At 65.5% G+C, this 55,733-nt stretch carries 56 protein-coding genes and 1 tRNA gene (1 of these 57 running past the window's edge); 20 read left to right on the top strand and 37 right to left on the bottom strand.

Features of this window, described 5'->3' with window-relative positions; genetic code table 11:
* Positions 1 to 292: the 3' portion of a GNAT family N-acetyltransferase gene (locus tag O9281_RS03320; protein WP_298182700.1), read on the top strand. Its footprint begins 188 nt before the window's first position; 292 of the gene's 480 nt are visible here — the last part of the coding sequence; the start codon falls outside the window, past its left edge; it ends in the stop codon at positions 290 to 292.
* A 3-nt stretch (positions 293 to 295) separates the two neighbouring features.
* Here O9281_RS03320 and O9281_RS03315 read toward each other — a convergent pair whose 3' ends face one another.
* The 9 genes from O9281_RS03315 to trmD form a co-directional block, all read right to left on the bottom strand.
* Complete coding sequence (locus O9281_RS03315) at positions 296 to 2,107, bottom strand: M2 family metallopeptidase (RefSeq protein WP_298182698.1); 1,812 nt, start codon at positions 2,105 to 2,107, stop codon at positions 296 to 298.
* 94 nt (positions 2,108 to 2,201) lie between these two features.
* Entirely contained in the window at positions 2,202 to 2,954 is a 753-nt protein-coding gene (locus O9281_RS03310; protein ID WP_298183896.1) for an alpha/beta fold hydrolase, read from the bottom strand.
* Complete coding sequence (locus O9281_RS03305) at positions 2,954 to 3,565, bottom strand: DUF2238 domain-containing protein (protein ID WP_298182696.1); 612 nt, start codon at positions 3,563 to 3,565, stop codon at positions 2,954 to 2,956. The genes O9281_RS03310 and O9281_RS03305 overlap by 1 nt, the downstream gene beginning before the upstream one ends.
* Before the next feature lie 3 nt (positions 3,566 to 3,568).
* Positions 3,569 to 4,594: an aspartate-semialdehyde dehydrogenase gene (locus tag O9281_RS03300; RefSeq protein WP_298182694.1), complete on the bottom strand. Its 1,026-nt coding sequence runs from the start codon at positions 4,592 to 4,594 to the stop codon at positions 3,569 to 3,571.
* 29 nt (positions 4,595 to 4,623) lie between these two features.
* Complete coding sequence (locus O9281_RS03295; protein WP_298182692.1) at positions 4,624 to 5,988, bottom strand: putative 2OG-Fe(II) oxygenase; 1,365 nt, start codon at positions 5,986 to 5,988, stop codon at positions 4,624 to 4,626.
* Positions 5,985 to 8,249, bottom strand: a complete 2,265-nt coding sequence (locus O9281_RS03290) for a S9 family peptidase (RefSeq protein ID WP_298182691.1) — start codon at positions 8,247 to 8,249, stop codon at positions 5,985 to 5,987. The genes O9281_RS03295 and O9281_RS03290 overlap by 4 nt, the downstream gene beginning before the upstream one ends.
* A gap of 85 nt (positions 8,250 to 8,334) precedes the next feature.
* Entirely contained in the window at positions 8,335 to 9,675 is a 1,341-nt protein-coding gene (locus tag O9281_RS03285; RefSeq protein WP_298182689.1) for a DUF418 domain-containing protein, read from the bottom strand.
* Positions 9,676 to 9,810: 135 nt separating this feature from the next.
* Positions 9,811 to 10,179, bottom strand: coding sequence for a 50S ribosomal protein L19 (gene rplS, locus O9281_RS03280; protein ID WP_298182686.1), 369 nt, complete (start codon positions 10,177 to 10,179; stop codon positions 9,811 to 9,813).
* Between the two features lie 5 nt (positions 10,180 to 10,184).
* A complete protein-coding gene (gene trmD / locus O9281_RS03275; protein WP_298182684.1) occupies positions 10,185 to 10,922 on the bottom strand; it encodes a tRNA (guanosine(37)-N1)-methyltransferase TrmD in 738 nt (245 codons plus the stop codon).
* Positions 10,923 to 11,003: 81 nt separating this feature from the next.
* Here trmD and O9281_RS03270 point away from each other — a divergent pair, with 81 nt between their 5' ends.
* Positions 11,004 to 11,867 (top strand): hypothetical protein, encoded by an 864-nt coding sequence (locus O9281_RS03270; protein WP_298182682.1) that lies wholly within the window; start codon positions 11,004 to 11,006, stop codon positions 11,865 to 11,867.
* On the opposite strand, the gene rimM is transcribed toward O9281_RS03270, so the two are convergent.
* The 5 genes from rimM to O9281_RS03245 form a co-directional block, all read right to left on the bottom strand.
* Positions 11,842 to 12,333: a ribosome maturation factor RimM gene (rimM, locus tag O9281_RS03265; protein ID WP_298182681.1), complete on the bottom strand. Its 492-nt coding sequence runs from the start codon at positions 12,331 to 12,333 to the stop codon at positions 11,842 to 11,844. The two genes, O9281_RS03270 and rimM, sit on opposite strands and share 26 nt — an antisense overlap.
* A gap of 3 nt (positions 12,334 to 12,336) precedes the next feature.
* Positions 12,337 to 12,828, bottom strand: a complete 492-nt coding sequence (gene rpsP, locus O9281_RS03260) for a 30S ribosomal protein S16 (protein WP_298182680.1) — start codon at positions 12,826 to 12,828, stop codon at positions 12,337 to 12,339.
* A gap of 33 nt (positions 12,829 to 12,861) precedes the next feature.
* Positions 12,862 to 14,313, bottom strand: a complete 1,452-nt coding sequence (gene ffh, locus O9281_RS03255; RefSeq protein ID WP_298182678.1) for a signal recognition particle protein — start codon at positions 14,311 to 14,313, stop codon at positions 12,862 to 12,864.
* A 99-nt stretch (positions 14,314 to 14,412) separates the two neighbouring features.
* A tRNA-Ala gene (locus tag O9281_RS03250) sits at positions 14,413 to 14,488 on the bottom strand.
* A gap of 121 nt (positions 14,489 to 14,609) precedes the next feature.
* Entirely contained in the window at positions 14,610 to 14,927 is a 318-nt protein-coding gene (locus O9281_RS03245; RefSeq protein WP_298182676.1) for a TIGR02300 family protein, read from the bottom strand.
* A gap of 159 nt (positions 14,928 to 15,086) precedes the next feature.
* On the opposite strand from O9281_RS03245, the gene aroA reads away from it, so the two are divergent.
* The 7 genes from aroA to O9281_RS03210 all read left to right on the top strand — a co-directional run bounded on the left by aroA (position 15,087) and on the right by O9281_RS03210 (position 22,102).
* Positions 15,087 to 16,424, top strand: coding sequence for a 3-phosphoshikimate 1-carboxyvinyltransferase (gene aroA, locus O9281_RS03240; protein WP_298182674.1), 1,338 nt, complete (start codon positions 15,087 to 15,089; stop codon positions 16,422 to 16,424).
* 93 nt (positions 16,425 to 16,517) lie between these two features.
* The gene (locus O9281_RS03235) at positions 16,518 to 17,180 is read left to right on the top strand and encodes a hypothetical protein (RefSeq protein WP_298182673.1); all 663 of its coding nucleotides are present in this window, start codon (positions 16,518 to 16,520) and stop codon (positions 17,178 to 17,180) included.
* Positions 17,181 to 17,235: 55 nt separating this feature from the next.
* Positions 17,236 to 17,856 carry a d(CMP) kinase gene (locus tag O9281_RS03230; protein WP_298182671.1) on the top strand — a complete coding sequence of 207 codons (621 nt, stop codon included), beginning with the start codon at positions 17,236 to 17,238 and terminating at the stop codon, positions 17,854 to 17,856.
* Positions 17,857 to 17,911: 55 nt separating this feature from the next.
* A complete protein-coding gene (locus O9281_RS03225; RefSeq protein ID WP_298182670.1) occupies positions 17,912 to 18,298 on the top strand; it encodes a c-type cytochrome in 387 nt (128 codons plus the stop codon).
* Between the two features lie 252 nt (positions 18,299 to 18,550).
* Entirely contained in the window at positions 18,551 to 20,260 is a 1,710-nt protein-coding gene (rpsA, locus tag O9281_RS03220) for a 30S ribosomal protein S1 (RefSeq protein ID WP_298182668.1), read from the top strand.
* Between the two features lie 106 nt (positions 20,261 to 20,366).
* Positions 20,367 to 21,122 (top strand): hydroxyacylglutathione hydrolase, encoded by a 756-nt coding sequence (gloB, locus tag O9281_RS03215; protein ID WP_298182666.1) that lies wholly within the window; start codon positions 20,367 to 20,369, stop codon positions 21,120 to 21,122.
* Between the two features lie 5 nt (positions 21,123 to 21,127).
* Entirely contained in the window at positions 21,128 to 22,102 is a 975-nt protein-coding gene (locus O9281_RS03210) for an NADPH:quinone oxidoreductase family protein (protein WP_298182664.1), read from the top strand.
* Positions 22,103 to 22,163: 61 nt separating this feature from the next.
* On the opposite strand, the gene O9281_RS03205 is transcribed toward O9281_RS03210, so the two are convergent.
* From O9281_RS03205 to O9281_RS03170, 8 genes are all read right to left on the bottom strand, one after another.
* Positions 22,164 to 22,703 (bottom strand): hypothetical protein, encoded by a 540-nt coding sequence (locus tag O9281_RS03205; RefSeq protein ID WP_298182663.1) that lies wholly within the window; start codon positions 22,701 to 22,703, stop codon positions 22,164 to 22,166.
* Positions 22,696 to 23,187: an ATPase gene (locus O9281_RS03200; protein WP_298182662.1), complete on the bottom strand. Its 492-nt coding sequence runs from the start codon at positions 23,185 to 23,187 to the stop codon at positions 22,696 to 22,698. Before O9281_RS03200 ends, O9281_RS03205 begins: the two co-directional genes overlap by 8 nt.
* Before the next feature lie 77 nt (positions 23,188 to 23,264).
* A complete protein-coding gene (locus tag O9281_RS03195) occupies positions 23,265 to 23,492 on the bottom strand; it encodes a F0F1 ATP synthase subunit C (RefSeq protein ID WP_054122335.1) in 228 nt (75 codons plus the stop codon).
* A 42-nt stretch (positions 23,493 to 23,534) separates the two neighbouring features.
* Positions 23,535 to 24,320: a F0F1 ATP synthase subunit A gene (locus tag O9281_RS03190; protein WP_298182661.1), complete on the bottom strand. Its 786-nt coding sequence runs from the start codon at positions 24,318 to 24,320 to the stop codon at positions 23,535 to 23,537.
* A 65-nt stretch (positions 24,321 to 24,385) separates the two neighbouring features.
* Positions 24,386 to 24,706, bottom strand: coding sequence for an AtpZ/AtpI family protein (locus O9281_RS03185; RefSeq protein WP_298182659.1), 321 nt, complete (start codon positions 24,704 to 24,706; stop codon positions 24,386 to 24,388).
* A gap of 158 nt (positions 24,707 to 24,864) precedes the next feature.
* Positions 24,865 to 25,275: a YdbL family protein gene (locus O9281_RS03180; protein WP_298182658.1), complete on the bottom strand. Its 411-nt coding sequence runs from the start codon at positions 25,273 to 25,275 to the stop codon at positions 24,865 to 24,867.
* A gap of 12 nt (positions 25,276 to 25,287) precedes the next feature.
* The gene (locus tag O9281_RS03175) at positions 25,288 to 25,560 is read right to left on the bottom strand and encodes a YnbE family lipoprotein (protein ID WP_298182657.1); all 273 of its coding nucleotides are present in this window, start codon (positions 25,558 to 25,560) and stop codon (positions 25,288 to 25,290) included.
* Between the two features lie 11 nt (positions 25,561 to 25,571).
* Positions 25,572 to 28,763 carry a YdbH domain-containing protein gene (locus tag O9281_RS03170; RefSeq protein WP_298182656.1) on the bottom strand — a complete coding sequence of 1,064 codons (3,192 nt, stop codon included), beginning with the start codon at positions 28,761 to 28,763 and terminating at the stop codon, positions 25,572 to 25,574.
* Positions 28,764 to 28,823: 60 nt separating this feature from the next.
* Here O9281_RS03170 and radC point away from each other — a divergent pair, with 60 nt between their 5' ends.
* Genes radC through O9281_RS03155 form a run of 3 tightly spaced genes read left to right on the top strand, consistent with a single transcriptional unit; the run spans position 28,824 to position 31,431 of the window.
* Positions 28,824 to 29,519 carry a DNA repair protein RadC gene (gene radC, locus O9281_RS03165; protein ID WP_363321444.1) on the top strand — a complete coding sequence of 232 codons (696 nt, stop codon included), beginning with the start codon at positions 28,824 to 28,826 and terminating at the stop codon, positions 29,517 to 29,519.
* Positions 29,520 to 29,523: 4 nt separating this feature from the next.
* The gene (locus O9281_RS03160; RefSeq protein ID WP_298182654.1) at positions 29,524 to 30,705 is read left to right on the top strand and encodes a CoA transferase; all 1,182 of its coding nucleotides are present in this window, start codon (positions 29,524 to 29,526) and stop codon (positions 30,703 to 30,705) included.
* Between the two features lie 3 nt (positions 30,706 to 30,708).
* A complete protein-coding gene (locus tag O9281_RS03155) occupies positions 30,709 to 31,431 on the top strand; it encodes an NRDE family protein (protein ID WP_298182653.1) in 723 nt (240 codons plus the stop codon).
* Here O9281_RS03155 and O9281_RS03150 read toward each other — a convergent pair.
* Positions 31,428 to 32,648: an alpha/beta fold hydrolase gene (locus tag O9281_RS03150; RefSeq protein WP_298182652.1), complete on the bottom strand. Its 1,221-nt coding sequence runs from the start codon at positions 32,646 to 32,648 to the stop codon at positions 31,428 to 31,430. The two genes, O9281_RS03155 and O9281_RS03150, sit on opposite strands and share 4 nt — an antisense overlap.
* A complete protein-coding gene (locus O9281_RS03145) occupies positions 32,648 to 33,442 on the bottom strand; it encodes an enoyl-CoA hydratase-related protein (protein WP_298182650.1) in 795 nt (264 codons plus the stop codon). Before O9281_RS03145 ends, O9281_RS03150 begins: the two co-directional genes overlap by 1 nt.
* Positions 33,443 to 33,585: 143 nt before the next feature.
* On the opposite strand from O9281_RS03145, the gene O9281_RS03140 reads away from it, so the two are divergent.
* On the top strand, positions 33,586 to 34,362 hold the full coding sequence (locus tag O9281_RS03140; RefSeq protein WP_298182648.1) for an SDR family NAD(P)-dependent oxidoreductase: 777 nt from the start codon (positions 33,586 to 33,588) through the stop codon (positions 34,360 to 34,362).
* Here O9281_RS03140 and O9281_RS03135 read toward each other — a convergent pair.
* Genes O9281_RS03135 through cysD form a run of 3 tightly spaced genes read right to left on the bottom strand, consistent with a single transcriptional unit; the run spans position 34,359 to position 37,914 of the window.
* Positions 34,359 to 35,096, bottom strand: coding sequence for a 3'(2'),5'-bisphosphate nucleotidase CysQ (locus O9281_RS03135; RefSeq protein ID WP_298182646.1), 738 nt, complete (start codon positions 35,094 to 35,096; stop codon positions 34,359 to 34,361). The two genes, O9281_RS03140 and O9281_RS03135, sit on opposite strands and share 4 nt — an antisense overlap.
* Positions 35,093 to 37,000 carry a sulfate adenylyltransferase subunit CysN gene (gene cysN, locus O9281_RS03130; RefSeq protein ID WP_298182644.1) on the bottom strand — a complete coding sequence of 636 codons (1,908 nt, stop codon included), beginning with the start codon at positions 36,998 to 37,000 and terminating at the stop codon, positions 35,093 to 35,095. The genes O9281_RS03135 and cysN overlap by 4 nt, the downstream gene beginning before the upstream one ends.
* Positions 37,000 to 37,914 carry a sulfate adenylyltransferase subunit CysD gene (gene cysD, locus O9281_RS03125; protein WP_298182642.1) on the bottom strand — a complete coding sequence of 305 codons (915 nt, stop codon included), beginning with the start codon at positions 37,912 to 37,914 and terminating at the stop codon, positions 37,000 to 37,002. Before cysD ends, cysN begins: the two co-directional genes overlap by 1 nt.
* 139 nt (positions 37,915 to 38,053) lie before the next feature.
* Here cysD and O9281_RS03120 point away from each other — a divergent pair, with 139 nt between their 5' ends.
* Both O9281_RS03120 and O9281_RS03115 read left to right on the top strand, forming a co-directional pair.
* Positions 38,054 to 38,791 carry an SDR family NAD(P)-dependent oxidoreductase gene (locus tag O9281_RS03120; protein ID WP_298182640.1) on the top strand — a complete coding sequence of 246 codons (738 nt, stop codon included), beginning with the start codon at positions 38,054 to 38,056 and terminating at the stop codon, positions 38,789 to 38,791.
* A gap of 4 nt (positions 38,792 to 38,795) precedes the next feature.
* A complete protein-coding gene (locus tag O9281_RS03115) occupies positions 38,796 to 40,457 on the top strand; it encodes an MFS transporter (protein ID WP_298182638.1) in 1,662 nt (553 codons plus the stop codon).
* 77 nt (positions 40,458 to 40,534) lie between these two features.
* On the opposite strand, the gene O9281_RS03110 is transcribed toward O9281_RS03115, so the two are convergent.
* From O9281_RS03110 to acsA, 6 genes are all read right to left on the bottom strand, one after another.
* Positions 40,535 to 41,251, bottom strand: coding sequence for an IS6 family transposase (locus tag O9281_RS03110; RefSeq protein ID WP_298182636.1), 717 nt, complete (start codon positions 41,249 to 41,251; stop codon positions 40,535 to 40,537).
* Positions 41,252 to 41,330: 79 nt separating this feature from the next.
* Complete coding sequence (locus O9281_RS03105; RefSeq protein WP_298182633.1) at positions 41,331 to 41,594, bottom strand: acyl carrier protein; 264 nt, start codon at positions 41,592 to 41,594, stop codon at positions 41,331 to 41,333.
* Positions 41,591 to 42,757, bottom strand: coding sequence for a dihydrolipoamide acetyltransferase family protein (locus O9281_RS03100; protein ID WP_298182631.1), 1,167 nt, complete (start codon positions 42,755 to 42,757; stop codon positions 41,591 to 41,593). Before O9281_RS03100 ends, O9281_RS03105 begins: the two co-directional genes overlap by 4 nt.
* 19 nt (positions 42,758 to 42,776) lie before the next feature.
* Entirely contained in the window at positions 42,777 to 43,751 is a 975-nt protein-coding gene (locus O9281_RS03095) for an alpha-ketoacid dehydrogenase subunit beta (protein WP_298182630.1), read from the bottom strand.
* Positions 43,748 to 44,734 (bottom strand): pyruvate dehydrogenase (acetyl-transferring) E1 component subunit alpha, encoded by a 987-nt coding sequence (gene pdhA, locus O9281_RS03090; RefSeq protein ID WP_298182628.1) that lies wholly within the window; start codon positions 44,732 to 44,734, stop codon positions 43,748 to 43,750. Before pdhA ends, O9281_RS03095 begins: the two co-directional genes overlap by 4 nt.
* Positions 44,731 to 46,491, bottom strand: coding sequence for an acetate--CoA ligase (acsA, locus tag O9281_RS03085; RefSeq protein WP_298182626.1), 1,761 nt, complete (start codon positions 46,489 to 46,491; stop codon positions 44,731 to 44,733). Before acsA ends, pdhA begins: the two co-directional genes overlap by 4 nt.
* Before the next feature lie 233 nt (positions 46,492 to 46,724).
* On the opposite strand from acsA, the gene O9281_RS03080 reads away from it, so the two are divergent.
* Positions 46,725 to 47,324 (top strand): Crp/Fnr family transcriptional regulator, encoded by a 600-nt coding sequence (locus O9281_RS03080; RefSeq protein ID WP_298182624.1) that lies wholly within the window; start codon positions 46,725 to 46,727, stop codon positions 47,322 to 47,324.
* A gap of 133 nt (positions 47,325 to 47,457) precedes the next feature.
* Here the strand turns inward: O9281_RS03080 and O9281_RS03075 are convergent, their stop codons facing one another.
* The 3 genes from O9281_RS03075 to O9281_RS03065 form a co-directional block, all read right to left on the bottom strand.
* On the bottom strand, positions 47,458 to 48,174 hold the full coding sequence (locus O9281_RS03075) for an IS6 family transposase (RefSeq protein WP_298182622.1): 717 nt from the start codon (positions 48,172 to 48,174) through the stop codon (positions 47,458 to 47,460).
* A gap of 185 nt (positions 48,175 to 48,359) precedes the next feature.
* On the bottom strand, positions 48,360 to 49,262 hold the full coding sequence (locus O9281_RS03070; protein ID WP_298182620.1) for a PHB depolymerase family esterase: 903 nt from the start codon (positions 49,260 to 49,262) through the stop codon (positions 48,360 to 48,362).
* A complete protein-coding gene (locus O9281_RS03065) occupies positions 49,253 to 49,879 on the bottom strand; it encodes a TetR/AcrR family transcriptional regulator (protein ID WP_298182619.1) in 627 nt (208 codons plus the stop codon). The genes O9281_RS03070 and O9281_RS03065 overlap by 10 nt, the downstream gene beginning before the upstream one ends.
* 64 nt (positions 49,880 to 49,943) lie before the next feature.
* Here O9281_RS03065 and O9281_RS03060 point away from each other — a divergent pair, with 64 nt between their 5' ends.
* The 4 genes from O9281_RS03060 (at position 49,944) to O9281_RS03045 (ending at position 55,375) form a co-directional block, all read left to right on the top strand.
* A complete protein-coding gene (locus O9281_RS03060; RefSeq protein WP_298182617.1) occupies positions 49,944 to 50,987 on the top strand; it encodes an efflux RND transporter periplasmic adaptor subunit in 1,044 nt (347 codons plus the stop codon).
* Positions 50,984 to 54,037 (top strand): efflux RND transporter permease subunit, encoded by a 3,054-nt coding sequence (locus O9281_RS03055; protein WP_298182615.1) that lies wholly within the window; start codon positions 50,984 to 50,986, stop codon positions 54,035 to 54,037. The genes O9281_RS03060 and O9281_RS03055 overlap by 4 nt, the downstream gene beginning before the upstream one ends.
* 179 nt (positions 54,038 to 54,216) lie before the next feature.
* Positions 54,217 to 54,345 (top strand): hypothetical protein, encoded by a 129-nt coding sequence (locus tag O9281_RS03050; protein WP_298182613.1) that lies wholly within the window; start codon positions 54,217 to 54,219, stop codon positions 54,343 to 54,345.
* On the top strand, positions 54,305 to 55,375 hold the full coding sequence (locus tag O9281_RS03045; RefSeq protein WP_363321443.1) for an alpha/beta hydrolase-fold protein: 1,071 nt from the start codon (positions 54,305 to 54,307) through the stop codon (positions 55,373 to 55,375). The genes O9281_RS03050 and O9281_RS03045 overlap by 41 nt, the downstream gene beginning before the upstream one ends.
* A gap of 254 nt (positions 55,376 to 55,629) precedes the next feature.
* Here O9281_RS03045 and O9281_RS03040 read toward each other — a convergent pair.
* Positions 55,630 to 55,733 (bottom strand): integrase catalytic subunit (locus tag O9281_RS03040; RefSeq protein WP_298183894.1); only part of this gene is annotated, 104 nt, incomplete at its 5' end.

Below are 55,733 nucleotides of genomic sequence, written 5' to 3'. Positions count from 1 at the left end.
AGGCAGTTTCCACATCCGCGAAGTCTCGGTCGCTCTGGGCGCCCAAGGCCAGGGCTTGGGGCGGGCGTTGATTGAGACCGCGCTCTGCAGTGCACAGGAACGCGGCTTTGCGGCAGCGACACTAACCACCTTTCGAAATGTGCCGTGGAACGCGCCGTTCTATGCGCGGCTTGGCTTTCGTGCGCTTGAGCAAGCGGAACTCACGCCGGCGCTGGCCGCGATCCTTGCCGAAGAACTGGCGCACGGCATGCCCCAAGGCAGCCGATGCGCCATGTTCTACCCGCTTGGCTAAGGCTTACCAGCCCGACTTCATCCCCTTGTTCTGCTGGTCCAGCCACTTCTTGAGCGGCGCGAAATAGGCCATCATCGCCTTGCCGCTCATCTCGCGGCTGCCGGTGAAGGCTTCCAGCGCATCGGGCCAGGGCTTGGATGCACCCATTTCCAGCATGGCATTCAGGTTCTTGCCGACTTCCTTGTTGCCGTAGAACGAGCAGCGGTGCAGCGGCCCCTTCCAGCCGGCCTGCTTGCACGCAGCCTCGTAGAACTGGAACTGCAGGATCCGGGCGAGGAAGTAACGGGTATAGGGCACCACCGCCGGGATGTGATACTTGGCCCCGGCATCGAAGGCATCGGCCCCGCGCGGGCTGGGCGGCACAATGCCCTGATACTTCAGGCGCATGTCGGTCCAGGCCTGCTGATAGCCCTCGGGCTTCACCGCGCCGGAGAATACCTGCCAGCGGAACCGGTCGACCAGCAGGCCGAAGGGCAGGAAGGCCACCTTGTCCATTGCCTGGCGCAGCAGCAGCCCGGTATCCTTGTCGGCCGAAGGCACCTTGGCCCGATCGAGCAGGCCGATCTGCACCAGGTATTCCGGCGTCATCGACAGGGCGATGGCATCGCCAATGGCCTCGTGGAAGCCGTCATTCGCGCCGTCGAGATAGAGCGGCGACTGCTTGTTGTAGGCGCGCTGGTAATAGTTGTGGCCAAGCTCATGGTGGATGGTGACGAAATCGTCGCCGTTTACCTTGATGCACATCTTGATCCGCAGATCGTCGATATTGTCGACGTTCCAGGCCGAAGCGTGGCAGACCACTTCGCGGTCCTGAGGCTTCACGAACTGCGAGCGCTCCCAGAAGGTCCTGGGCAGCGGCTCGAAGCCTAGCGAGGAAAAGAAGCCCTCACCTGCCTTGACCATCTTCAGCGGGTCGTAGTTCTTTTCCTTGAGCAGTTCGGTCACATCGAAGCCCAGATCGCCAGATCCCAGCGGGGCCACCAGGTCATAGATGTTGCCCCATTCCTGCGCCCACATGTTGCCGAGCAGGTCGGCGCGGATCGGGCCAGTCTTGGCCTGCACCTTGTCGCCATACTTGGCGTTGAGCTTGCCGCGGACATAGGTGTGCAGGCTGTCGTAGAGCGGCTTCACTTCAAGCCACAGCTTTTCGGTCAGCGCGGCGAAGTCCTCGGGGCTCATGTCATAGTTGGAGCGCCACTGCGCGCCGAGGTCGGCAAAGCCCAGCTCCTGCGAACCCTGGTTGGCGAGGGTGACCAGCTTGGCGTAGTCGTCCTTCATCGGCTTGCCGACATTGTCATGCCAGGAGGTCCACATCTCCTTCAGCTCATCGGGATTGCGGCTGGTGCCCATCCGCTCCTCGATGTCGCTGCCGTTGATCGGCTGGCCACCAAGGGTGCCCTTGCCCTTGCCATAGACCCCCTGGATGCGGGCCTTGATCGTGGCGATTTCCTGCGCCGCGCCTTCGCGGGTTGGCGCGGGCAGGACGATCGCGGTGCGCATCCGGTCCAGCTTGCGGTCCGTATCGAAGGACAGGCCGGGCGTGGTGGAATGCTTGGCGGCTTCCAGCGCATTGCGGACCATCAGCGTGGTCAGAGCAGCCTCACCCCGAGCGGTCAGCGCTGCACTGTCCTGGTTGATATAGGTCTGATAGATCCATTCGGCCTGGCCGCTCTCGATTACCTTCTGGTTGAACTCCTGCTCCGCCTTGGCAACGAAGGCATCGGCCTTGGCCTGGGGCGTGGCGGCGTCCTCGGCCATTGCAGGCGTGGCAACCAGCGCCGTGGCGAGCGCGGCGAGCGAAACGATCCTCTTCATCAGTGCAACCTCATGGAAAGCGACAGGCCCAGCGGGCGATGGCCTTCGCTGGCAAGCACCTGCGCGAGGGTCAAGCCCGGATCGGCAAACGGCTTCAGGCGAGCAGGAAGTCGCGGATCGCCTGGCCGAGGTCGGGCTTGGTGACGCAGCTCATGTGCGTGCCCGGCACGGTCACCAGCGTTGCATCGGGCAGGGCCTCGGCCAGGAGGTCGGGCGAACCGTTGTCGCGATCCTGGTCACCATTGACCACCAGCGTCGGCATGGTGATCTTCGCCAGGTCGGCCGGGTCGGTATCGCTGAAGGTCTGGAGCAGCAGCCGGGTTGCCACGCGATCCACCTTCATCGTCTTCATGAAGGATACTGCGGCAAAGGCCGGATCGCCGTGCTTGACCTCGTCAAACCGATCAATCGCATCGATGAAGAAGGCGCCGCGCCCGGTCCAGCCGGCCAGCCCTTCCAGCCCCATGCCACCCAGCACAAGCCGCCGCGGCTTCAGCCCACGGATCACCGCCCGCACCGAAGTGCGCGCGCCCAGCGAAAAGCCGCACAGGTCAAACTCGGTCAGGCCCAGCGCCTCGACCAGCGCGATCGTATCTCGCGCCAGCACGTCGGCGGGATAGGCTGCGGGATCGTGCGGCTTGCCGCTTTCGCCATGGGCGCGCAGGTCCGGCATCAGGCATTCGAACCCGGCATCGGCCAGCAGCTGCGCCTGCCCCCAATTCACCCAGTTCATATGTGCGCTGGAAAACAGCCCGTGCAGAAGCAGCAACGGCCGCCCCGAACCAAGCCGGTGCAGCGCCAGCGGGGTGCCATCAAACGAAGGGATCAGTTCCGGGGCTTCGGCCATCATTGCGTCCTCTCAGGCGAAGTGCGCTGGGCAAAGGGCAAGGCCAGCAGGGCGCCCAGCGCCGCCAGCGCCATGTCCTTCTGCGCGTCGAATATGTCTCCCTGCTCGCCATTATAGGCCCCGGCATCGGCCGGGGCGAGGGTGAGCGTCAGGGTCCATTCGAAGATCTCGTAGAACCCGCCCATGGCGAGAACAAACAGCACTGCAAAGATCAGCGCCATCCGCCGCGTCAGCCGCCAGTAACGCGTGCCCAGTTCAACGATCGGATCGATCGCCAGGAGGCCGAACAGGAAATGGACCAGGCGGTCGAACATGTTGCGCTGGAACCCCAGGGTGCTGTCGATCCCGCCCAGCCAGGTGTCATAGGGCACGAAGCTGTAAGACCAGCGCGCCGCAAACAGGTGCAGCAGGACAAAGGCCGCGATACACCCGGCGGAACGGTTGCCGATCGGCCAGCGGCGCAGCGCAATTACCGCCATGGGCAAGAGCAGCGCCACCGGCCCAACCTGCAGCCAGGTGTTGGTGGGATAGATCGCCCCGATCGCGCTCAGCGGAATGCCCAGCGCGATCGCGCCCAGCATCCAGCGCTGCGAAATCGGGATGCCGGACAAACCTCAACCTTTCTTGAGGTGCCGGCGCCCGAGCAATTCGGCGATCTGTACCGCATTCAGCGCAGCCCCCTTGCGCAGGTTGTCGGACACGCACCACAGCGAGAGGCCGTTGTCGACAGTCGGGTCTTCGCGCACGCGAGAAACGAAGGTTGCCCCATCGCCCACGCATTCGACCGGCGTGATGTATCCTCCGTCCTCGCGCTTGTCGATCAGCATCACCCCGGGGGCTTCGCGCAGCAGGTCCTGGGCCTGCTCGGCGCTGATCTCGTCCTCGAACTCCAGGTTGATCGCCTCGCTGTGGCCGACGAACACCGGCACGCGCACGCAGGTGGCGGTCACCTTGATCTTGGGATCGAGGATCTTCTTGGTCTCCACCACCATCTTCCATTCTTCCTTGGTCGAGCCATCATCCAGGAAGCTGTCGATGTGCGGGATCACGTTGAAGGCGATCTGCTTGGTGAACTTCACCGGCTCATTGGCCTGGCCGACGAAAATGTTGCGGCTCTGCTCGAACAGCTCGTCCATCCCCTGCTTGCCCGCGCCTGAGACCGACTGATAAGTCGCCACGACCACCCGCTTGATCCTGGCCGCGTCGTGCAAAGGCTTGAGCGCAACGACCAGCTGCGCAGTCGAGCAGTTGGGGTTGGCGATGATCATCCTGGCCTTGTAGCCGTCGATCGCATCGGGGTTCACCTCGGGCACGATCAGCGGCACGTCGGGGTCCATGCGATAGAGGCTGGAATTGTCGATCACCACGCAGCCTGCTGCTGCCGCCCGCGGCGCATGGGCCTTCGAGACATCGGACCCTGCCGAAAACAGCGCAATGTCCCAGCCGGCAAAGTCGAAATGATCGACGTTGCGGACCTTGAGCATCCGCCCGGTCTCGCCAAATTCGATCTCGTCTCCGGTCGAGCGCGACGAGGCGACTGCCGCCAACTCGTCGATCGGAAATTCGCGCTCGGCCAGCACGTTCAGCATCTCGCGCCCGACATTGCCCGTCGCGCCGACCACTACCACCCGGTAACCCATGCCAATCTCCTGTTGAACGGTCGCAGCGGCTAGCCCTGCCCGCCGCCATTGTCCACCGGCAGCATGTCGAAGGCGACAGTGATGCGGGGCTGCTCGCTCTCGAAAGGGGTCGTGCCATGCCACAGGTAGGACGGGAACAGCACCAGCGTGCCCTCCTTGGGCTGCACCACGCGGCGCGGCGGCAGGTCGAGCTTGAGCGCGGCATCTGGCACGCCAAAAGCCAGCGCGCCCTGCCCACTGCCCGCGGCCACTTCGGGCGGCAGGCTGGCGTAATAGGCGCTGCTCATCCAGCCGACCTGGTGGATGTGGCTGACATGGAAGCCTTCGCTCCTGAGGCGGACCGACCACGAGGTGGGAAAACTGATCTCCCCGGTGTTGCGCGACAGGAAGGGATGCTTCGGATCATGCGGCAATTGGGCGATCCGCGACTGCGCCGCATTGCGCAGGGCTAAGGCCAGGGCCAGGATCACCGGATCAAGCGTTTCGAACAGGTTGCCGCGCGTCTGCGTGCCGCCGCGCAGCGACTGGTCGGCCGGCTGCGCGGAGACGGCATGGCGCCCTTCCAGCACCGCGCGGATATCCGGATCGGTGCCGATGTCGATCGGCATGACCAGGTTGTCATAGTCACACAACCAGTGTTCGCGCGGGTCGTCGAGCAGCCGCCAGGCAACCCCCAACAGCGACCAGGCGGCCTGGTCGGTCGGCACCAGCTGGGCCGCGCGCTCAGCGGCCAGGGCAGCGGCGGCGGGATCACCCTGTCGCAGCATGATGTGCGCCCGCGTGGTCAAGGCCCCGGAATAGTTCGGCTCGCGCGCCAGCAGCCCATCGACCACGGCCAGCGCCTCGGCATCGCGGTCCAGACCGCTCAGCGCGATGGCCTGATAGGTCTCGATCAGCGGGTCCTGGCCCCAGCGCGCTTCCGCCGCAGCGGTCCAGTCCAGCAGTTGCGCATAGTTCCCGTGACCGCGCGCCGTGACCATTGCCTGGGCCCAGATCGGCCCATTCTCCGGCACGCGGCGCAGCGCCTCGTGGAAGGTGTCCAGCGCCTCGTCCTTGCGCCCCAGCTGCGGCAGCAGGCTGGCGAGCACGACGTGCGGCTCGATCAGATCGGGCTTGATCCGCGTCGCCTCGCGATAGGCCTCGATCGCTTCGTCGAACCGCCCGGCATCGGCCAGCAGGTTGCCGCGCATGACCGCCGTTTCCGCATAGTGCAGGCCATCGGCCCAGGCGCGCTCGATCTCGACCAGCGCCTCTTCGCTGCGGCAGAGGTTGCGCAGCTCGACCGCCAGGTTGTGCCGCGAAATCCGGTCGCCCGGATTGGCCGCAAGCTGGCGATGGAGGGCATCGGCCTGCGCGGGCACGCCGACCGGGCCAATGCCCAGGGTGCGGTTCACGGCTTCACCCCGTTGCGTTCGAGGAAGGCAAAGATCGCCTCCCACATGTGCTTGCCCACCTTCGGCCCGCCAACCCGGTGCGTAAAGCCGGGATAGAGCATCATCTCGAAGGGCACGGCATTGGCCTGCAGCCGCGAAATCAGCGCCGATGAATGTTCGAACACCACGTTGTCGTCGGCCATGCCATGGATCAGCAACAACGGATCGCTGATCTTCGCGGCATCGGCCATGGCATTGGCCTTGTCATAGGCCGCCGCGTCCGGTCCCTTCATGTCCGGGCCGGGATCGCCCATGTAGCGTTCGGTATAGTGGGTATCGTAAAGCTCCCACTTGGTCACCGGCGCGCCAGCAATCCCGGCGGCATAGACCCCCGGGTTGGCCTGAAGCATCTTGAGCGTCATGTAGCCGCCATAGGACCAGCCATAGGTCGCGATCTTGTCCGCCGCGACATAGGGCAGCGTCTTGAGGAACTGCGCACCGGCCAGCTGGTCTTCCACTTCGACCCCGCCCATGGCGCGATAGAGCTGCTTCGCGAAATCGACGCCGCGATTGTCCGATCCGCGATTGTCGATTTCGAACCAGATATAGCCCTTGTCGACCACGGCCTGGGCCAGCGGGTTCATCCAGGCCTTCAGAACCTCCTGCGTGCTCGGCCCGCTATAGTGCGAAAAGAACACCGGATAGCGCTTGCCCGGCTCCAGCGGCGGAGTGATCATGTTCCAGTGCAGCACGGTGCCGTCTGACGCCTTGATGGTCCCGAACTCAGTCGGACGGTGGCTGGCAAGGTAGGGCGCATAGGGATGACTGGCATCCAGCTTGTTTTCTTCCACCCAGGCAATCCGCTTGCCGCTCTGATCGGCCAGGTAGACCTGCGGCGGCTGGTTCAGCGCCGAGCGCGTGATCAGCAGCGACTTGCCGGACTTGTCCATGCCCGCACTATGATGAAAGCCCGGATCGGTCAGGCGGGCGATTTTCCCCGGTGCCTTGAGGTCAAGCGCATAGACCTGGTGGGCCCGGACATCGTCCTTCGTCCCGGTGAAAAAGACCTTCCCGGCTTCCTGGTCCACCCCGACCAGCCCGGTGACGACCCATTCGCCCTTGGTCAGCTGCCGCCACTTGCCTTGGCGGAAGTGCCACAAGTGCCCGAACCCATCGCGCTGTGACCACCAGACCAGGCTGCCGTCCTTGAGGAAGCGGTAGCTGTTGGAAAGATCGATCCAGTGGCCCTCGGCCGCGGTCTCGGTGAACAGCACCCGGCTCTTGCCGGTGGCCGGATCGACCGCCAGCATGTCGAGCCGGGTCTGGGCGCGGTTCTGGCGCTGGACATAAAGCGTCTTGGCATCCGGTGCCCAATCGACCCGGGCAAGGTAGATGTCCTTGTCAGGCCCCAGGTCCACTTCCACCCGCCCGGTGCCATCGGGCTTCTGCACGAACAGGGCCACTTCGGCGTTTGGAGTGCCCGCCAGCGGATAGCGCTGGGCATAGGTCTTGGTCCCTTCGGCCCCGATCGCGGCGCGGGTGACCACGGCCACCTTCGCTTCATCGAAGCGTTGCACCGCGATCCGGCTGTCATCGGGTGCCCACCAATACCCGGTGATGCGGCTCATTTCCTCCTGCGCAACGAATTCGGCTTCGCCCCAGCTGACCGTCTCTGACGCTTCCTCAGGCGTGACTGCGCTGGCCGTTCCGCCGACCGTCCCGGTCCACAGCCGCCGCCCGCGCACGAAGGAGACATAGCCGCCCTTGGGGCTGAGTGCCGGGTTCAGCTCGTCCTCGGGTGTGTCGGACAGGCGCTGCACCGGGCCATCCAGCCGGGCGAGGTAGAGGTCGCCATCCAGCGGCACCAGGATCGCCTTGCTGTCGGCGGCCCATTCATAGGTGACGATACCCTTGAGGTCGCCGATCCGCAGCCGTTCGCGCTGCATCTTTTCGGCTTCGGACAGTTCGCGCCCCGAACCCAGCTTCAGCGAATCGACCAGCATGGTCCACTGGCCGGTGCTGCGATCAAAGCCCCACAGGTCGAATCGTTCGCGATCGTCCGGCCGGTTGCGCAGCAGGGTCAGCCAGCGGCCATCGGGCGACAGCTTGACCCCGCGCGGGACGGAACCCGACAGGCTGGGGCTGGCAAAGACGCGTTCAATGGTCAGCGACTGGGCGGCAGCGGGCACGGCGCTCTCCGAAGTGGTCTGGGCAAGGGCGGGGATGGCAGGAACCAGGGCAGCAAGCGCACTGGCGGCAAGCAGGCGGGAAATCGGCGACATCGGGACTCACGCGAAGAAAGGGGCGCCCCGGTGATGCGGGACGCCCCTCTCTAACCAGCTTTGCGGCCAGCGCCAGTGGGCTGGTTCACCCTGTCGCAGCAAGTGCGCGACGACGGAACGGTTGCATCCGGCAGTAGGTCAGGCTGCGCCAGACCCACTCGAGCGGGCCGCTGGCAAACCAGCGCATCCACAGATTGGCGAAGACGAGCAGGCCGATCACGATCATTCCGGCAAGCGCCGAGGTGTAAGCCCAGCCTTGGCCGCCCGGCAGTCGCAGTCCGATCGGTGAATACATCACGTAGATGCCGATGAACTGTTGCAGGAAGTAGAGCGAGAAAGCCATTTGCCCGGCCGCGATCAGCGGCTTCAGCGCGGCCCGGCCGGGGGCAAAGCGCATCAGCAGGTTGATCAGCGCGATATGGCCCAGCGATACCGCAATGCGGGCATATTCGTGCGTCATCCACAGCGTCTTGGGGATCGGCTGGAACGTCATTCGCTCAAGCCCGCCGACATAGCGCGCGGTGAGGCCAAACCCGTAAGCCAGCACCAGCACGACCAAATAGTCCCGGGTTGAGCGCTGCCCCTGGATGAAGCCCAGTTTCCAAAGTGCGATCCCGATCAGCATCACGCTGAATGCCTCGAAAATCCCGCCAATCAGCGAACCCTTTTTGACGAGCGTGACATAAGTGGAGGTCAAGAATTCGGCATAGTCCCCGAACGAGCCGGCGCGGGCCTTTACCTCGTCCCTGGCAAGCTTCTGGATCTCCGGTTCCTGGCCGGTCGCCCGGGCAATGATCTTGTCCCATTCCTTGATCGCGTCGGCTTCTTCGGTGGTCAGCTTCTGGCCATTCTGTTGCTTTTCGACCGCGACCTTGTGGGTTTGCTGCAGCTCGCCGCGGCTGACATACTCGATACCGCCGATCACCGACATGAATGTCGCAAGAGCGAGGCCCAGAATCAGCAGCGAGCGGACCTTCAGCTTGCGGAACGGAAACAGCGCAAGCGCACACAAAGCGTAGATGTGCAGGATATCGCCCAGCCACAGCAGCCCGAAGATATTGATCAGCCCGAACAGCAGCAACCACAGGTTGCGCCGGATGTAGAGATCGGCCACGCTCACCGGACCATCGGGTTCCATTGCCTTGGCAGCGGTGATCATCAGCCCGGCACCGAACAGCATTTCGAGCATGCCGCGCTGGCTGCCTTCCAGGAAGGTTTCGAGGAACAGCCAGATCTGCTGGTCGGCCCGGCTCCAGCCCAGCGTGCGAAAGTCGGCAAACATGGCCGTAAGCGGGCCTGACATGGCCGGAAGGTTGATGAAGAAGATCCCCAAAATCGCGAAGCCGCGCAATACGTCGAGCACGGCGATGCGGTCCTTGCCGCGCACGGGCGCTAGGCCCGTTGCGAGGCCCTGTTGCCCTGTCATACAAACTCTCCCCATCCAAAAGGAAGAGGTATACTAGCATAGTGTATTACTACAGCAACTCACATTCCGATACCGGTACAGAAAGGGCCCCAACCAGCGGTTGGAGCCCTTTCGAATTCAGCGCTGATCGGGCGATCAGGCGTCGTTGCGCACATCGCGGCGCTCGGCGATGCGAGCGCGCTTGCCGGTGCGGCCACGCAGGTAATAGAGCTTGGCCCGACGCACCACGCCCTTGCGGACGAGGGTAATGCTGTCGATGTTGGGCGAGTAGAGCGGGAACACACGCTCCACGCCTTCGCCGAAGCTCATCTTGCGGACGGTGAAGTTGCTGCCGATGCCCTTGTTGGCCCGGGCGATGCACACGCCTTCGAAAGCCTGCACGCGGGCACGATCGCCTTCGATCACCTTCACGCCGACGCGCACGGTGTCACCGGGGCGAAACTCCGGAATATCCTTGGCGGCCTTGGCAATTTCCTCGGCCTCGATCTGCTGGATCAGGTTCATGATCCTCAGTCCTTCTTTTCACGCCGCGCGCCAGAGGCAGACTGGACCCGAGCGCCCTCATGACGCTCCCAAAGATCCGGCCTGCGTGACCGTGTATCGACCTCGGACTGGGCTTTGCGCCAAGCCGCGATCTTCGCATGATCCCCCGATCGCAGCACTTCAGGGATCGTGCGCCCTTCCCATTCCTGGGGTCGGGTATAGTGAGGATATTCCAACAAACCGTTCTCGAACGATTCTTCGGACCCACTCGAAGGCGCGCCCATTACGCCGGGAAGCAGCCGAATGCAAGCGTCGAGCAGCATCAGTGCCGCCGGCTCTCCGCCCGACAGCACGATGTCGCCGATCGAGACTTCCTCGACCTGGCGTCCCTCGAAGATCCGCTCGTCGAATCCCTCGAATCGGCCGCACAGGATCGTGACGCCAGGCCCCGCTGCCAGCGCGCGCACGCGGGCCTGAGTCAACGGACGCCCACGCGGGGTCATGGCAATCACCGGGCAGTCTGGATGGGCTGCGCGGGCATGGTCAATCGCGGCAGCCAGCACATCGACCCGCAGTACCATCCCCGCACCCCCGCCGGCCGGCGTGTCATCGACGGTCTTGTGCTTGTCGATCGCGAAATCGCGGATTTGGACAGTATCGAGCGACCACTTCCCCTCGTCCCGCGCCCGCCCGGCCAGCGAGATGCCAAGCGGCCCCGGGAACATCTCGGGGTAAAGGGTCAGGACAGTGGCGGCAAAGGTCATGGGGCAGGCCTTTCCCAGATTGGCTGCCCCGGTGCAATTGAACTCTTGCACCGCCCCACGCACCGGGGAACAGTGCGGGACATGAAGCACCTCTCCCTGCTGCCCCTGCTCCTTGCCATTGCTGCGCCCGCGGCTGCCGAGGAAATCGGCGAATGCCGGTTCAGCCGCGAGACGCTGACCTTTGCTGGGAGCCGGGTGGAACAGGCCACCTGCCTGCTACGCAAGATCGAGCCGCTGGCCGTGCGCAAGCCCCAGCCGCTGCCCCCGGTGATCCGCACCCTGATGGAAGGCGAAGGCGCGCCCACCGCCGCGCAGAAGGCGGCGGCCATCGCCGCCTTTCCCGAACCCTATCGCGCCTATGCTGCGCAGTGGGCCGATGCGCCGATTTCCCGCACCGAAGAGGGACTGCCGGCGCTTTACTTCGTGATCCACGACACCTCGACGCCGTTTTATGCCAATGAGCCGTTCCCCAAGCGCCTGAACCAGGACTGGAAAGTCAACGACTTCACCCCCTACATGGATGGCACTTTCGCCAAGGCGCCGGTGGCGCACATCTTCCTGAACCGGGTGGGGCAGATCTGGGCTGGCCACGATTTTCAGGAAGCGTGGCGGGCAACCAAGCTGGAGAGCCGCGTTGTCGGCCCGCGCGCCCGGGGCCGGATGGTGCACATCGAGACGGTCCAGCCGCGCCGCTTCATGCCGGGCGCGACAACGCGGGCCCGCACCTATGGCCCGAAGCCCGGCTTTACCAAAGACCAGTACCGGATGCTGGCCGCGCTTTACGTCTATGCCAGTGCGCGGGCCGGGAACTGGCTGATCCCCGCGCAGCACAACACGGTCGACGCCGGGATCCCCGATGCGCACGACGATCCGCAGAACTTTGAATTGAAACAGTTCGCTAAAGAATTGGAAAAGCTGGTCAATCCGCCGCGTAAGGGGCGCTGACCAGCAGCCGGGAATCATCCCATTCGGGCACGGCTTCGGGCCGCATCGGCACCATGAAGCGCTTGCCGGTGGGGCGCACGATCTCAATCACGTCGCCCGCGCCGAAGTTTTCGACCGCGACCACTTCGCCTAGCGCCTCGCCCTCGGTCGAGACGGCGGGCAGGCCGATCAGGTCGGCATGATAGTATTCACCCTCGGCCAGGGGCGGCAGGGCCGAGCGCGGCACGGTGAGCAGGGTCCCGCGCAGCGCTTCGGCGGCAGTGCGGTCGGTCACTTCGGCAAAGCGGGCGGTGGCCCCGCCCTTGCCGTCGTCGCGCAGCTTGGCCAGGGTCAGGCCCGAAGCGTTGAAGGCGCGGAACCGCCGGAGCGATTCCACGCCTTCACCAAACAGCTTCAAGCGTACCTCACCAGTCACACCATGCGCACCAACGATGGCGGCAAGGGTGACTGGACGGTCCTGCACCAAGGCTTAGCCTTCAGCCTGTTCTTCGGTGGCTTCGGCAGCCGGAGCTTCTTCAACAGCAGCCTCTTCAGCCGGGGCTTCCGGAGCGGCTTCCTCAACCACTTCCTCAACCGCCGGAGCAGCAGCGGCAGCCGCGGCGGCGGCGGCAGCTTCTTCAGCCTCGCGGGCCTTCTCGGCCTTTTCCTCGGCGCGCTCCTTGGCCTTCTTGCCGGGTTCGGCCTTCTGCGGGTTCACGGTCGGCGCGCGCTCCTTGATGCCGGCCTTGTCGAGCAGGCGGGCAACGCGGTCGGTCGGCTGGGCGCCAACGCCGATCCAGTACTTCACGCGGTCTTCGACCAGGCGCACGCGGTTGGCGTCGTCCTTGGCGAGCAGCGGGTTGTAGGTGCCGACCTGCTCGAGGAACTTGCCGTCACGCGGGGCGCGGCTGTTGGCAACGACGATCTTGTAATACGGGCGCTTCTTCGAGCCACCACGCGAAAGACGAAGGGAAACAGACATTTGAACTACCTTTCGAACAAATCAGATTAAACGTTATTTCTTCAGCAAATCGTTGAGGTTGGAGGGCAGACCGCCCCCGCCCAGCCCCGGCAGGCCGCCGCCCGCGCCCGGTCCGCCCAGCCCCGGCATGGCGGCCCCCAGGCCACCCTTGCCGAACAGCTTGCCCAGACCCGCTAGGCCGCCCATCTTCTTGATCTGCTTCATCGCGCGCTCCATTTCCTGGTGCATCTTGAGCAGCTTGTTGACGTCCTGGACCTGCATGCCCGCCCCCTTGGCAATGCGGATCTTGCGCTTGGCGTTAAGCAGGTCGGGCCGGGCGCGTTCCTTGGGGGTCATCGAGCCGATGATGGCATCCATGCGGAGCAGGACGCGATCATCCATACCGCTGTTCTCCATCGCCTGCTTGGCCTTCTTCATGCCCGGCATCATGCCGGCCAGAGCGCCGAGGCCACCCATCTTCTGCATCTGGCGCAGCTGGCTGCGCAGGTCGTTCATGTCGAATTGACCCTTGGCCATCCGCGCGGCCATCCGCTCGGCCTCTTCCTCCTCGATCGCGGCGGCGGCGCGCTCGACGATCGAGACGACATCGCCCATGCCGAGGATGCGACCAGCCACGCGGCTCGGCTGGAACACTTCCAGCGCGTCGAGCTTTTCACCGGTCCCGGCAAACTTGATCGGCTTGCCGGTGACCGCGCGCATGGAAAGCGCCGCACCGCCGCGGGCATCGCCGTCCATCCGGGTCAGCACGACGCCGGTCAGCGGCACCTGGGCGGTGAAGCTCTGCGCAACGTTGACCGCGTCCTGACCGGTCAGCGAATCGACGACCAGCAGCACTTCTTTGGGGGCCGAGATCGCGGCGACCGCCTGCATCTCGTCCATGAGCTGCTGATCGACGTGGAGCCGGCCCGCGGTGTCGAGCAGCAGCACGTCGATCGCCTGCAGCTTTGCCGCCTGCAGCGCGCGGGTGGCGATATCGACCGGCTGCTGCCCCGGAATGATCGGCAGGGTCAGCACGTCGACCTGCTCGCCCAGTACCTTCAGCTGGTCCTGCGCGGCCGGACGGTTGACGTCGAGCGAGGCCATCATGGCCTTCTTGCCGTGCTTTTCCTTGAGCAGCTTGGCCAGCTTGGCCGTGGTCGTGGTCTTGCCCGAACCCTGCAGGCCGACCATCATGATCACGACCGGCGGCGTGGCGGCGAGGTCCAGGCCTGGCACATCGGTGCCGCCCAGCATCTCGACCAGGGCGTCGTTGACGATCTTGACGACCTGCTGGCCCGGCGTGACCGACTTCAGCACCGACTGGCCCACGGCCTGCTCTGTCACCGAATCGATGAAGCGGCGGACGACCGGCAGGGCAACGTCGGCTTCGAGCAGGGCGATTCGCACTTCGCGCATCGCCTCGCGCACGTCTGCCTCATTCAGCGCACCGCGCCCGCGCAGCTTGTCAAAGACGCTGCCAAGCCGGTCTGAAAGAGTGTCAAACATTCGCTCGTTCACCTCGAAACGCGAAAAAAGCCGGTGGGCGAAACCTCGCCGACCAGCTTGCCGCTCAAATACTCAAACTTCGGAATGATGCCAGAATGTTGGTGGAGCCTAGCGGGATCGAACCGCTGACCTCCTGCATGCCATGCAGGCGCTCTCCCAGCTGAGCTAAGGCCCCGTAACCAACATCGTACCATCATCCGGTGAACCCCGGGAGGCTCACCTTCCCGCCCGACCAGCGAGCGAGGCCGCCCCTCTAGTGGCGGCTCCCGCACTTGGCAAGAGCGTTTTTACGACTCTTAATTCTCGTCGCCGTCGTCGTCGCCAACGCCCACGCCGAGGTCATCGTCGCCGCCCAGATCGACGTCGTTGTCGGGCGAATCGCCGTCCTCGTCGATGTCCAGATCGGCATCGGCCAGATCGACATCCTCGACGACCTCGACCTTCTCCTTCTGGATTTCCTCATAGGGAATCGGCTGCTTCGACTTCAGCACCGGCTCGGGATGCCAGGCATAGCCGCATTCGATGCAGGTCACCGGGTCATCCTTGCCCAGATCGTAAAAGCGGGTGCCGCACTTCGGGCAGCCGTGCTTCGTGCCCCATTCAGCCTTGGCCATGTCAATTCCTCGATGCTGCCCTTCGCTGCGGCGAAGGGCGGAAAACTCTTCATACGTATTGGAGAGGAGCTACGCCTGCTCCAGCGCGGCGCGCGCCTTGCCATAGGGAGCGCCCGCTGTCAAAGCGCGGCTGTCCCAGACCTGCCGAAAGCCTGCGAAGTGTCCCACGCCGACCCGTCATCCGCCACGCCGCGCCGCTTCCTGCCCGCCGGGCCGCTGAAGGGCACGATCCGCGTGCCGGGGGACAAGTCGATCAGCCATCGCTCGATCATGCTGGGCGCGCTGGCCGTGGGTGAAACCCGCGTCACCGGGCTGCTGGAAGGCGAAGACGTGCTGTCCTCTGCGGCCGCGATGCGGGCCATGGGCGCCAGCGTCCAGCGGGTCGGCGATGGCGAATGGTCGGTCCACGGCGTCGGCGTCGGCGCGCTGCTCCAGCCTGAAACCCCGCTCGACATGGGCAATTCCGGCACGTCCACCCGCCTGCTGATGGGTCTGGTCGCCAGCCATCCGATTGCCGCGACCTTCGTGGGCGATGCCAGCCTGTCCAAGCGGCCGATGGGCCGGGTGATCGAACCGCTGAGCCGGATGGGCGCGGCGTTCGAGGCATCGGAAGGGGGCCGCCTGCCCCTGACCGTGCGCGGCGCCCTGCCCGCGGTGCCGATCGAATACCGCCTGCCGGTGGCGAGTGCCCAGGTGAAGAGCGCGGTGCTGCTGGCCGGGCTCAACACGCCGGGAATCACCACCGTGATCGAACCGGTGCCGACCCGCGACCACTCCGAGCGGATGCTGCGCGGCTTTGGCGCGGACCTGTCGGTCGAGGTGGAGGCCGATGGCACCCGGGTGATTCGCCTGGTGGGCGAGGCCGAACTGCAGCCCCAGACGATCGAGGTGCCGGGTGACCCAAGCTCCGCCGCCTTCTTCATCGTCGCCGCGCTGATTGTGCCGGGCAGCGAAGTGACGATCCAGAATGTTGGCCTCAACCCGACCCGCGCGGGGATTATCGAAGTGCTGCGCCAGATGGGCGGCAGCATCGACGAAGTGAACCGCCGCGAGGTTGGCGGCGAGCCGGTGGCCGACCTGGTGGTGCGCCACTCCGCGCTGAAGGGCATTGAAGTTGATCCGGCCATTGCGCCGAGCATGATCGACGAGTTTCCTGCCCTGTTCGTCGCCGCCGCCCTGGCGGAAGGTACCACGGTCACATCGGGTCTTGAGGAACTTCGCGTCAAGGAATCGGACCGGATCACCGTCATGGCCACGGCCCTGACCGCCGCCGGCGCGCGGGTGCGCGAGACCGGGGACGGGCTGGTGATCGAGGGCACCGGGGGCGAGCCCCTGCCCGGGACTGCTGGCGCCATTGCCACGCACCTCGATCACCGCATCGCCATGAGCATGGCCGTGGCCGGGCTGGCCAGCCGCGCCGGGGTGGAAGTGGACGATACCCGCCCGATCGCCACCAGCTTTCCGGCCTTCGAGGCCTTGCTTGACGGGCTGGTCTGACTCGGCACTGCGAAGTACCGGGATCGCAGGGGTGATTGACGGGCGGACCGCGCGGGCAGCACTGACTGGCGCTCAACCAGCGGAGCGCGTTCCTTGGCATATACCTCTCGGCTTGCACTGGCCCTGTGCGGCCTGACCATCGGCCTGGCCGGCTGCAATGTCTATCAGCCCGAGGCCAAGCCGACTGAAACCGAAGCGGCGGGCGCTCCGGCCCCGGCCGAACAGCCTGCAGTCACCGTCGACACCCGAACCGCGCCAGCTGCGCCGGAAGCAAGCGAGACCGCAATTGCCACGCCGATCAGGCTGGCCGATCCGTTCCGCCGCGCCGATGCCAGCTTCTCGCGCTTTGCGCTGAACTCGTCCAGCGTCCGCCCGCAGGCCATCGGGCGGCTGGTCAATGGCGACATCTGTGACGATGACATGATCGAATGTTCCTGGGCCGACGCCAACGGCGTTGCCCATACCTTTGGCGGCAAGGTGCTGGCGATCAAGTCGATCAAACTGGAGCCCGGCGATCGCCGCGCAATTGGCGCGCTCGACATCGGCACCGCCCGCCAGCCGCCCGAAGTGCTGAAGCGGGTGCGGGCCTTCCTGCCGGAGGTTGCGATCAAGTGCGTTCGGGGACCAGACGCAGGTGAAGGCGGCCGGACGGCGTGCCAGGGCAGTTTTCGCAATGGCGGCTGGCTGAAGCTGCTGTTCAGCGCTGAGACCGGCCAGTTGGAAGAAGCCCGGATCGACGCGTTCCAGATCAACTGACCCATCTCGACAAATAGGGTTGGCCACGCCCATAGCGAGGCGATAAGCGGCAGGCATGATTATCGCTGTCGACGGACCCACCGCTTCGGGCAAGGGCACGATTGCCAAGGCGCTGGCCGCCCATTTCGGCTTGCCGCACCTTGATACCGGGCTGCTTTATCGCGCGGTCGGGCGGCAGGTGGCGCTGAACGGCGGCAATCCGGATGATCCCGCCGATGCCCTCGCCGCCTGCACCTTCCCCGACAGCCTGCTCGACGATCCCGAACTGCGCAGCGAGGCGACCGGCGGCATGGCCAGCCGGGTTTCGGTCCATCCGGCGGTGCGTCAGGCGCTGTTCGATCGGCAGCGCGCCTTTGCCCTGCAGCCGGGCGGCGCAGTGCTCGACGGGCGCGATATCGGCACGGTGATCGCGCCCGAGGCGGAAGTGAAGCTGTTCGTTGTCGCCTCGGTCCCGGCCCGGGCCGAGCGGCGCTTCAGGGAAATGCAGGCCCAGGGCCGCGCCGTGGTTCTGGCGGATATCGCTGCCGATCTCGCGGCGCGCGACGAGCGCGACCGGACCCGCGCCGAAGCTCCGCTGGTGGCGGCGGCCGACGCGGTGTTGCTCGACACCAGCGATCTGGGGCGCGACGAGGCGATTGCCGCCGCCATCGCCATTGCCGAACGACATCGCGGCTGATCGACCTGTCGCAAGCCGATTGCGCGGGGCGGCGTGGCGGTGTTAGCCTGTCGCCATGCCCCGCTTCACCACGCCTCGCTTTGCCCTCATCGCAGTTGCCCTGCTCGCCGCCGGTTCGGCCGCCGCCGTCTCCTCCGCGACCTCGCGGCCTCAGGAGCCAAAGCTGTCCGTCAGCGCCAAGCGCGGGCTGGCCGTGGCCCAGGCGCGCTGCGCCGTCTGTCATGCGGTGACGCCCAATGCCCCCTCGCCCAATCCCGAAGCGCCCAGCTTTGACGATATCGCCAACCGCGAAGGGCTGACCGCCGCCACCCTGCGCGGCTATCTGCGCGATGCGCACAACTATCCCGATGCGATGAATTTCCGGATCCAGCGCCAGCAGGTGCGCGATCTTTCGGCCTATATCGTCACGATGAAGTATCCGGGCCACAAGCCCGCGATCTGATCGCCCCTAAGGCAGCGGTAAAACCGGCGAAAAACCTTGCTTTTGCGGGATCGCGCGCCTAAGCGCCGCCGGTCCCAAGGGGTTTCGGCCCGGCGGGATGCTGCGTTCGGCATGGGGCCAGCGTGGCGGCTCGGCCCTTTTGGCCCGCTGAAAACTCTCCCACACCGGGAGGGCGGCAATGGTGCCGCGGCGGAGAAAAGACCAGCGGATCCAACCGCTTGGCCGGAAACATCAGTGTAGGAACACTCTATCATGGCATCCACTGCCAACCCGACCCGCGACGATTTCGCGGCTCTCCTTGATGAATCGCTCGGCGGCGCCGCCGACGGCGGCTTTGAAGGCCGCGTGGTCAAGGGCACCATCACTGCCATCGAAGGCGACAAGGCTGTCATCGACGTCGGCCTGAAGAGCGAAGGCCGCGTGCCGCTGCGCGAATTCGCCATGCCCGGCCAGCCCCACGGGCTGAGCGTCGGTGACGAAGTCGAAGTCTTCGTCGACCGCGTCGAAAACGCCGATGGCGAAGCCATGCTCAGCCGCGACCGCGCCCGCCGCGAAGCCGCCTGGGACAAGCTCGAAGACGAATTCGGCGAAGGCAAGCGCGTTGAAGGCGTGATCTTCGGCCGCGTGAAGGGCGGCTTCACCGTCGACCTGAACGGCGCCGTGGCCTTCCTGCCCGGCTCGCAGGTCGATATCCGCCCGGTCCGCGACGTGCAGCCGCTGATGGACGTGCCGCAGCCGTTCCAGATCCTGAAGATGGACCGCCGCCGCGGCAACATCGTCGTCTCGCGCCGCGCCGTGCTGGAAGAAACCCGCGCCGAACAGCGTTCGGGCCTGATCCAGAACCTCGCCGAAGGCCAGATCATCGACGGCGTTGTGAAGAACATCACCGACTATGGCGCCTTCGTCGACCTGGGCGGCATCGACGGCCTGCTCCACGTCACCGACATGAGCTACAAGCGGGTCAACCACCCGAACGAAGTCATCAATATCGGTGACACCGTGAAGGTCCAGATCATCCGCATCAACCAGGACACCCAGCGCATCAGCCTGGGCATGAAGCAGCTGGAAAGCGATCCGTGGGAAGGCGTTGCCGCCAAGTACCCGGTTGGCGCCAAGCTGCGCGGCACCGTCACCAACATCACCGAATACGGGGCCTTCGTGGAGCTGGAAGCCGGGATCGAGGGCCTGGTCCACGTTTCGGAAATGTCCTGGACCAAGAAGAACGTACACCCCGGCAAGATCGTCTCGACCTCGCAGGAAGTCGACGTGCTGGTGCTGGAAGTCGATTCGGACAAGCGCCGCATCTCGCTCGGCCTCAAGCAGGCCCAGCAGAACCCCTGGGAAGCCTTCGCCGAAAAGCACCCGGTCGGTTCGACCGTGGAAGGCGAAGTCAAGAACGCCACCGAGTTCGGCCTGTTCATCGGCCTCGATGGCGACGTCGACGGCATGGTCCACATGTCGGACATCGCCTGGGGCATCTCGGGCGAAGACGCGCTGGCGCTGCATCGCAAGGGCGAGCAGGTTTCGGCCGTCGTGCTTGACGTCGATGTCGAGAAGGAGCGCATCTCGCTCGGCATGAAGCAGCTTGAAAAGGGTGCTCCGGCCGCTGGCGTTGCCGCTGCCTCGTCGGGCCTCAAGAAGAACGAAGTCGTCACCGTCACCGTGCTCGAAGTGCGCGACGGCGGCCTCGAAGTGCAGGCTGGCGATGATGGGGCCACCGGCTTCATCAAGCGTTCGGACCTGGGCCGGGACCGCGACGAACAGCGTCCCGACCGCTTCCAGGTCGGCCAGAAGCTGGACGCCATGGTCATCGGCTTCGATCGTTCGAAGAAGCCGAACTTCTCGGTCAAGGCCCGCCAGCTGGCCGAAGAGAAGGAAGCCGTGGAACAGTACGGTTCGTCGGATGCCGGCGCTTCGCTGGGCGACATCCTCGGCGCCGCCCTGAAGGCCAAGAAGGACTAAGCCCCCTTCGCAAGCCTCAGGCTAACCAACAAAGGCCCGTCCGGAGCGATCCGGGCGGGCTTTTGCTTTGGCAGGAACCGGCTAAGGTGCGGGCAGGAGAGTCCCCATGCTTGAAATCCACCAGTTCCCCTGCCTGTCCGACAATTACGGCTACCTCGTCCACGATCCCGAAAGCGGCGAGACCGTGTGCATCGATACGCCCGATGCCGAAGCCTACCTGCGCGAGGCGGGGCACCGGGAATGGCAGATCACCCAGATCTGGAACACGCACTGGCACCCCGATCATGCCGGCGGTAACGCCGCGATCAAGGACGCGACCCATTGCACCGATACCGCCCCGGCCGAGGTTGAGCGGATCGCCGTGCCGGACCGGGTGGTGGCCCATGGCGATACGGTCAGGCTGGGCGGCTACACGGCGCAGGTGATTGACGTTTCGGGGCACACCAATGGCCATGTCGCCTTCTTCCTGCCCGAAGCGGGCGTGGCCTTTGTCGGCGATGCGGTCTTCGCGCTGGGCTGCGGACGGATGTTCGAAGGCCAGCCGGACCAGTTCTGGGCCAGCCTGCAGCGGGTCAAGGCCCTGCCTCCCGAAACGCTGCTCTATTGCGCGCACGAATACACGGCATCCAATGCCCGTTTCGCGCTGCATGCCGATCCCGACAATGCCGCCCTGGCCGACTATGCCGAACATATCGCCAAGGCCCGCGCCGAAGGGCGGCCCACGGTGCCGACGCCGCTGTCGCGCGAGCTGGCTACCAATCCCTTCCTGCGCGCTGACGATCCGGCCCTGCAGGCGCGCTGGGGTGGTGCCACCCCGGCCGAGACCTTCGCCGCGCTGCGCGCCGCCAAGGACACGTTCTGACAGCCATGCGGGCGCTCCAGGTCCAGACCCTCTCGCCCGACCTGTCCGGCTGCGCGCTGGTCGATCTGCCGATCCCGCCGCGCGGCGCGGGCGAAGTGCTGGTGCGGGTGCGCGCCGCCTCGCTCAACTTCCCCGACCTGCTGATGACGCGGGGCGAATACCAGTTCAAGCCGGAGCTGCCCTTCGTGGCCGGGCTGGAGTTCGCCGGCGAAGTGGTGGAGGCCGATGCCGACAGCGGCTTTGCCCTCGGCGATCCGGTCTATGGCGGCAACAAGACCGGCGGCTTTGCCGAATATGCCGTGGTCCCGGCCCGCGCGCTGAGCCACATGCCCCACGGGATCGGCTTTCCCGCCGCCGCCGCGCTGGGGGCGGCCTATGGCACGGCCTATACCGCGCTGGTCGAGATTGGTGGCCTCAAGGCCGGGCAATGGGTGCTGATCCACGGTGCCAGCGGCGGCGTGGGCCTGGCGGCGGTGGAACTGGCCAAGCGGCTGGGCGCCCACGTGATCGCCACCACCGGATCGCCCGACAAGATCGAGCGGCTGAAAGCGGCGAGCGATGCCGATGCCGTGATCCTGGCCGAGGGCCGGTTCCGCGAGGCGGTAGCAGAACTGACCCACGGCGCGCTCTGCGATCTGGTCTACGATCCCGTCGGCGGCGACGTGTTCGATGAAAGCACGCGCTGCGTGGCCTTTGGCGGCAAGCTGCTGGTGATCGGTTTCGCCGGGGGCCGGATCGCCGACATCTCGACCAACATTCCGCTGATCAAGGGCTTCTCGGTGGTGGGCGTGCGCGCCGGCGAATATGCCCGCCGCTTCCCCGAACGCGGCAAGGCAATCCGCGAGGCCGTGGCGACCCTGGCCGCCGATGGCCGGCTCAACCCCCATATCGACCGCGTGGTGCCGCTGGCCAACTGGCGCGAGGCCTACGTGGCCATGGCGGCACGCGGGATCGTGGGCAAGGTCGTGCTGGAGCCCTGACCCAAACGAAAAGGGCGACCACCTGGGTCGCCCTTTGCAGTTCCATTCCGGCAAACCGGGATCAGATGCTGGAGATCGCCTCGTCCACCAGGCCCTTGTCGGCCTTGGCGTTGTGGTTGGCGGCGATCAGCTGGCGGGCGGCCTGGGTCGCCGCATTGGCGGCCTTAGCGCGCAGTTCGGCCACGGCACCGCGTTCGGCGGCGGCGATCTTGTCTTCCGCCATCTTCTCGCGGCGCTTGATCAGGGCCTTGGTATCGGCTTCGGCCTTGGCGACGATCGCTTCGGCTTCATGCTGGGCATGCTCGATCATGGCCGCCGCGTCCTTTTCGGCCCCGGCGATCTTGTCGGCATATTCCTGGCGCAGGGCTTCGGCTTCGGCGCGCAGCGCCTTGGCTTCATCCAGCTGCTTGCGGATTTCGGCGATCTGCGAATCGAGCCCACCGGCGATCATGCCGGGGACCTTCTTCCAGATCGCGATCAGCAGCAGCGTGGTCATGGCCAGGGCCACCCAGGTGACCGGGCCCATGCCAAGCGCTTCTGGCGCGGCGTGAGCGGCGCCGTGTTCACCCGCTTCGGCGGCAAGCAGCATCAGGTTAGCCATTGAGCGCTTCCTTCACCGCGGCATTGGCGGCCTTGGCATCGACCGAGAGACCGGCGACGCGGGTCACGATGTCACCGGCGGCTTCGGCGGCAACCTTTTCGATTTCCTTCAGCGCGCCGCTGCGCGCTTCGGCAATCTTCGCCTCGGCCTCGGCCAGCTTGGCCTCGATCTTGGCGTTCGCCTTGGCGAGGCGGGTTTCGCTGGCCTTGGCCGCTTCGGCCTTGGCCTTGGCGACCACGGCCTGGGCTTCGGCCCGCTGGCGGTTCGATTCGACCCGCCAGGCCTCTTCCTCGGCATTGGCCGCAGCCCGCGCCGCTTCCGCAGCAGCCAGGTCCTTGGCGATCTGCTGATCGCGCGCTTCAACGGTCGCCATGACCTTGGGCACCATGCCCCGGCCGATAACGAAGAAGATGAAACCGAAGAACACCAGCATCCAGAAGATCTGGCTGGACCAGGTTTCGGCAAGTTGCGCGATTTGAGGCATCGGGGCTTCCGCAATTTTTCCGGCCGGCCCCGCCCGCAAGGGCAGGAACCAGCCGGTCAGTCAGTCAATCGTAAGTCTTAGGCGACGAAGATCAGGATCATCGCGACGACGAACGAGAGCAGGCCGAGAAGTTCCGCGGCGGCGAAGCCGATGAACAGGCGGCCCTGCTGGCCGTCAGCCGCGCCCGGGTTGCGCAGCGCGCTTTCCAGGAACGAACCGAAGACGTTGCCCACGCCGATGGCGGCCATGCCGGCGCCGATGGCAGCGAGACCAGCACCGATCAGCTTGGCGCTTGCAGGTTCCATGTCGATAACTCCTTTGGTCGAAAATTCGGGTTGATGGGGTACTTAGTGCAGGTTTTCAGCGTCGTTGAGATACAGCGAAGTCAACAGCGCAAAGACGTAGGCCTGGATCCCGGCAACCAGGAGTTCCAGCGCACAGATCGCGATCATCAGCACGAAGCTGAGCACCGAGACCACCGGGCCGATGCCGAGGCCGGCATTGATCCCGTTGATGACAAAGCCCGACAGCACTTCCAGCAGGACGTGCCCGGCCATCATGGCCACGAACAGTCGCAGGCCAAGGCTGAACGGTCGGACAAGGAAGGACACCAGCTCGATCGCGAAGATAAGCGGGATCATCACCAGCGGCGTGCCGTGCGGCACGAACAGCGAGAAGAAGTGCAGCTTGTGCTTCCAGAAGCCGACGATCAGCACGATCGCGAAGCTCATCACCGCCAGCACGCCGGTGGCGGTGAAGTGGCTGGTGAAGGTGAAGGGATGCGCGCCGACCAGGCCCAGCGGCACCAGGCCGAGGAGGTTGGCGAAGAGGATGAACATGAACAGCGAGAAGATGTAGGGCACATACTTCTTGCCGGCCGGGCCGATATTGGCGGCCAGCAGGTTGTCGATGAAGCCGGTGAAGCCTTCGACCGCCATCTGCCAGCGACCGGGCACCAGTTCGCGCTTCATGCCGCCGGCGACGAAGACCAGCAGGGCGACGGCAGCAATGGCCATCCACAGCGACGAGTTGGTGAAGGCGATGTTATAGCCCGCGATCTGCCAGTGTTCGGTCCCGAACATCGGCTGGATCGTGAACTGGTGCATCGGATCGACTTTCGCCGCTTCGGCCACGCCAGGTACCCTTCTTGCTCAATTCATGTGCGACCGGCCCCCAAACGCCTTCCCGTGGGGAATGACTATTCAGGAGGCCGGGACGAAATCCGGATGATGTTTCTGAAGGCAACGACGATCCCGAGGGCCATCACCGCCAACAGGCCCCAGGGAGCGGTTCCGGCAAACTGGTCAATGACCCAGCCGATAAACGCGCCACCGCCGATTCCCCCGATGAGCTCGGCCAGGACGCGGTTGCCAAGGCGGTAATTCGCATCGGCTTCCGTCCCCAGCACCGGCTTGCTGCGCTGTTCTTCCCGCTCGCGTGCGGCCTTGAGCCGCGCTTCGAGCGCGTCAATCCGCGCATCGTCACCAATGGGGTCTCGGGCAGGCGGCTCGTCGTTCATGCCAGTCTCCTTTCGGGGAGCTTTGGACACGGGCAACGGCTGCCCGCCGAGGGCGCCGCCCCCTTAGGTTGGGGCCGGTCCAGAGTCAACCGCCGCCGGAAGCGGTTTGAACGGCTCCGGCGGCGATGAATGTCAGCGGACGCGGCGGTCCGGACGGATCAGGGGCAGCGGGGATCGCGCTGGGGGGCGCCAGCCCCGCGGGTGAGCCACGAGCGGCCATCGGGCGCCTGGTACTTTTCCCCCGGCGCGGTGCGGCTGATCGCCTCGCACCCGGCGGTGAAGGCATATTCCTCGATCGTCACACCATTGGCCTCGGCCCGCTGGGCGTAGACATCGCGGCGCTTGATGTTGATATCGTCGGCCAGGCGGCGAACTTCGCTGCTGGGCGACACCGGGAAGCCGAGATAGCCATCGACCTTTTCCCCCACGGCCCCGCTGGAGCGCGCGGCAGCATAGGCCGGATCGCGCTGCTGGGCCGAAGCCGGGGCGACCAGCACCAGCGCGGCGAGCGCAGCCCAGCCGACGTTGGCGAGGCTGCTGCGTTCGAAGCGGGTAGCGAAGTGGGTCATCGTTCAGGTCCTTCAGAAAATGTCCGGATTGTCCTCGATCGTGTTCCCGGCATCGGCCGCGAGACGATAGACAACCTCCTGCTTGATGTTGATGTTCAGCTCGATGACGATCGGCTTGTCGGGCGCATTGATCGAAATGCATCCGGCCAGCATCATCGTTCCGCCAATCAGCATCACACCTTTCATCAAGGCGGCTCGGCCCTTGCCGATCCGCCGCAACCTCCGGTTCCCTGGCGCACTCCCCTGCATGGGCAGGCTTGTTGCAGCCGGGGCGCGGTTGGTCAATTGCTGGGCTGTCATGGCACCTTCCTGCTGTCTGGAGGCTGAATATCGGGGGGCAGCGGCGCGGGCGGCGCCGGCTGCTGGATCGGGCGGCCCTGGGCATCGATCAGCCCCAGCGCGCGCGGATCGCGCACCGCGCCGGGATCGTAGAGCGAGCGGAACGAGTTCAGCATGCGCTGGAACGGCGCACGAATGTTGATGTTGAAGCGGATCGGCAAGCGACCGACCTGGCGGGTGATGAAATTGCGCCTGGCCCCTTCACCCTGGGTCACCCCGTCGATCCGCACCTGGGTAAAGATGTCGCCATCCAGTTCGCCGCCCAGGCCGATTTCCATCCGCTTGAAATCAAGCGAGCGGAGCGACTGGAAAGCGAAATTGGCCATGGCTCCCATGTCCTTGTAAGTCAGCGCGCCAATGTAGGAGACATTGCCGCCCGGCGCGCGCGAGGTAAGCAGGCCGTTCTCGATCCGCCCGCCATTCTCGTCGAACACCAGCGGCAGTTCGCCATCGAACACCCCCTTGGCGGCGATGTTCGACATGTCGAGCTGCTGGACGAACTGCGCGGCATCGGCGCCCACCACCTTCAGCGTGAAGCGCCGCTCATCGACCGCACCCAGCTTCATCCGGGTGGGCAGCAAGAACAGCTCGCCATCGACAAAGGGCCATTCCGCGCCATTGACTACCAGCACGCCATCGGGCTCCATTTGGAAGCTGAGCTGGCCGTCAAAGACCTCGATCCCCGGATTGATCGAGGCGATCTTCAACCGCTGGTCTGGCGCGGTGACCAGACCAATGAGGTCGGTGAACGCGACCGTGCCGCTCACCCCTTCGACCGGGCCGAACTCGGCCGCGAAATCGAACTTGTCGGTGGTGAAGTTGCCGGTCGAGGTGACCTGGTCCGGCGTCCAGTCGACCCGTCCCCCGCCACGCAACGTCCCTTCCGCATTGGCGATCACACCCAGGGCCAAATAGGTCAGCGTATCGGGCTGCAGCTGCTGGTCGAACCGCAGGTCGCGCACCGGCAGGTCGGCATGGCCGCGCCCGCTGCCAAGATCGTGGACGATACTCGCTTCGGTAATCACCCGGTCGGAGCGCGGTTCACGCAGCGCGGCGAGGGCGGCGATGCGGTTGTCGACCAGGGTCAGCGTGGCATCGCGGGCCACCAGCGGTCGGAACCGGTCATCGAGCTGGCGGTCCTCCAGCCGGAATGCCCCCTCGCCGAGCGCCAGCTGACCATTGGCGAAGCGCCAGGTGCCGCCAGCATTGAGGATGTCGAGCGGCACGGCCGCAAGTTTTGCATCGGCTCCGGTGAACGTACCGACTGCCTCGCGGCCCAGCTTCGCATCCAGCGCGGCAATCGTGAAGCGGTTGGGATCGGTCCGATCGCCCAGCTCTACCGCGATCTGCCGCGCCACCAGACTGCCCGGCCATGCCAGACCCACCGCGCCGCTGGTCAGCCGGATCGGCGTATCACCCAGTCGCCCCGAGAGCGCCAGTGCCGGTACCCCGGCGGCGACACGCAGGCCGCCCCGGTCCGTCGAGACGATTGCCCCGCCGCGCGCCGGGCACAGCCGCAGGCTGCGCGCATCGAGCGAGAGACTGGCCAGGGTCAGCGCCTGGAACCGCGCTTCGGTGCATTGCCGCCACAGCGCGAGGCCGCGCCGCGCCGACCAGGTGCCATCGAGCGGCACGGCCAGATCGCTGACCCGCCCGCCCGGGAATGCGCCCGAGAGCCGGGCCTTGCCGGACAGGCCGATCGCGCCATCGGCGCGGCGTACGATCACCAGCTGCGGCAGGGCCACGGCCGCATCCCGCGCCCGGTATTCGGGCATGAACAGCCGCGCCTCGATCGCCCCGCCGGGACGGCGCTCGACCTGGCCGGACAGGCGTGGCAGCCCCGCCCCGCCAGTGCGGACATTGCCCGAAAGGCGCAGGCCCGCCTGCCCGCCCAGCGCCAGTTGCCCGCGCGAGAGAACCAGCAGGCTCTGCCCGCTGCTGCCGGTCAGTTCGGCGGTGGGCACGATCAGGCTGGTCAACTCGCCGCTGCGGCGCAGGGTGTAGCTGGCTTCAAGTTTGCTGTTCGCGCCTTCGCGCTGCAGCCTGGCGCGCAACTGGGCCAGCAAGGGCGCGCCCAGAGTGTCTGCGGCGGCGCGCTCCAGCCCGGCGAGCGTGCGATCCAGCGCGGCTCCTGGCCGGATGGCCTGCCCGGTAAGCGTCCCTTCGCCTTCCAGCCGGGCGAGGCCCGCGCCGCCGCGCGCCACGCCCTCGATCGTCAGATCGCGCGCGGCGACCTCGCCAGTCAAGCCATTGGCCGTCAGGCGATAGCGCGCGATCAGCCCCGCCTGGCGCCAGGTCAGGTCGAGATCGCCGCCAAGGCGCGCGGCCTTCTGCGCGGAGAAGTCCAGCGGCCCGCCCGCCAGCTTGCCGGTACCGCGCGCGCTGGCGAATGCGGCATCGGCGGTCAGATCGACGGTCAGTGTGCTCGCGCCAAGCGTCAGGCCGGGACAGGCCAGGGCGGCGAGGCGCAAGGGGCCCTTGAAGCTGGGCTTGCCATCGGCCGAGGTCACCGCGCCAAAGGCACTGGCTCCGTCGATCCGGCACTCACCCAGGCGCAGCTGCGGCCCGGCCACTGCCAGTTGCCCGACAAAGCCATCGCGTAGGTTGCCGCGCCCGGTCGCCTTCAGGCCCAGCGGCCCAAGGTCCGTGTCGATCCGCGCGCGCCCGTCATCCAGTCGCAGGTCGAGGTCCGGCAGGCCGGGCGGTGCCGCGCCGGGCGCGAAGATTGCCTTGTCGAGGGTGCCGAAGGTCAGCCTGCCTTCGCGGAACGAGCCATAGAGCCGGGGCCGGACCAACCGGACCGAGCCGATCGTCGGCAGGCCGAAGGTGGGCTTGATCGTGATTTCCACCCGCTCGGCGGTAAGATCGGGCTTGGCCGGATCGCCCAGCACCACGTTGGTCAAGACCTGGGTCAGCGGGCCAACTTGTTCGAGCTTGTAGGTGGCTGGCAGCTGGTATTGCTCCAGCTGGCCGCCAATCACCCGGTGGGCCAGCTTCTCGCGCTGCCACCAGACCAGCGTCAGCGCCATGCCGAGCAGCACCAGCACCACGGCCACGCCCCGCCGCCAGCGCCGCCGCCGCGGTGCCGGGGCAGCTTCCGCCGCGCTTTCGGATGGTTCGACCTCTGCTTCGGCCATGGTTCCTGCCATGGTTCTTGCTTGCGCGCTCGCGCCGCGAAAGGCAATGCAGCATTGGCGAAGGGAGCAAGCGTGGCCGACGAAACGCCTAAAGATCAACATCATGGTACCGGTCACCGCGCGCGGCTGCGCAACCGGTTGCTGGGCGGCGGGACCGAGGCGCTGGCCGATCACGAGGTGATCGAGTACCTGCTGATGACCGCGATCCCGCGCAAGGACGTGAAGCCGCTGGCCAAGAGCCTGCTGGCCCGGTTCGGTGGTCTGGCGGGCGTATTCAACGCCGATTGGCGGGCGCTGGCGCTGCATCCCGGCATGGGCGAAACCAGTGCGGCGGCGCTGAAGATCGTGGCGCTTTCCGCCCGCCGCCTCGCCCGGGCCGAAGTGGCGGAACAGCCGGTCCTGGCCAGCTGGCAGGCGCTGATCGATTACCTGACGATCGACATGGCGCACCTCACTCACGAGCGGGTGCGGGTACTTTATCTCGATACGCGCAACCGGCTGATCCTCGATCACCTGGAAAGCGAAGGCGCGCTGGACGAAGCGGCGATCCATCCCCGCAACGTGGTCAAGCGGGCGCTCGATATCGGGGCGGCGGCGCTGATCCTGGTCCACAACCACCCCTCCGGCTCACCCGAGCCGAGCCGCGCAGATATTCAAATTACCAATCGCATCGCCGAAGCGGGGCGGCTACTTGGCATCGTGGTTCACGACCACGTGATCATCGGCCGTCATGGCCATACCAGTCTGCGCGCCAAGGGACTTGTCTGAGACGATGAGCGAGAACACGCCGGCCCCGCCCATGCTGCAGGGCATCAAGGTGGTGGACCTGACCACCGTGGTCTTCGGCCCCTATTGCACCCAGATTCTCGCCGATCTGGGGGCCGAGGTGATCAAGGTGGAAACGCCGGGCACGGGCGATGCCCTGCGCTGGGCCGCCAAGGCACCGGTCACGCCCGGCATGTCGCCGGCCTTCTTCGGCTTCAACCACGGCAAGCGCTCGATCGCGCTGGACCTGAAGGGTGAAGCCGATGCCGCCGTGATGCGCGCCCTGCTGGCCGAAGCGGACCTGTTCGTGGTCAACGTGCGGGGCAAGGCGCTGGACCGGCTGGGGCTGGATTACGAAGCGGTGCGGGCGATCCGGCCCGACATCGTCTATGTCCATTGCGTCGGGTTCGGGCAGGATGGCCCCTATGCCGATCTGCAGGCCTATGATGACGTGATCCAGGCCGCCAGCGGCGCGGCCAGCCTGTTGCCGCGCGTCGATGGCAACCCGCGCCCGCGCTATCTTCCCTCGCTGATCGCCGACAAGGTCGCGGGGCTCCATGCCGCCTATGCATCGCTGGCGGCCCTGTTCCACCGCCAGCGCACCGGTGAAGGCCAGCGGGTCGAGGTACCGATGCTGGAAGCCTTTTCCAGCTTCATGCTGAACGAGCACCTCGGCGGGCAGACCTTCGATCCGCCGGTCGGCCCGGTCGGCTACCAGCGCCAGCTCGATCCCGATCGCCAGCCCTTTCCCACGGCGGACGGCCACGTCTCGATCGTCGCCTATACCTATGATTCGTGGGACCGGATCTTTGCGCTGCTGGACGATCCCGATTTCCTGAACGACCCGCGCTTCGAAGGCGGGGGAGCGCGCGTGGCTAACATGGCGGCGATGTATCACCGCATCGCCGAACTGACCCCGCAGCTGACCACGGCCGAACTGATCGCACGCTGCCAGGCAGCCCAGATTCCAGCCCAGCCGGTGCGCGATATCGGGGCCATGCTGGACGATCCGCACCTGGCCGCCACCGGCTTTTTCCGCCGCCGTGAGCATCCCAGCGAGGGCACCTATCACGAGATCGGCGCGCCGGTGCGCTTTGGCGCCTTGCCCACGGCCGAGCGCAGCCCCCCGCCGCTGCTCGACCAGGATGGCGCCGCGATCCGGGCCGAACTGGCCGGGAAGCAGGACTAGGTCATGTGCGTTGCGGCCATCGCGTGGAAAGCGCACCCGCGCTGGCGGCTGGTGGTCGTGGCCAACCGCGACGAGTTCCATGAACGACCCACTGCGCCCCTCGCCCGCTGGGACAACGGCACGATCGCTGGGCGCGATCTGGAAGCTGGCGGCACCTGGCTGGGGCTGAACGCGGTGGGCCGATTTGCCCTCGTCACCAATTTCCGCCTGCCGGGCTTTCCGCGCCCGGGCCTGGCCTCACGCGGGGGGCTGGTGGTGGACTGGCTGGCCGGCGCGAAAGATCCGCAAGGCGCTGCGATGAACCCCTTTCACCTGCTGCGCGTCAGCCCGGACGGTGCCAGCCATCTGACCAACCAGCCCGAACCGCTGGTCCAGTCGCTGGCACCCGGTTTCCACGGTGTCTCGAACGGCCATTTCGACCAGCCCTGGCCCAAGACCCAGCGGCTCAGCGCCGCGCTGGCCGCCTGGATCGAAGGGGGCGAACCGAACGATCCGGCAGACTTGTTCGCCGCGTTGGCGGACGAAACCCTGCTACCGGCAGAGCCCGATAGCGAAGGGCCCGACGCGCCGTTCAGCCCCGTGTTCATCCGCAACCCGGCCTATGGCACGCGCTGTTCCACCGTTGTGCTGGTGGATGCCCAAGGCGCAGGCACGATCATCGAACGCCGCTTCGGCCCCGATGGTGAGGCGACCGGGGAAACGGCGATCGGGTTCACCTGGCCCTAGGCGAAGTGCAGGCGGCGGTATTTGCCCCGGAAGTACAGCAGCGGATCGCGGCGCGGTTCGAACTGGGCGCGGACCACTTCTCCCACCAGGATGAAGTGATCCCCGCCATCGTGAACCGCGTGGCGCTTGCATTCGAAAGCGCCCAGCGCCCCGTCGATCAGCGGCATGCCGGTTTCGCCCGGCGTCCAGGCGGTGGCGGCAAAGCGATCCTCGCCCTTGCCGGCAAAGCGGTTGGACGTGGCCTGCTGGCTGACCTGGAGCATGTTGACCGCAAAATGCTCCGCCTCGCGCAGGACCGGGGCGGACCCGGCGCTGTTGGCCACGCAGACCAGCAGCAGCGGCGGATCGAGCGAGAGCGAGGTAAAGCTGTTAGCGGTGAGGCCGATCGGCGTGCCATTGGCATCGCGCGAGGTGATGATGGTGATGCCGGTGGCAAAGCAGCCCATGGCATCACGCAGGGTGCGCGCATCCGACCCGGCGCGGAATTCATGCGCGGCGCGCGGCTGCTTGCGCTCCAGGAAATCGAGCAGGTGGGCCAGGAACGCCTCGGTCCGGTCGGTCACGACCAGGAGGTCGGCATCGGCCACATCGACGCTTTCAACATTGGGCAGCGCGGCATCGAAGGCGGCGCTGGCGGGCGAGCGCTCGATCCATGACAGGCCGCCCCGCACCACCAGGGTCGGGAGGTTGAGCTTCGGGGCGGATTCAGCCAACCGCGCTTCCAGATCATCAAGGTCGATCTGGCCCAGCACGCGTTCGTCCCACAGCTTCTGATCATGGCCGCGCAGCGCGGCAAGGCGCTCGGCAATCGCCTTGGCGAGGCCCGGATCGCGGCGCGCCGGCATGTCGACCAGCACCAGCCCGGCCGCCAGGTTGGCCGCATCGGTCGCCAGCGCAACGGTCGCGATCCAGCCGCTGCTGGTCGAGGTGACGACGACCGGCCGGGTGCCCAGCTGGGCCAGGACGGCGCGCAAGTCCTCGATATGGGCTTCAAGATCATAGCGCCCGCTTTCGGGCCACTCGCTGCCGCCGTGCCCCCGCAGGTCCAGTGAGACCACGCGCCGCCCGGCCTGGACCAGGGCTTCGGCCACGGTCTGCCATTCCCCGCGGGTCTGCCCCGCCCCATGGACCAGCAGGATGGTGGGATCGTGCTCGTCACCCAAAGCCTCGGCCTCAAGGCGGACGCCGCCGAAACCCTTGAAAGTAAGAACGGTCATTACTGGTCCTCATCGGGATTGGAGCGGCCCTGCCAGCGCGGCGGGCGCTTTTCGGCGAAGGCGCGCGGGCCTTCGCTGGCATCGGCGCTGGTGCGCCAGGCGGCAAAGGCGGGGTAATCGGCCTGGGCGGCCATGGCGGCGGCGAGGCCCGGTTCCTCCAGCCCGCGCACGACCGTCTCCTTGGAAGCGCGGATCGCCATGGGCGAGCAGCGCAGGATCTCGGCGCACCAGCGCTGGGTGGTGGCGGCGAGATCGGCATCGGGCACGACCTCGTTGATGAAGCCCAGGCGCAGGCCCTCGGCGGCCGACACACGCTTGCCGGTCAGGATCAGGCCCAGCGCCTCCTTCATGCCGATCTGGCGCGGCAGGCGGTGCAGCCCGCCGCCCAGCGCCACGGCCCCGACCAGGGGTTCGGGCAAGGCAAAGCTGGCGCTCTCCGCGGCGATGATGATGTCGCAGGCGAGCGCCAGCTCGAAGCCGCCGCCCATCGCCACGCCATTGACCGCCGCGATGAACGGCTTGGGGCAATCGAACCGTTCGATCAGGCCGGCATAGCCGTGGGCAGGATAGGGCCGGTGTCCGCCTGCGGCCACGGCCTTGAGGTCAGACCCGGCGCAGAACCCCCGCCCTTCGCCCGTGATGACGCAGATCTCCTGCGCCGGATCGGTGGCAAAGGCGTTGAAGGCGGCCTCCAGCTCGTCATGCATATCGGGCGTGATGGCGTTGAGCGAAGCCGGGCGCGCCAGGGTGACCGTGGTCACGCCGCCCGCAATGTCGATCCGAATGTTTTCCATATCCGCTCCGATGCCGCACCAGCGCCCGACGGGCAAGGCGATGCGTCTCATTATCGTCTGTCCAGCGTTGGACATATGCCCGCAATGATCGACAAGAGCAATCGCCTGTGGCTATCCCTGCGGCAACAAGAGGAGCTTCAGCAATGACCGCAGTCCCCCAGTTCGACCTGACCGGCCGCGTCGCCCTGGTAACCGGAGCCTCATCGGGCTTTGGCGCGCATTTCTCGCGCCTGCTGGCCGCCGCCGGGGCTGCCGTGGTGATGGGCGCGCGCCGCGCCGACCGGCTCGCCGCGCTGGAAGCCGAGATCCGGGCCGCGGGCGGCAAGGCGCTGGCCGTCTCGCTCGACGTGGCCGACGAGGCGGCGACGATCGCGGCTTATGATGCGGCCGAGGCAGCCTTTGGCACGGTCGATACGATCGTGGCCAATGCCGGGATCGCCGATGACCAGCTGGCCATCAAGGTGGACATGGATTCGTTCGACCGGGTGATCGCCACAAACCTGCGCGGGCCCTTCCTGACCGTGCGCGAAGGGGCCCGGCGGCTGATGGCGGCGGGCAGCGCGGAACGGGAGAATGGCCGGGTGGTGATCATCGGCTCGATCACCTCGAAAAAGGCCTTCACGGGTTCCACCCCCTATTCGGCGACCAAGGCCGGGGTCACGCACATGGCCCGGCTGATGGCCCGCGAATGGGCGCGCAAGGGGATCAACGTAAACGTGATCGAACCGGGTTACTTCCCGACCGAGATCACCGGCGAGCTGATCGAGAGCGACATGGGCGATGCATTGCTGCGCACCTTCCCCCGCCGCCGCTGGTGCGAGATTCCGGCGATGGACGTGCCGCTGCTGTACCTGTGCAGCGATCATTCGCGCTATGTGACGGGCAGCACGATCACCGTCGACGACGGCCAGCTGCTCTAGATTTTCGCCAGAGCCGCGAAGACCGGCTGGGCCCATTCCTGCCGACAAATCAGCAGGTCGGGCAGATAGGGATCAGCCCGGTTATAGACCAGCGGGCTGCCATCCAGCCGCGAGACGTGCAGGCCATGCGCGGCGGCGACGGCGGCGGGGGCGCAATTGTCCCACTCATACTGCCCGCCGCTGTGCAGATAGATTTCGGCCTGACCCAGCACCACGGCCATGGCCTTGGCCCCGGCGCTGCCCATCGGCACCAGTTCGGCGCCCAGCATCTCGGCTACTTTCACGGCTTCGTGGGCTGGCCGCGTGCGGCTGACCAGCAGGCGCGGCGGGTTGCGCCCTTCGGCCAGGGCGATCGGCGCGCCGCTGGACAGGGTAACGCACTGCCCCGGCAGCGCCACTGCGCCAACGCTGGCCACGCCATCGATGGAGAGGCCGACATGGACCGCCCAGTCGCCCCGGTTCTCGCCAAATTCGCGGGTGCCATCGAGCGGATCGACGATCCAGACGCGCGAATGGGCCAGCCGCTCGGCGTTGTCCTTTTCCTCCTCGGACAGCAGGGCATCGTCTGGCCGCTCGCGCCGCAGCGCCTCGACCAGCAGGGTATTGGCCAGCCGGTCCCCCTCGGCCCCGATCTTCAGGCCCAGCTCGGCCCGGTCGAGGCCCAGCAGTAGCTGCCCGGCCTGGGTCGCAAGCAGGGTGGCAAGTTCGGCATCGGTCATGGTCGGGCTGGTCATTTCAGGGGCAGGATCGCGCGGATGATCGCATCGGCCGCCTCATCGACGGTCATTTCCACCGTGTTCACGCGGATCTCCGGATGTTCGGGCGCCTCATAGGGGCTGTCGACCCCGGTGAAGTTCTTGAGTGCCCCGCTGCGGGCCTTCTTGTATAGCCCCTTCACGTCGCGCGCCTCGGCCACTTCGAGCGGCGTGTCGACGAAGATCTCGATGAACTCGCCCTCCGGCAGCATGGCGCGGACCATGTCGCGTTCGGCGCGGAACGGGCTGATGAAGGCGGTCAGCACGATCAGCCCGGCATCGGCCATCAGCCTGGCCACTTCACCCACGCGACGGATGTTCTCGATCCGGTCGGCCTCGGTAAAGCCGAGGTCCTTGTTGAGGCCATGGCGAACGTTGTCACCATCCAGCAGGAAGGTGTGGCGGTTCATCAGGTTGAGCCGCTTTTCGACCGCGTTGGCGATGGTCGACTTGCCCGAACCCGACAGGCCGGTGAACCACAGCACGCGCGGCTTCTGGTTCTTCAGCGCGGCATGATCCTCACGCGTGATGTCGGTCGGCTGCCAATGAACGTTCTGCGCTCGGCGCAGGCTGAAATTGAGCATCCCCGCCGCAACCGTGCGGTTGGTCAGCTTGTCGATCAGGATGAACCCGCCCAGCGCCTTGCTCTGGGCATAGGGTTCGAACACAATCGGCTTGTCGGTCGACAGTTCGGCCACGCCGATGGCGTTGAGGTCGAGCGTCTTGGCCGCCAGCCGATCGAGCGTGTTGACATTGATCGCATATTTGGGCGGCTGGACCGTGGCCGAAACACTCTGCGTCCCCAGCTTCAGCCAGTAACCGCGCCCCGGGATCAGCGGCTGGTCATCCATCCAGACCAGCGTCGCCTCGAACTGGTCGGCCACTTCGGGCGGCGCATCGGCCGCCGCGATCACGTCGCCGCGCGAACAGTCGATCTCGTCGGCAAAGGTCAGAGTGACGGATTCGCCCGCCACGGCCTGTTCGAGATCGCCGCCCAGCGTCACCACTCGGCTGACCGTGGTGGTGCGGCCCGAAGGCAGCACCCGCACTGCATCGCCCGGCTTGACCGTGCCACTGGCGATCTGCCCGGCGAAACCCCGGAAATCGAGGTTCGGGCGGTTGACCCATTGCACCGGCAACCGCAGCGGCGCGGCCTGTTGCTCCGCCCGGTCAAGCGAGACGGTTTCAAGGTGATCGATCAGGACCGGCCCCGCGTACCACGGCGTATTGGCCGAGAGCGCGGTGATATTGTCGCCCTTGAAGCCCGAAATCGGGATCGCGGTGAAGTCGGCAATGCCGATCGAGCGGGCAAACTCGGCATAGTCGGCCACGATCTCGTCAAACCGGTCCTGGCTGTAATCGACCAGGTCCAGCTTGTTCACCGCCAGCACGAAGTGGCGGATGCCGAGCAGGTGGCAGAGGTAGGAGTGGCGCCGGGTCTGGACCAGCACGCCCTTGCGCGCATCGATCAGGATCACGGCCAGGTCCGCCGTGCTTGCGCCGGTCACCATGTTGCGGGTGTACTGCTCATGCCCGGGGCAATCGGCGACGATGAACTTGCGCTTCTCGGTGGTGAAAAAGCGATAGGCAACATCGATGGTGATGCCCTGCTCGCGCTCGGCGGCCAGGCCATCGACCAGCAGGGCAAAGTCGATCTCCTGCCCCTGCGTGCCGACCCGCTTGGAATCCGCTTCGAGCGCGGAAAGCTGGTCGTCGAAGATCATCTTCGAATCGTAGAGCAGCCGGCCGATCAGGGTGGACTTGCCATCATCGACCGAACCGCAGGTGATGAACCGCAGGAGGTCCTTGTCGCGGTGGCTGGCGAGATAGCCTTCGATATCCTCGGCGATCTGGGCTTCGGGGGTATAGGCCGGACGGGTCATCAGAAATACCCCTCCTGCTTCTTCTTCTCCATCGAAGCATCGCCCGCGTCCTTGTCGATCACCCGGCCCTGCCGTTCGGAGGTGGTGGTGAGCAGCGTTTCGCGGATCACGTCGGTCAGGGTGGCCGCTTCGCTTTCGACCGCCCCGGTCAGCGGGAAGCAGCCAAGCGTGCGGAAGCGGATCGAGCGCTTCGTGGTTTCGAGTTTGCGGCCCAGCACGCGTTCCAGCCGCTCAAGGTCATCGGCCATGAACAGCTGCCCGTCCCATACATAGGTCGGGCGCGGTGCGGCGAAATAGAGCGGGACGATCTCGATCTCCTCCTGCTGGATGTATTGCCAGATATCGAGCTCGGTCCAGTTGGAGATCGGAAAGACGCGAATCCCTTCACCCTTATGCTTGCGGGCGTTGTAGAGGTTCCACAGCTCGGGCCGCTGGTTCTTGGGGTCCCAGCCGTGGCTGGCGCTGCGGAAGGAGAAGATCCGTTCCTTGGCCCGGCTCTTTTCCTCGTCGCGCCGCGCCCCACCAAAGGCCGCGTCGAAGCCATAGTGATCGAGCGCCTGCTTCAGGCCCTCGGTCTTCCACATGTCGGTGTGCAGCGGGCCATGGTCGAAGGGGTTGATCCCGCGCTCTTTCGCCTCTGGATTCTGCCAGACGTGCAGTTCCATACCGGCTTCGTCGGCCGCCTTCTGGCGCAGCGCGTACATGTCCTGGAACTTCCAGGTGGTATCGACATGGAGCAGCGGGAACGGCGGCGGCGCGGGATAGAAGGCCTTCTTCGCGAGATGGAGCATCACCGCGGAATCCTTGCCGATCGAATAGAGCATCACCGGTCGCTCGGCCTCGGCCACGACTTCGCGCATGATGTGGATCGCCTCGGCCTCAAGCCGGTCGAGGTGGGTCAGGGTCCTGGTCATGCCTGCTCCCCTGTCAGAGCCGCTGGCGGCGGGCAACGAAGTTCGTCTTTGCCCCCGCCTAACGCCATTTGCCAGCCTGGTTGCATGGCGCTCCACAACCGGGCAGGCTGCGGCCAAACAGACCAATCGGGGGAGAGCGATGGATCCGCTGTTCGATTTCACGGGCAAGGTGGTGCTGGTCACCGGGGGCAGCCGGGGCCTGGGCTACCGCATGGTCAAGGCCTTTGCGGAGCGCGGGGCCGATGTCATCGTGGCCAGCCGCAAGCTGGAAAACTGTGAGGCGGTCGCCGCCGAATGCCGCGCGCTGGGCCGCCGGGCCCTGCCCTTTGCCATGCACGCCGGGCGCTGGGCCGATTGCGATGCGCTGGTCGAAGCCGCCTATGCCGAGTTCGGGCGGATCGACGTGCTGATCAACAATGCCGGGATGAGCCCGCCCTGCCCCAGCCACGAAATGCCCGAAAGCCTGTTCGATTCGGTGCTCAACCTCAATTTCAAGGGACCATTCCGGCTGGCCAGCCAGGTCGCACACCGGATGAGCCAGGGCGAAGGCGGCTGCATCATCAATGTCAGCTCGACCGCCTCGCTCCACCCCGCACCGGCGGTCGTGCCCTACAGCGGGGCCAAGGCGGCGATCAACGCGATGACCGTTTCGATGGCCCGCGAATATGCGCCCAGGGTGCGGATCAACACGATCGTTCCCGGCCCCTTCCTGACCGACATTGCCGAGGCCTGGGCGCCCGAAAAGCGCGAAAAGCAGCCCGTCGCCATGGGGCGGCCCGGCTATCCGGAGGAAATCGTCACCGCGGCGCTGATGCTGGCCAGCCCGGCCAGTTCCTATACCACCGGGGCCATGATCCGCGTCGACGGGGGGCAATGAGGTCATGACCGAAGCTACCCTGCCCAAGCACCACGCCGCCACCGGCAGCGAGAGGAAGGTGATCCTCGCCTCGTCGCTCGGCACCGTATTCGAATGGTACGATTTCTACCTTTACGGCCTGCTGGCAACGGTGATCTCGGCCCAGTTCTTCTCCGGCGTGAACGAAACCACCGGGTTCATCTTCGCGCTGGGGGCCTTCGCTGCGGGCTTTGCCGTCAGACCCTTCGGCGCGCTGGTTTTCGGGCGGCTGGGTGACCTGGTCGGGCGCAAGTACACCTTCCTCGTCACCATGGGGCTGATGGGCTTTGCCACTTTCACGGTGGGGATCCTGCCGACCTATGCCAGCATCGGTGTGGCCGCGCCGATCATGCTGGTGATCCTGCGACTGCTGCAGGGCCTGGCGCTAGGCGGCGAATATGGTGGCGCCGCGACTTACGTGGCCGAGCATGCCCCCAACAACAAGCGCGGGCTCTACACCAGTTTCATCCAGACCACGGCCACGCTGGGGCTGTTTGCCGCCCTGCTGGTGGTGATCGGCACCCGCATGGCCGTGGGCGAGGAAGCCTTCAAGGACTGGGGCTGGCGCGTGCCTTTCCTGATTTCCGTGGTGCTGCTGGGCGTTTCGCTGTGGATCCGAATGCAGCTGCAGGAAAGCCCGGTCTTTCAGAAGATGAAGGAGGAAGGGACCAATTCGAAGGCCCCGATCGCCGAAGCCTTCGGCCAATGGAAGAACGCCCGCTTTGCGCTGATTGCCCTGCTGGGCGCAGTCGCGGGACAGGCGGTGGTCTGGTACACGGGCCAGTTCTACGCGCTGTTCTTCCTTGAAAAGACCCTGATGGTCGATGGCGCGACCACCAATATCCTGATCGCGATTGCCCTGGCCATCGGGACGCCATTCTTCATCGTGTTCGGCTGGCTGTCTGACCGGATCGGGCGCAAGCCGATCATCCTGGCGGGCTGCGCGCTGGCAGTGTTCACCTATTTCCCGGCCTTCCATGCCCTGACCGAAGCCGCCAACCCGGCGCTGGCCCGCGCCCAGGCCATGGCCCCGGTTACCGTCATCGCCAACGATGGCGATTGCTCGTTCCAGTTCGATCCCGTCGGCAAGAACAGGTTCGACAGCAAGAGCTGCGATATCGCCAAGTCGTTCCTGGCCAAGGGTGGGATCAGCTATGCCCAGGTCGATGCTCCGGCCGGGATGGTGGCCCAGGTCACCGTGGGCGGCACCACCTTCACCGCGCCCGATCCGGCCAAGGTGACCGGGGACGAGCGCAAGGCGGCGATCGCGGCCTTCCAGCAGGAGGTAAAGGCGGCGCTGGCCGCAGCGGGCTATCCCGCCAAGGCCGATCCCGACCAGATCAACAAGCCGCTGGTGATCGCGATACTGACCTACCTGGTCCTGCTGGTAACCGCGGTCTACGGCCCGATCGCGGCCTTGCTGGTGGAACTGTTCCCCACCCGCATCCGCTATACGGCGATGAGCCTGCCCTATCACATCGGCAACGGCTGGTTCGGCGGCTTCCTGCCCACCACCGCCTTCGCCATGGTCGCGGCCACGGGCGACATCTATTACGGCCTGTGGTACCCGATCGTGGTGGCGGGGCTAACCGTGGTGATCGGCCTGCTGTTCCTGCCGGAAACGTTCAGGCGGAATATCGACGATTGAGGGATATGTGGCGGTGCTGTCAGTCTAATGCGAACAAGTCTCCACTGAGCAAGATGTCGCCGCCAAGACGGCGTGCGTCAGGCAGCCACAGACTGCCACTCAGCCAGCGCAGCGGAGCGATGGAGTTTGAAGGTCTGGCGGTCGACGAGGTGGCGTTCTGAAGCAAAGTGGTTGTGGAGCGAGGCGTGGATCGAGGCGAATTTCTGCAGGGTTTTCATCTGCCGGAACCTCAGCATGGCTCGCTCTCGTCGTCGGAAGGAGAGATGGCTGTTCTCAACCCTGTTGTTGGCCCATCGGCCGATCGCCTGTTTGTCACGGTTACCAAGCACGTCCATCGCAGCGCCATACGAGCGGAGGCCATCGGTAGTAATGGCCTCTACAGGGCCGTGCCGCTTCAGGGCTTTCTTCATGAAGGCCAGAGCTGCCTTTTTGTCGCGGGTCTTGGTGACGTAGCTTTCCAGTATCTCGCCTTCCTGGTCGACGGCGCGCCAAAGGTAATGCAGCTCCCCGCCAATCTTCACGTACATCTCGTCGAGATGCCAGTTCCAGTGCTTGAAGCCTCGCATCCGGGACACTCGTTGCAGGCGGATATCCGCTGCGAACATCGGACCGAACCGGTTCCACCAAAACCGCACGGTCTCATGACAGATGTCGATCCCGCGCTCGAACAGCAGATCCTCAACGTTCCGCAACGAGAGGGGAAACCGCACATACATCATCACCACGAGGCGGATTACCTCGGGCGAGGAGTTAAAGTAGCGGAACGGACTGGTGGGCTTGCGGGGACGGGCCATCCCCCCTTCCCTAGCTCCCACCTCATAACATGTCAGGCGGTGTATTTGCTCTGACAATGCCCTCTCTACTGCAGTCGGGTTAACCTGACAACGCTGGCCCGGTCAGCCGCCGCTCGAGATAGACCGCCCCGCCACCCAGCGTGACCAGTTGGCCGGCATCGGCATCCGGGATGTCGATGCCCAGTCGAAGGCTCAGCGCCACCACCAGGTTGAAGATATCCATCGAATCGAGATCGAGCGCCTTGCGCAGGTCCTCACCGTCGCCAAGCGTGGCGGCTTCAACCTCCGGTGCAATATTGCCGATCTCCTCGACTATCATGGCGCGCAGATCGGTGCGGTTCATAACTTGTGAGGCTCCTGCAGCAGTTCGGCAATCCGGCCCAGCAGCAGCGCACCGCGATGCCCGTCATTGGCCCGGTGATCGGCCCCCAGGGTCACGGTCATCACTGGTCGCGGCTCGATCCTATCGTCCACCACCCAGGGCTGTTGCCTGATGGTCCCGAAGCCGATGATCGCGACTTGTGGCGGGTAGATTACCGGCAGCAGCAGATCGACGCCGCGTTCGCCCAAGCTTGATATGGTTACCGTCGGGTCCGAAAGCTCGGAAGAGCGGAACTCGCCGCGCCGCACCCGCAAGGTTAGATCGCGCAGCCGGTGCATCAGTTCGGGCAAGGCCAGTTGCCCGGTCTCGCGGATCGCGGGAGCCGCCAGCCCGCCACCGCGAATGGCGATCGCGAAGCCGATGTGAATGGCTTCGCTCGGCGTGAAGCCTTCGCCATCGTGAAAACCGTTGAACTCGGGAAAATCGGGCAGGGCCAGCGCGGTTGCCCGGATCAGCAGGGCCGCCATCAGCAGCCGGTCCGCTGGCAGCCGCGCCGCGTTGTAATCGGCGAGGAACGTCAGGGCGGCCGACGCGTCGAAGCTGTGACTCAGGTAGTAATGCGGGATCTCGCGCTTCGAACGCGCCATGGCGGCAGCGATGGCCCGGCGCATCTGGGCCGGATCGATGCCCTCGCGATGTTTGGGTCGGCTGGAGAAGGTCGCGACATCGGCGCGCTGGATCGCCCCGCCGGGACCGGTGCCCTGGACCAGCGAGAGGTCGATGCCGCGCTCGCCTGCCAGCCAGCGTGCGGCTGGCGACGCGCGCAGCGCTGCCGTTGTCGGTGCTTCCTTGGGGGCTTCCCGTGCGGTGGACGGCGGTCTTGGCGCGGATGGGGCTGGCGGCGGCGGTGGAGCCAGGACCGGGACAGGGGCGGGGGGTGAAGCGGGGGGTGGCTCGATCCTGTCGCGGCCGACAATCGTCGCCAGCGGGGTTCCGACCGGGACCTCGGTGCCTTCCGCTACCAGCAGTGCGCCGATCCACCCGTCCTCGAAGATTTCGACCTCGATCGCGCCCTTGTCGGTTTCGACCACCGCGACGATATCGCCGCGCCTGACCTCGTCGCCGGGGTGCTTCAGCCACTCGACCAATGTCCCTGCCGCCATGTCGGCACCAAGCGAAGGCATGGTGAAGGTCCCCATCGCCTCAGCGCCCCATGACCTGCCGCGCGGCAGCGACAATGCCTGCGATGCTCGGCAGCGCGGCTTCCTCCAGATGCCGGGGATAGGGGATCGGCACCTCGGCGCTGCACACCCGGGCCAGCGGCGCATCGAGCTGCCAGAAGGCCCCTTCGATAATCCGCGCCATGATTTCCGCCGAAATCCCGCCAGACCGCCAGCCCTCATCGACGATCAAGGCACGGCGGGTCTTGCCCAGACTTGCCAGGATGGTGCCCTCGTCGAGCGGGCGCAGGACCCGCAGGTCAATCACTTCAACCGATATGCCCAGCGCATCGAGCTGTTCGGCTGCGACCATGGTCTTGCCGAGCGAACCGCCATAAGTGATCAGGCTGAGATCGCTGCCTGGCCGACGGATGGCCGCCCGGTCAATGTCGAGCACCTGGCCTTCGTCGATCTCCGCGGCCTCATTGTAAAGCAGCGCATTCTCGAAGATCAGCACCGGGTCGGGATCGGCCAGCGCTGGGGCCAGCATGCCGCGCGCGTCCTGCACCGTCGCCGGGGCCAGCACGCGCAGGCCGGGGATATGGGCGAACCAGCCTTCAAGGCTGTGCGAATGCTGTGCCGCCAGTTGCCGACCCCCGCCGGTCGCCAGCCGGATCACCAGCGGCACGGTGAACTGCCCGCCCGACATGTGGCGCAGGGTTGCGGCCGTGTTCATGATCTGGTCGAGCGCGAGCAAGGCGAAGTTGCAGGTCATCAGCTCAACAATCGGCCGCAGCCCGCCCAGCGCCGCGCCGATCCCCGCACCGGTGAAGGCGCTTTCCGACAGCGGTGTGTCGCGGATCCGCTCCGGTCCGAACTCCTCGAGCAGCCCCTTGCTGACCGCGTAGCAGCCGCCATAGTGGCCGACATCCTCACCCATCAGGAACACGCGCTCATCCGCAAGCATGGCCTCGCGGATCGCTGCCCGCATGGCGTCGCGATAGGTCATGGTCGTCATGCTCTGGCCTCCGCGCCAACGTGCCGCAGCAGGTCTTCGACCGCTTCCAGGGTGCCCGCCTCGGCAAAGGCGATGGCGGCTGCGACCTCGTCCGCCACCTCCGCCTCGATCGTTGCAACATCGGCCTCATGCAGTTCCCCTGCGGCGATGGCCCAATCGCGAAAGCGCGGGATCGGATCGTGGTGCATCCAATCCTCCACCTCGGCCTTGGCGCGATAGAGCTGCGGATCGTACATCGAATGGGCCCGGAACCGGTAAGTGCGGCACTCGAGGAAGCGCGGTCCCTCACCGGCGCGGAGTGCGGCAACCGCCCGTCGCGTGGCCGCCTCGACTGCGACGACGTCCATCCCGTCGACCGCCTCGGCCAGGATGCGATAGCTTTCCGCCTTGCGGGCAATGTCGGTTTCAGCCTCTGAAATAGCCAGCGCGGTGCCCATGGCGTAGAGGTTGTTCTCGCACACGAACAGCACTGGCAGGCGCCACAGCGCGGCGAGGTTCAGGCTTTCGTGGAACTCGCCCTCGGCCACCGCACCCTCGCCGAAGAAGCAAACTGTCAGGCCGGTGCGCCCTTGCATCTGCTCGGCCAGCGCCAGCCCCACAGCCAGCGGCAAGCCGCCACCGACGATGGCGTTGCCGCCATAGAAGCGCGTGGCAGCATCGAACAGGTGCATGGAGCCGCCCCGTCCACCGCTGCATCCTTCGCGCTTGCCGAACATCTCGGCCATGATCGCGCGCGGGTCGATCCCGCGCGCCAGGGCATGGCCATGCTCGCGATAGGTGGCGACCACCGCATCCTGTGGCTCCAGCGCCTGCATCACCCCCGTCGCGATAGCTTCCTCACCGATATAGAGGTGCAGGAACCCGCGGATCTTCTCCTTCGTGTAAAGTTCCGCGCATTTTTCCTCGAAGCGGCGAATTCGCAGCATCTGGCGCAGCAGTTCACGGCAATGCGGCGCGTCGAGCCTGACTTTCACGCCACTCATGCCGGGTTCTCCAGGGTCGACAGGTCGCCTTCGGGCAGCCCCAGTTCGCGCGCGCGCAGCAGGCGGCGCATGATCTTGCCCGAACGGGTGCGCGGCAGGTCGGCGCGGATCTCGACCTGCCGCGGGGCAATCGCCGCACCGAGCCGCTTGCGGGCATGGCCGAGCAGTTCCCTGCTCAGGGCCTCGCCCGGGACCTGGCCCTGCCTGAGGGTGACGAAGGCCTTGACCACCTCGCCCGCGCGTTCGTCCGGGATGCCGATGGCAGCAGCTTCGGCCACTGCCGGATGCTCCAGCAGGCAGGCCTCGACCTCGGTCGGGCCGATCAGGTGCCCGGCCGACTTGATCACGTCGTCGGCCCGCCCGGCGAACCAGAAATAGCCATCGTCATCGCGCCGGGCGAGATCGCCGGTCAGGTACCAGCCATCCCTGAAGCAGGCGGCATAGCGCGCCGCCTCGCCCAGATAAGCGCGGAACATGGATGGCCAACCAGGGCGCAAGGCCAGTTGCCCGGTCACCATCGCGCCGGTGAGCGGGACAACCTTTTCGCCTTCGATCGCGACGATCGCGGCCTCGACACCGGGGATCGGCTTGCCCATCGAGCCGGGCTTCACGTCCATGCCGGCGAAGTTCGCGACCATGATCCCGCCGGTCTCGGTCTGCCACCAGTTGTCGTGGAACGGATGGCCCAGCACCTCGCGGCCCCAGATCACGGCTTCGGCATTGAGCGGTTCGCCCACGCTGGCCATGAAGCGCAGGCGGGAGAGGTCATGGCGGCTGGGTAGCTCGTTTCCGGCCTTGACCAGGAGGCGGATCGCGGTCGGCGCGGTGTACCATACCGTGACCTGTTCGCGCTCCAGCGTCTGGTACCAGCGCGCGGCGTCGAACTCCGCCTCATCGAGCATCATGGTGACGCGGTTGGTCAGCGGGGCGATGATGCCATAGGAGGTGCCGGTGACCCAGCCGGGATCGGCCGTGCACCAGAACACGTCGCCGGGACGCAGATCGAGCACCAGCCGCCCGGTGGCATGGTGCGCCACCACTGCTTCGTGGACATGCACCGCGCCCTTCGGCTTGCCGGTGGTTCCGCTGGTAAAGTGGAGCAGCGCCATGTCATCCGGCGAGGTCGAGGCGATGGTAAAGTCGCTCGCGGTGCCGGCCAGCGCCGCACCAAGATCGATCGTGCCTTCAGGCTCCGCGCCAGCCCCGTCTGTCAGGAGCACGTGACGCAGGCTGGGCAGATCGCTGCGCCACGGCTGCACCTTCCTGGCATAGTCCGCGGTCGTGGTGACCAGTACCGAAGCCTCGCCGATCGTCATTCGGGCGCGCACCGGTTCGGGCCCGAAGGCCGAATAGAGCGGGCAGAATACTCCGCCCGCCTTCATGGTGCCGAGCGCCGCAATGATCGTTGCGGGCACCCGGCCCAGCAGCGCGAAGACTCGCACCCCCTTGCCGTGGCCCAGGTCGGTCAGCAGTCGGGCAAACCGGTCGGTCTCACGCTTCAGATCGTCATAAGTGAAAGTGCGCCGCGCGCCGTCCCGCCCCAGCCAGCGCAGGGCTTCATCGGCACCGTGTCCCTGCGCCACATGGCGATCAACGGCTTCATGGGCGATATTGATCCCGCCACCGGGCAAGCCATCGATCCACTGGCGATAGGTTGACCAATCGAACCCGGACTGCGCCGGATCGCCGGGCAGGTTGGCAGCTGCCCGCTCGGCGCGCGACTTGTGCAGGATCGGCTGACTATCGGCCTTGGTCATGGTTTCACCCTGATGCCAATCGGGCAGGACTTACCGCAGTTTGGCGACCGGCAAATTGATCCCGATCAGCCCGGCGGACACCACAGCCCGGACCGGATCGCGCGGCTACCCCGTATTATTCCGAACTTGGCCGACGGTCGGAAAGCATAGCTAGATCATCGAAACATAATCCACGCGGGGAGAGCGCCATGCTTTGCCAAGTGCAACACGCCGCCAGTTCGCGGGCCATCGTCATGCCGGCAAGCGCTGGCGAAGTACTCTTTCTCGAAGGCGATCCCTGCGAGCGCGTGATCGAGCTGCGGCGCGGGATCGCCCGGGGTGTGAGCATTTCCGCCGATGGCGAACGCCAGGTGACGGCGTTCTTCTTTCCCGGCGACCAGATCGGCTTGCCAATCGCCGAAGCCTATCGCTTCACGGCTGAAGCGGTGACCGAACTTGGCTACGTCTGCCATTCACGCCAGAGCTGGAGCGAGGCGCTGATCCGCAGTTGCCGCGAGCAGGGCGGCCTGTTGTCGTCGATCTGCGCCGAACAGGACCCGATCTTCCGCCGCGGCATCATCATCGGTCGACACGGGGTGCTCGTGCGGATTTGCGCGTTCCTGCGTTCGATCATCGATCGCCTGCCTGTGACGCCGGAAGGCGATCTGGTCTTTCCCCTGCCGCAGATCGACATTGCGGGCTATCTCGCCACTGCGCCGGAATCGGTTTGCCGGGGCTTTCGCCAGTTGCGGGAAAGCGGGATCATCGCAGTGCCGGGCCGGGACCGCCTGACGATCCTTGACCGATCGGCAATCGTCCGGATTGCCAGCGGAGCCTGCCAGCGATCGTTCTGAAAGCGATCGGGCCAACCGAGGGCCCCGCCGACCCGTGCAGCGATGCTACCGGGGGTTGTTCAACCTGGCGGTGCTGTCAGTCTAATCGCAGCGTGTCTCCGATTGGCGGAGCTGAGGCTTTGAGTGCGAGGGCTCAGGCCATAAGGCTCTGCCACTCGGCCAGAGCGACCGAGCGGCGTTCTTTGTAAGTCTGTCGATCTACGAGATGACGTTCCTGGTTGAAGTGGTTGTGCACGTTGGCGTGGACTGAGGCGAACTTCTGTGGCGACTTCATCCGCCTGAAGCGGAGCATCGCCCGCTCCCGTCGTCGGAACGAGAGGTGGCTGTTCTCGACCCTGTTATTGGCCCAGCGGCCGATCTCCTGTTTGTCCGCGTTGCCAAGCTCATGCATCGCCGCCTTGTACGAGCGCAGGCCATCGGTGGTGATCCTCTCGGGTGATCCATGACGCCTTAGCGCCTTCTTCATGAAGGCCAGCGCAGCCGCCTTGTCACGTGACTTCGTCACGAAACTCTCGAGGATCTCACCCTCCTGATCGACCGCGCGCCACAGGTAGACCATCTCGCCACCAAGCTTTACGTACATCTCGTCAAGATGCCAGCGCCACTGCCGGAAGCCGCGCACCCGGCTCACGCGCTGCCGACGGATGTCACCAGCGAACAGCGGGCCGAACCGGTTCCACCACATGCGCACGGTCTCGTGGCAGATGTTGATCCCGCGCTCGAACAGCAAGTCCTCGACGTTCCGCAAGCTCAGGGGAAACCTGACATACATCATCACCACAAGGCGGATCACCTCGGGCGAGGAGTTGAAATAGCGGAACGGGCTGGCAGGTTTGCGGGGACGAGGCATCGACCGGCCCTACCCCGCGTCTTAACTCATGTCAGGCGGTGCATTTGCTCTGACAGGACCCTGGCTCGTGTTGCTTTCGATATAACTTAAGCTGGAGAGGGAGCGTCTCCCAACCAACTCTCTTTCAATTATGCTATTGATATTACATGTTTAAATGTTCCCGCCCAAAACGCGATTGTACGCCTTCAAGGTATTTCGGACTGCGTCTTGAAAAACTCCCAAACACGTTCAGCGCCGTCAAAAGACTGGATGGGATTGTTACCCTGTCGCCGACCGCGCGTCCCTGGCCAGCCATGGCCTCCAACGTCATCGACTATTGAGATCGTGACAGCGCCATTTGGCGCGGCCCGATAAACAGACGTGGTCACCGACCCACTTCGGGTAATCACAGGCGGCATCAGTGAGCGGTTAGCAGCGGTCCAGAACTGAACCGTTTCGGCCAACGGCTTATAGGGTGCCGCCTGATTGCGCGAAACGAGCGGATTTCGGCTGAAGCCGCCTTCGGAGGGAACCTCATTATCTTGCCCACCGTTGATGAGCATGATCGGCAGCGGTCTGCTGGGCTTCGTGTCAAAGCTGAACATCGCACCCACGACTGGCGCGATAGCTGCCAAACGCTCGGCGCGCTGGGTGGCATAGACCAAGGTCATCATTGCTCCGTTTGAGCCGCCGGTCATGAAGATCTTTCGGGGATCTGCACCGTGATCCCGGATGAGGAGGTCGATCAGGGCATCAAGGTAAGCAATATCATTGGCTTGACCGACCTGCCGACGCATCAGGAAGCCTGTGTTCCATGCGTGCCGTCCCGGCGCCCATTCCGTCCCTTCCGGGTAGACGACGGTGAAACCCTCCAAGACCGCGAGCCCATCAAACCCGCTTCGCTCTCGCTGAGCATCCGCGCTTCCCTGGCCTCCATGCAGCACGATCACGACAGGAGAATTGCGGCCAGGCCCAAGATCATTGACCACAACGGCACGTCGTTGAGTGCCTTCAACTGCAACCGAAATCTCGCGCGAATTTTGCGCGTAAGCCGGGTGGAAGGCGAGCGCTAATGCGGAAAAAATGGCTATGACACCGACTAATAGCATAACGGCCCATAGTCTGACTTGGGTTGAGCCATTCCAACGACTTTGAATCCGGCCAGAAGCTGGCATACCGCACCGACAACCTCAGCACGCCAATCGGCCTCGTCCATCATTCTGAATCGCGCCATCTCGCCTAAGGTAACATAACCGTGCATCAGTACCCATACGCGAAAGGCCATGGCCAAGGCGAGGTCTGCAGGTTGGTCCGGCGGCAAGAGCCGACCCAATGTGGCAGCAAGGCGCTCGATCGCGGCCTTGGCGATCGGCTCCAACGTACCGCTGTCACCAAGCTGGCTCCGGTCCATCCCGAACATGAGCTGGTAATGAGCGCGGTGGTCGCGGTGGAAATTGATGTAGCGATTGACCAGCAGCCCAACGAGGTCGCTCTCGCCGGCAGATTGGGCCGGGATGTCGGCCGCATCGCCGAGCCGGGCGAAGCCATCGGCATAAAGCGCAAGCAGGATCCCGCGCTTGCCCTTGAAGTGGCTGTAAACACCGATCGTGGATAGCCCCGCCCGCGCGGCAATGGCCCGAACGCTCAGCCCCGCCAGCCCGGCTTCGGCAAAGATCGCATGGGCCGCGTCCAGAATCCGCTGGCGGTTGTTGGAATCGGTAGACATGCCGCTTGATTAAGCATAACATTGTTATATACAAGCGTCGTCTCCCTCCCAGACCGGTTCCGACATGCTGCTTCGCTTCCTGGCCGTCCTGCTGCTGCCATTTGTCATGGCCTGCTCGAACAAGACCGAAACAACCCCTGCAACCGAGCCTCTCGCGGTTCGGGTCGCGCAAGTCGGTGCGGACAATGCCGGCGATGCCGTTGAAACCGCCGGGACCGTTGCCTTGCGCGAGGAAACCACCCTTGCCTTCACCTCGGGCGGGCGGATTGCCAGGATCCTGGTGAATGAAGGCGATCCGGTCCGCCGTGGGCAATTGTTGGCAACGCTGGACGTGACGCCGGTCAGCTCAGGCCTCGATGCGGCGATTGCCGAGCAGAACCGGGCCCGGGCGGAGCTGCGCCGGCTGGAGCCGCTGATGGACAAGGGCTGGATTACCCGTCCCCGCTATGAAGCGGCGGTGGCGGCCGCGCAGTCCGCCGATGCGGCGGTCAAGGCGCAGCGCTTCGCGCTCGATACGGCACGGATCGTTGCCAGCGGCGATGGCGTGGTCCTGGCCCGTCCCGCCGAACCTGGCCAGATCGTGGCGCAGGGCATGCCGGTGCTGGTCATCGGCCAGGCATCTAGCGGGTTTGTGCTGCGCGCGCCGCTGAGCGACCGCGAGGCGGTCCGGCTAGCGCGCGGAGCTCCCGCCCGCGTCGTGCTCGAGGCCCTTGATGGCGAACCGCTGACGGGATCTGTGCTGGAACTGGGCAGCCGGGCCGACCGCGCCACCGGAACGTTTCAGGTCGAAATCGCGTTGGCGCCCGATCCGCGCTTGCGCTCGGGCCTGATCGGACGCGCATCGATCACCGCCAGCCCACCCGCCGGGGGCGCCACATCCCTGCTGGTTCCCCCACTGGCCATCTTCGGCGCCCGCGCGGGCGAGGGATTTGTCTACGTCCTCGATGCGCAGAACCGGGTCCGGTTGCGCAAGGTACGGCTGGGCGAAGCCGAAGATGGCGGCGTTAATGTGCTTGCCGGCCTGAAACCCGGCGACTGGGTGGCCATCGCCGCGCTGGACCGACTGCAGGACGGAATGGCTGTTCGTCCCGAAAGGCGCCGCCAGTGAACCTCGCCGCCCTGGCAGTCAGGCGCTGGCAGATCACGCTGGTCGGATTCCTACTGCTCGCGATCCTTGGCCTCAACGCCTTCCTGTCGATCCCGCGTTCGGTCGATCCGCACTTTCCGATCGAAACCACGATCGTCACCGTCCAGCTTCCCGGGGCGGACGCCGCCGAAATGGAAGAGACCGTCGCCCGCCCGATCGAGGACGTGTTGCAGGGCCTCGACAATGTCCGCGAGATCACCTCGACCAGCAGCGACGGCTCGGCCGTCATCGTGGTCAACTTCATTTATGGCACCGATGCCGAAACCGCGCTGGATCGCACCGTCCGGGAAGTCAACGCGATCCGCAGCCGCCTTCCGGGCGGGATTGCGGCGCTCAACTTTCGGCGGCCGCGTACGACCGAGGCCTCGATCCTGCAGCTTGCGCTGGTTCATGACGGATCGAGCTGGCGGCGGGTCGAAAAGTATGCAGGCGATCTGCGCGACCGGCTGAACGTCGTGCCAGGGGTCCGGGCCACGGTCATCTCGGGCCTCCCGGAACCGGAAATGCGGGTCGCGCTTGATCCGGGCAAGCTGGCGGAGCTGCGCATCCCGCCGGCTCTGGTTGCGAGTGCCCTCGCCAATGGCGGGATCGACCTGCCCGGTGGTGCCGTCCAATCCGCTGGACGCCGCTTCAACGTCGATGCGGGCGGAGCCTATCGTCGGCCAGAAGATATCGCCGCGATCGTCCTGCGCGCCGGGGACGGGCGCATCGTGCGGGTTGGTGATGTCGCCACGGTCGGCTGGGCCGAGGCCGAGCAGCTCCACGTCACCCGCTTCAACGGCCAGCCCGCGGTATTCGTTTCGGTAAAACAGAAGGACGGGGTCGATGCCACGACGCTGCGCCAGGATCTCGACGTCGCAGTGGCCGCTTTTCGTCCGCAACTGCCGCCCGACATGCGGCTGGAAACCGGCTTTGACCAAAGCCGCGATATCGAACGGCGGCTTGGCCAGCTGACGACTGACTTTGCCATTGCCCTGGCATTGGTGCTCGTCACGCTCTTGCCACTGGGGACGCGCGCCTCCTTCGTGGTCATGATCTCGATCCCGCTGTCCCTGGCGATCGGGGTGCTGGTGCTGTTCCAGTTGGGCTACTCACTCAACCAGATCAGCATTTCCGGCTTCATCATCTCGCTTGGCTTGCTGGTGGACGATTCGATCGTGGTGGTCGAAAACATCGAGCGGCACATCCGTGATGGCGACCCGCCCGAGGAGGCCGCGATAAACGGCACGCGAGAGATTGCCATGGCGGTGCTGGGTTCCACCGGGGTGCTGCTGTTCGCCTTCCTGCCGCTGGCCAATCTGCCCGAGGGATCAGGCGATTTCGTGCGCGGCCTGCCGCTGGCCGTGCTGGCGACCGTATCGGCATCGCTGCTGGTCTCAATGACAATTGTTCCGTTCTTCGCGAGCAGGATTCTGAAAAGCGGGCACGGGCCAGAAGGGAACCGCTTCCTCAAGGCGCTGAACGGCGGGATCGAACGGTTCTATCGCCCGATCCTGCACTGGGCGCTGGATAATCCGCGCCGCACCTTCTGGGGCGCGATGGCGGCCTGCGTCGCCATGTTCGCCACGGTGCCGCTCATCGGCTTCAGCCTCTTCCCAAAGGCCGACCAGCCCTATTTTATGGTCCGCGTCGAAGCGCCCGAGGGCAGCAGCGTGGTCCAGACCGACCGGATCGTGCGCGAGGTCTCCGAGATGGTTGCCGACTTCCCCGGCCTGATCGCGCGGATGGAGAACGCCGGGCGCGGCAATCCGCAGATCTTCTACAACAACATCCCGCGCGAGTTCGACACCCGTTATGGCGAGATCTTCGTCACCATCGACGAGTTCGACCCGCGCCGGACGCCCGGCCAGATCGCGGCCTTGCGGCGCAAACTGGCGGCCTTTCCGGCGGCGCGGGTGACGGTGGTTCAGTTCGACAACGGGCCGCCGGTTGAAGCGCCGCTGGCGCTGCGGATCACCGGGCCGGAATTGGGCACGATCAAGGCGCTGTCGGCCGATGTCGCGGCGATCATGCGCCGTACGAAGGGGACCCGCGACGTGGTCGATCCGCTCGCGGTTGACCGGATCGATCTGGACCTGGGCGTCGATACCGCCAAGGCGGGCCTGCTCAATGTTCCGCCCGATGCCGTGCGGCGGACCTTGCGGCTGGCCCTCAGCGGCGAGCGCGTGGCCGCTTTCCGGGATGCCGAGGGTGACAGCTATCCCGTTCGGGTGCGCTTGCCGCTGGAGCGCGAACTGCCGGTCTCCACGCTGGGCTCGATCTATGTCACGTCGCTCGATGGCGCGAGCGTGCCACTTTCGCAGCTCGCCTCGCCCCGGCTTGTTTCAGCGCCGGCCCAGATCAACCGCTACAAGCTGCAGCGGGCCAATACGGTCAGCGCCGCGGTCGAGGATGGGGTACTGCCCTCCAAACTGCTGCCGCAGATCCTCGCCGAGGTCGACAAGCTGCCCTTCCCGCCCGGCTACAGCTACTCGATCGGCGGCGAGGCCGAGGCTTCGGCACGCAGCAGTGGCGGCCTCGGCGGCGTGATCCTGCTGGCGGTGTTCGGGATTTTCGGCGTCCTGGTCGCCGAGTTCGGCCGGTTCCGCGAAGTGACCGTCGTCGCCGGGGTGATCCCACTAGGCCTGTTCGGCGGTCTCGTCGCGCTGCTACTGACCGGCTATTCGCTGAGCTTTCTAGCCGTCATCGGCTTCGTCGCCCTGATCGGGATCGAGATCAAGAACTCGATCCTGCTGGTCGACTTCACCACCCAGCTCCGTGAGCGCGGCATGGAACTGCGCGAGGCGATCGAGCGCGCGGGCGAAATCCGCTTCCTGCCGGTGCTGCTGACTTCGGTTACGGCAATTGGCGGCCTCCTGCCGCTTGCCCTGTCCGGTGCACCCCTTTACGCGCCGCTGGCCTGGGTGATCATCGGCGGTCTGATCTCGTCGACCCTACTGAGCCGGATCGTCACGCCGGTGATGTACCTGCTGCTCGTGCGTGGCCGACCGATCATCAAACCCGATGCGTGAGAGGTTTAGGGGAACGTGCGCGCTTTCAGGTCTTTTCATGACGAGTTATCCAGCAGGGCTTGATTGCGAGGCGCCCCATCACCTGCGTTGCTGAAAACCCCGAAAGGAATAGCAGGACTGCTATTGACCGTGAGTGGAGACTTGGATGGAGTCGGTAGCACTGGCTCGGAAGTAGCTTCTTGGCCACCATCGAGGATATGTCGCAGGCAGCGCAAATGGAAACCACCCGGATCATTGGCGGCAAAGAGTTTTTCTCGCTATTCTTGAATGGTGGCTCACAAACCCTGCTGCGCCGTAGCGGTCTTTGATATCGCAGTTCATCAAACGCTTGGTGACGCAAATGATGGACCGATGGAACAGGAGGCAATTAGAGTGCCTATCTTGATGAACCGGCGAAGGCATCTGCTGGCGTTAGGGGCTTCGGTTGTCGGTATTCTCGGAGGAAGCTCCGCGCAAGGAAGCCCCAACCCACCGATAAGACAAAGGGACCTTCCGCTATCGCACCAGTGGGTAACGCCCAAAATCGACGGTCCTGGCCTTTCCTTCCATACCTTCTTTAGCCAGGCCTTAGGGACGCAGGTCAGCTTCCACGTCTACACTCCATCAGCCTACATCGCCGACCCGGCACGACGGTTCCCTGTTGTTTACTGGCTACACGGCTCAGGCGGCGGAGTCTCAGGCATCTCGCGATTGTCTGCACTCGCCGACGCGGCTATTGCCGCCCGGCAGGTGCCGCCTTTTCTCATTGTCTTCGTCAACGGCCTCCAGATGGGGATGTACGTCGATTGGGCGAATGGTAAGGCCCCGCTTGAGACGATCATCGTCCACGAACTCCGGCCCCACATTGATGCGAACTGGCGGACGATAGCCACTCGCGAGGGACGATTACTCGATGGCTTCAGTATGGGCGGCTACGGAGCCGGACGCTTCGGGTTGCGTTACCCGGAACTGTTTCAGAATGTATCGATGATGGGCGCTGGACCGATGCAGGAGACGCTGGAACGAACGCCGCGCGCTAGCAAAATGCAGGCTATAGATCTCCTCCGCAACGTTTATGGCGGCGGGCAGGACCGCTTCCGAGCGGTCAGCCCGCGCCGTTATGCAGAGCAGAACGCTGCCATTCTTGCCAACAGTTCGCGCCTGCGCCTGGTCATCGGAGACCAGGACGAGACCTTTGAGAATAACCGTGACTTTCACAACCACTTGGCTCGGCTGGGCATCCCACACGAATGGATCGTGCTGCCAGGCATCGGTCATGATCCGATGGGCGTAATAACTGCCTTGGGAGACCAGCATTGGGCTTTCTACCGGGAGGCCTTTGCGGCGAGGCGTGTCTGACGAAACGCGGCTATTGGTCAGACATAACGCGCCAGCAAACTCTAGCCACCTGACCATCATTTAAAATATTGATATTAAATATTTACTGTTTCCAAGATCATGAATTCCCGAGGCTACTCGGTAATCCGGCAGGATGCTGAGTCTGCGTCTCGTTCATCCAAAATTCAGGGCATTCCCCGTACTTTAGGCCGCGGAATAAAGTGGTCTTCAAGGTAAGGATTGACCGGCCCCCACCGAGTGGTCCGTGTTATTTGTTAGTGTAAAACTGCCTCCGGCGCCATGGCTGGCCGCAGGTGAAGCGAAGCGGAACCGGAGGGCAGCCATGGCGGTGTTGCCGTTTCCGGGGCCGGAGGCCGAT

Source organism: Novosphingobium sp. (assembly GCF_027531025.1).
GTDB lineage: Bacteria > Pseudomonadota > Alphaproteobacteria > Sphingomonadales > Sphingomonadaceae > Novosphingobium.
The sequence above is the reverse complement of the archived record's forward strand: the minus strand, read 5'-3'. Positions and strand labels throughout refer to the sequence as shown.

Excerpts from the sequence above, each read along its gene's own strand:
- O9281_RS03110 (WP_298182636.1), bottom strand. The coding sequence starts at position 41,251 with ATGGCCCGTCCCCGCAAGCCCACCAGTCCGTTCCGCTACTTTAACTCC.
- O9281_RS03080 (WP_298182624.1), top strand. The coding sequence starts at position 46,725 with ATGCCGGCAAGCGCTGGCGAAGTACTCTTTCTCGAAGGCGATCCCTGC.
- O9281_RS03310 (WP_298183896.1), bottom strand. The coding sequence starts at position 2,954 with ATGGCCGAAGCCCCGGAACTGATCCCTTCGTTTGATGGCACCCCGCTG.
- O9281_RS03245 (WP_298182676.1), bottom strand. The coding sequence starts at position 14,927 with ATGGCCAAGGCTGAATGGGGCACGAAGCACGGCTGCCCGAAGTGCGGC.
- O9281_RS03140 (WP_298182648.1), top strand. The coding sequence starts at position 33,586 with ATGACCGCAGTCCCCCAGTTCGACCTGACCGGCCGCGTCGCCCTGGTA.
- O9281_RS03150 (WP_298182652.1), bottom strand. The coding sequence starts at position 32,648 with ATGACCGTTCTTACTTTCAAGGGTTTCGGCGGCGTCCGCCTTGAGGCC.
- ffh (WP_298182678.1), bottom strand. The coding sequence starts at position 14,313 with ATGTTTGACACTCTTTCAGACCGGCTTGGCAGCGTCTTTGACAAGCTG.
- O9281_RS03145 (WP_298182650.1), bottom strand. The coding sequence starts at position 33,442 with ATGGAAAACATTCGGATCGACATTGCGGGCGGCGTGACCACGGTCACC.
- O9281_RS03225 (WP_298182670.1), top strand. The coding sequence starts at position 17,912 with ATGCCCCGCTTCACCACGCCTCGCTTTGCCCTCATCGCAGTTGCCCTG.
- O9281_RS03095 (WP_298182630.1), bottom strand. The coding sequence starts at position 43,751 with ATGACGACCATGACCTATCGCGACGCCATGCGGGCAGCGATCCGCGAG.
- O9281_RS03230 (WP_298182671.1), top strand. The coding sequence starts at position 17,236 with ATGATTATCGCTGTCGACGGACCCACCGCTTCGGGCAAGGGCACGATT.
- O9281_RS03270 (WP_298182682.1), top strand. The coding sequence starts at position 11,004 with ATGAAGCACCTCTCCCTGCTGCCCCTGCTCCTTGCCATTGCTGCGCCC.
- O9281_RS03060 (WP_298182617.1), top strand. The coding sequence starts at position 49,944 with ATGCTGCTTCGCTTCCTGGCCGTCCTGCTGCTGCCATTTGTCATGGCC.
- O9281_RS03195 (WP_054122335.1), bottom strand. The coding sequence starts at position 23,492 with ATGGAACCTGCAAGCGCCAAGCTGATCGGTGCTGGTCTCGCTGCCATC.
- O9281_RS03100 (WP_298182631.1), bottom strand. The coding sequence starts at position 42,757 with ATGCCTTCGCTTGGTGCCGACATGGCGGCAGGGACATTGGTCGAGTGG.
- trmD (WP_298182684.1), bottom strand. The coding sequence starts at position 10,922 with ATGACCTTTGCCGCCACTGTCCTGACCCTTTACCCCGAGATGTTCCCG.
- O9281_RS03120 (WP_298182640.1), top strand. The coding sequence starts at position 38,054 with ATGGATCCGCTGTTCGATTTCACGGGCAAGGTGGTGCTGGTCACCGGG.
- O9281_RS03205 (WP_298182663.1), bottom strand. The coding sequence starts at position 22,703 with ATGGCTAACCTGATGCTGCTTGCCGCCGAAGCGGGTGAACACGGCGCC.
- O9281_RS03105 (WP_298182633.1), bottom strand. The coding sequence starts at position 41,594 with ATGAACCGCACCGATCTGCGCGCCATGATAGTCGAGGAGATCGGCAAT.
- gloB (WP_298182666.1), top strand. The coding sequence starts at position 20,367 with ATGCTTGAAATCCACCAGTTCCCCTGCCTGTCCGACAATTACGGCTAC.
- rpsA (WP_298182668.1), top strand. The coding sequence starts at position 18,551 with ATGGCATCCACTGCCAACCCGACCCGCGACGATTTCGCGGCTCTCCTT.
- O9281_RS03300 (WP_298182694.1), bottom strand. The coding sequence starts at position 4,594 with ATGGGTTACCGGGTGGTAGTGGTCGGCGCGACGGGCAATGTCGGGCGC.
- rpsP (WP_298182680.1), bottom strand. The coding sequence starts at position 12,828 with ATGTCTGTTTCCCTTCGTCTTTCGCGTGGTGGCTCGAAGAAGCGCCCG.
- O9281_RS03290 (WP_298182691.1), bottom strand. The coding sequence starts at position 8,249 with ATGTCGCCGATTTCCCGCCTGCTTGCCGCCAGTGCGCTTGCTGCCCTG.
- O9281_RS03170 (WP_298182656.1), bottom strand. The coding sequence starts at position 28,763 with ATGGCAGGAACCATGGCCGAAGCAGAGGTCGAACCATCCGAAAGCGCG.
- O9281_RS03065 (WP_298182619.1), bottom strand. The coding sequence starts at position 49,879 with ATGTCTACCGATTCCAACAACCGCCAGCGGATTCTGGACGCGGCCCAT.
- O9281_RS03070 (WP_298182620.1), bottom strand. The coding sequence starts at position 49,262 with ATGCTATTAGTCGGTGTCATAGCCATTTTTTCCGCATTAGCGCTCGCC.
- cysD (WP_298182642.1), bottom strand. The coding sequence starts at position 37,914 with ATGACCAGGACCCTGACCCACCTCGACCGGCTTGAGGCCGAGGCGATC.
- cysN (WP_298182644.1), bottom strand. The coding sequence starts at position 37,000 with ATGACCCGTCCGGCCTATACCCCCGAAGCCCAGATCGCCGAGGATATC.
- acsA (WP_298182626.1), bottom strand. The coding sequence starts at position 46,491 with ATGACCAAGGCCGATAGTCAGCCGATCCTGCACAAGTCGCGCGCCGAG.
- O9281_RS03285 (WP_298182689.1), bottom strand. The coding sequence starts at position 9,675 with ATGACAGGGCAACAGGGCCTCGCAACGGGCCTAGCGCCCGTGCGCGGC.
- O9281_RS03075 (WP_298182622.1), bottom strand. The coding sequence starts at position 48,174 with ATGCCTCGTCCCCGCAAACCTGCCAGCCCGTTCCGCTATTTCAACTCC.
- O9281_RS03160 (WP_298182654.1), top strand. The coding sequence starts at position 29,524 with ATGAGCGAGAACACGCCGGCCCCGCCCATGCTGCAGGGCATCAAGGTG.
- rplS (WP_298182686.1), bottom strand. The coding sequence starts at position 10,179 with ATGAACCTGATCCAGCAGATCGAGGCCGAGGAAATTGCCAAGGCCGCC.
- O9281_RS03155 (WP_298182653.1), top strand. The coding sequence starts at position 30,709 with ATGTGCGTTGCGGCCATCGCGTGGAAAGCGCACCCGCGCTGGCGGCTG.
- pdhA (WP_298182628.1), bottom strand. The coding sequence starts at position 44,734 with ATGAGTGGCGTGAAAGTCAGGCTCGACGCGCCGCATTGCCGTGAACTG.
- O9281_RS03200 (WP_298182662.1), bottom strand. The coding sequence starts at position 23,187 with ATGCCTCAAATCGCGCAACTTGCCGAAACCTGGTCCAGCCAGATCTTC.
- O9281_RS03210 (WP_298182664.1), top strand. The coding sequence starts at position 21,128 with ATGCGGGCGCTCCAGGTCCAGACCCTCTCGCCCGACCTGTCCGGCTGC.
- O9281_RS03045 (WP_363321443.1), top strand. The coding sequence starts at position 54,305 with ATGGTGGCTCACAAACCCTGCTGCGCCGTAGCGGTCTTTGATATCGCA.
- O9281_RS03185 (WP_298182659.1), bottom strand. The coding sequence starts at position 24,706 with ATGAACGACGAGCCGCCTGCCCGAGACCCCATTGGTGACGATGCGCGG.
- O9281_RS03135 (WP_298182646.1), bottom strand. The coding sequence starts at position 35,096 with ATGACCAGCCCGACCATGACCGATGCCGAACTTGCCACCCTGCTTGCG.
- O9281_RS03115 (WP_298182638.1), top strand. The coding sequence starts at position 38,796 with ATGACCGAAGCTACCCTGCCCAAGCACCACGCCGCCACCGGCAGCGAG.
- O9281_RS03180 (WP_298182658.1), bottom strand. The coding sequence starts at position 25,275 with ATGACCCACTTCGCTACCCGCTTCGAACGCAGCAGCCTCGCCAACGTC.
- O9281_RS03315 (WP_298182698.1), bottom strand. The coding sequence starts at position 2,107 with ATGAAGAGGATCGTTTCGCTCGCCGCGCTCGCCACGGCGCTGGTTGCC.